The 57,671-nt window shown below is 76.6% G+C and carries 43 protein-coding genes (1 of these 43 running past the window's edge); 18 read left to right on the forward strand and 25 right to left on the reverse strand.

The features are described from left to right. Positions 1-40 precede the first annotated feature (40 nt). Complete coding sequence (locus AAHH18_RS09385) at positions 41-1,675, reverse strand: DUF2142 domain-containing protein (protein ID WP_283319713.1); 1,635 nt, start codon at positions 1,673-1,675, stop codon at positions 41-43. A 173-nt stretch (positions 1,676-1,848) separates the two neighbouring features. Between AAHH18_RS09385 and AAHH18_RS09390 the strand changes: the two genes are divergently transcribed. After that, complete coding sequence (locus AAHH18_RS09390) at positions 1,849-3,168, forward strand: lipopolysaccharide biosynthesis protein (protein ID WP_343301421.1); 1,320 nt, start codon at positions 1,849-1,851, stop codon at positions 3,166-3,168. On the opposite strand, the gene AAHH18_RS09395 is transcribed toward AAHH18_RS09390, so the two are convergent. Continuing rightward, the gene (locus AAHH18_RS09395; protein WP_343301422.1) at positions 3,155-5,074 is read right to left on the reverse strand and encodes a hypothetical protein; all 1,920 of its coding nucleotides are present in this window, start codon (positions 5,072-5,074) and stop codon (positions 3,155-3,157) included. The two genes, AAHH18_RS09390 and AAHH18_RS09395, sit on opposite strands and share 14 nt — an antisense overlap. A 123-nt stretch (positions 5,075-5,197) precedes the next feature. Further along, positions 5,198-5,815 (reverse strand): dTDP-4-dehydrorhamnose 3,5-epimerase family protein, encoded by a 618-nt coding sequence (locus AAHH18_RS09400; protein WP_283319716.1) that lies wholly within the window; start codon positions 5,813-5,815, stop codon positions 5,198-5,200. A gap of 87 nt (positions 5,816-5,902) precedes the next feature. On the opposite strand from AAHH18_RS09400, the gene rfbD reads away from it, so the two are divergent. Then, entirely contained in the window at positions 5,903-6,751 is an 849-nt protein-coding gene (gene rfbD / locus AAHH18_RS09405) for a dTDP-4-dehydrorhamnose reductase (RefSeq protein ID WP_343301423.1), read from the forward strand. A gap of 72 nt (positions 6,752-6,823) precedes the next feature. Here the strand turns inward: rfbD and AAHH18_RS09410 are convergent, their stop codons facing one another. The 5 genes from AAHH18_RS09410 to AAHH18_RS09430 all read right to left on the reverse strand — a co-directional run bounded on the left by AAHH18_RS09410 (position 6,824) and on the right by AAHH18_RS09430 (position 18,370). Beyond that, positions 6,824-8,161 carry a hypothetical protein gene (locus AAHH18_RS09410; protein ID WP_343301424.1) on the reverse strand — a complete coding sequence of 446 codons (1,338 nt, stop codon included), beginning with the start codon at positions 8,159-8,161 and terminating at the stop codon, positions 6,824-6,826. A gap of 231 nt (positions 8,162-8,392) precedes the next feature. Then, the gene (locus AAHH18_RS09415; RefSeq protein WP_283319719.1) at positions 8,393-9,430 is read right to left on the reverse strand and encodes a CAP domain-containing protein; all 1,038 of its coding nucleotides are present in this window, start codon (positions 9,428-9,430) and stop codon (positions 8,393-8,395) included. Between the two features lie 188 nt (positions 9,431-9,618). Continuing rightward, positions 9,619-14,064 carry a rhamnan synthesis F family protein gene (locus tag AAHH18_RS09420; protein WP_343301425.1) on the reverse strand — a complete coding sequence of 1,482 codons (4,446 nt, stop codon included), beginning with the start codon at positions 14,062-14,064 and terminating at the stop codon, positions 9,619-9,621. A 118-nt stretch (positions 14,065-14,182) separates the two neighbouring features. Next, positions 14,183-15,082, reverse strand: coding sequence for an NAD-dependent epimerase/dehydratase family protein (locus AAHH18_RS09425; RefSeq protein WP_283319721.1), 900 nt, complete (start codon positions 15,080-15,082; stop codon positions 14,183-14,185). 201 nt (positions 15,083-15,283) lie between these two features. Next, positions 15,284-18,370 (reverse strand): YfhO family protein, encoded by a 3,087-nt coding sequence (locus tag AAHH18_RS09430; protein ID WP_343301426.1) that lies wholly within the window; start codon positions 18,368-18,370, stop codon positions 15,284-15,286. A gap of 151 nt (positions 18,371-18,521) precedes the next feature. On the opposite strand from AAHH18_RS09430, the gene AAHH18_RS09435 reads away from it, so the two are divergent. The 5 genes from AAHH18_RS09435 (at position 18,522) to AAHH18_RS09455 (ending at position 25,183) form a co-directional block, all read left to right on the forward strand. Continuing rightward, on the forward strand, positions 18,522-19,610 hold the full coding sequence (locus AAHH18_RS09435) for a nitroreductase family protein (protein ID WP_283319723.1): 1,089 nt from the start codon (positions 18,522-18,524) through the stop codon (positions 19,608-19,610). Then, positions 19,600-20,568 (forward strand): lysylphosphatidylglycerol synthase domain-containing protein, encoded by a 969-nt coding sequence (locus AAHH18_RS09440; protein ID WP_283319724.1) that lies wholly within the window; start codon positions 19,600-19,602, stop codon positions 20,566-20,568. The genes AAHH18_RS09435 and AAHH18_RS09440 overlap by 11 nt, the downstream gene beginning before the upstream one ends. After that, a complete protein-coding gene (locus AAHH18_RS09445) occupies positions 20,565-21,785 on the forward strand; it encodes a polysaccharide pyruvyl transferase family protein (RefSeq protein ID WP_283319725.1) in 1,221 nt (406 codons plus the stop codon). Before AAHH18_RS09440 ends, AAHH18_RS09445 begins: the two co-directional genes overlap by 4 nt. A 73-nt stretch (positions 21,786-21,858) precedes the next feature. Then, complete coding sequence (manA, locus tag AAHH18_RS09450; protein ID WP_343301427.1) at positions 21,859-23,061, forward strand: mannose-6-phosphate isomerase, class I; 1,203 nt, start codon at positions 21,859-21,861, stop codon at positions 23,059-23,061. 4 nt (positions 23,062-23,065) lie between these two features. Further along, entirely contained in the window at positions 23,066-25,183 is a 2,118-nt protein-coding gene (locus tag AAHH18_RS09455) for a hypothetical protein (protein ID WP_343301428.1), read from the forward strand. 6 nt (positions 25,184-25,189) lie between these two features. Here the strand turns inward: AAHH18_RS09455 and AAHH18_RS09460 are convergent, their stop codons facing one another. Continuing rightward, a complete protein-coding gene (locus AAHH18_RS09460; RefSeq protein WP_343301429.1) occupies positions 25,190-25,954 on the reverse strand; it encodes a TIGR03089 family protein in 765 nt (254 codons plus the stop codon). Between the two features lie 175 nt (positions 25,955-26,129). Here AAHH18_RS09460 and AAHH18_RS09465 point away from each other — a divergent pair, with 175 nt between their 5' ends. The 3 genes from AAHH18_RS09465 to AAHH18_RS09475 are packed head-to-tail and all read left to right on the forward strand — an operon-like array spanning position 26,130 to position 32,014. Beyond that, positions 26,130-26,468 (forward strand): WhiB family transcriptional regulator, encoded by a 339-nt coding sequence (locus tag AAHH18_RS09465; RefSeq protein ID WP_283319729.1) that lies wholly within the window; start codon positions 26,130-26,132, stop codon positions 26,466-26,468. Positions 26,469-26,495: 27 nt separating this feature from the next. Next, the gene (locus AAHH18_RS09470; protein ID WP_343301430.1) at positions 26,496-30,359 is read left to right on the forward strand and encodes a glycosyltransferase; all 3,864 of its coding nucleotides are present in this window, start codon (positions 26,496-26,498) and stop codon (positions 30,357-30,359) included. Next, positions 30,356-32,014 carry a DUF5719 family protein gene (locus tag AAHH18_RS09475; RefSeq protein ID WP_343301431.1) on the forward strand — a complete coding sequence of 553 codons (1,659 nt, stop codon included), beginning with the start codon at positions 30,356-30,358 and terminating at the stop codon, positions 32,012-32,014. Before AAHH18_RS09470 ends, AAHH18_RS09475 begins: the two co-directional genes overlap by 4 nt. 37 nt (positions 32,015-32,051) lie before the next feature. On the opposite strand, the gene AAHH18_RS09480 is transcribed toward AAHH18_RS09475, so the two are convergent. Then, on the reverse strand, positions 32,052-32,957 hold the full coding sequence (locus AAHH18_RS09480; RefSeq protein WP_283319732.1) for a glycosyltransferase: 906 nt from the start codon (positions 32,955-32,957) through the stop codon (positions 32,052-32,054). A 12-nt stretch (positions 32,958-32,969) separates the two neighbouring features. Beyond that, positions 32,970-33,449 (reverse strand): metallopeptidase family protein, encoded by a 480-nt coding sequence (locus tag AAHH18_RS09485; protein WP_283319733.1) that lies wholly within the window; start codon positions 33,447-33,449, stop codon positions 32,970-32,972. Between the two features lie 73 nt (positions 33,450-33,522). Between AAHH18_RS09485 and AAHH18_RS09490 the strand changes: the two genes are divergently transcribed. The 5 genes from AAHH18_RS09490 (at position 33,523) to AAHH18_RS09510 (ending at position 36,931) form a co-directional block, all read left to right on the forward strand. Then, complete coding sequence (locus AAHH18_RS09490) at positions 33,523-33,903, forward strand: DUF3499 domain-containing protein (RefSeq protein ID WP_222169958.1); 381 nt, start codon at positions 33,523-33,525, stop codon at positions 33,901-33,903. 5 nt (positions 33,904-33,908) lie between these two features. Next, entirely contained in the window at positions 33,909-34,202 is a 294-nt protein-coding gene (locus tag AAHH18_RS09495; RefSeq protein ID WP_283319734.1) for a hypothetical protein, read from the forward strand. 72 nt (positions 34,203-34,274) lie between these two features. Continuing rightward, positions 34,275-35,732: a phosphomannomutase/phosphoglucomutase gene (locus AAHH18_RS09500; protein ID WP_343301432.1), complete on the forward strand. Its 1,458-nt coding sequence runs from the start codon at positions 34,275-34,277 to the stop codon at positions 35,730-35,732. A 3-nt stretch (positions 35,733-35,735) separates the two neighbouring features. Then, the gene (locus tag AAHH18_RS09505) at positions 35,736-35,930 is read left to right on the forward strand and encodes a Trm112 family protein (RefSeq protein WP_222169956.1); all 195 of its coding nucleotides are present in this window, start codon (positions 35,736-35,738) and stop codon (positions 35,928-35,930) included. 74 nt (positions 35,931-36,004) lie between these two features. Continuing rightward, on the forward strand, positions 36,005-36,931 hold the full coding sequence (locus AAHH18_RS09510; RefSeq protein WP_283319736.1) for a cation diffusion facilitator family transporter: 927 nt from the start codon (positions 36,005-36,007) through the stop codon (positions 36,929-36,931). Positions 36,932-37,081: 150 nt separating this feature from the next. On the opposite strand, the gene AAHH18_RS09515 is transcribed toward AAHH18_RS09510, so the two are convergent. Both AAHH18_RS09515 and AAHH18_RS09520 read right to left on the reverse strand, forming a co-directional pair. Further along, positions 37,082-38,344 (reverse strand): MFS transporter, encoded by a 1,263-nt coding sequence (locus AAHH18_RS09515; RefSeq protein ID WP_343301433.1) that lies wholly within the window; start codon positions 38,342-38,344, stop codon positions 37,082-37,084. Positions 38,345-38,481: 137 nt separating this feature from the next. Beyond that, complete coding sequence (locus AAHH18_RS09520; RefSeq protein ID WP_343301434.1) at positions 38,482-40,671, reverse strand: beta-glucosidase family protein; 2,190 nt, start codon at positions 40,669-40,671, stop codon at positions 38,482-38,484. Positions 40,672-40,793: 122 nt separating this feature from the next. On the opposite strand from AAHH18_RS09520, the gene AAHH18_RS09525 reads away from it, so the two are divergent. Beyond that, positions 40,794-41,447, forward strand: coding sequence for a TetR/AcrR family transcriptional regulator (locus AAHH18_RS09525; RefSeq protein WP_283319739.1), 654 nt, complete (start codon positions 40,794-40,796; stop codon positions 41,445-41,447). Between the two features lie 12 nt (positions 41,448-41,459). Here the strand turns inward: AAHH18_RS09525 and AAHH18_RS09530 are convergent, their stop codons facing one another. From AAHH18_RS09530 to AAHH18_RS09570, 9 genes are all read right to left on the reverse strand, one after another. After that, a complete protein-coding gene (locus AAHH18_RS09530) occupies positions 41,460-42,803 on the reverse strand; it encodes an MFS transporter (protein WP_343301435.1) in 1,344 nt (447 codons plus the stop codon). Next, a complete protein-coding gene (atzF, locus tag AAHH18_RS09535) occupies positions 42,800-44,566 on the reverse strand; it encodes an allophanate hydrolase (protein ID WP_343301436.1) in 1,767 nt (588 codons plus the stop codon). The genes AAHH18_RS09530 and atzF overlap by 4 nt, the downstream gene beginning before the upstream one ends. Continuing rightward, positions 44,563-45,258 carry an urea amidolyase associated protein UAAP2 gene (locus tag AAHH18_RS09540; RefSeq protein WP_283319742.1) on the reverse strand — a complete coding sequence of 232 codons (696 nt, stop codon included), beginning with the start codon at positions 45,256-45,258 and terminating at the stop codon, positions 44,563-44,565. The genes atzF and AAHH18_RS09540 overlap by 4 nt, the downstream gene beginning before the upstream one ends. 2 nt (positions 45,259-45,260) lie before the next feature. Beyond that, positions 45,261-46,094, reverse strand: coding sequence for an urea amidolyase associated protein UAAP1 (locus tag AAHH18_RS09545; protein ID WP_343301437.1), 834 nt, complete (start codon positions 46,092-46,094; stop codon positions 45,261-45,263). A gap of 11 nt (positions 46,095-46,105) precedes the next feature. Then, positions 46,106-46,747, reverse strand: coding sequence for a cysteine hydrolase family protein (locus tag AAHH18_RS09550; protein ID WP_283319744.1), 642 nt, complete (start codon positions 46,745-46,747; stop codon positions 46,106-46,108). A gap of 124 nt (positions 46,748-46,871) precedes the next feature. Further along, entirely contained in the window at positions 46,872-47,870 is a 999-nt protein-coding gene (locus AAHH18_RS09555; protein WP_283319745.1) for an ABC transporter permease, read from the reverse strand. A 55-nt stretch (positions 47,871-47,925) separates the two neighbouring features. After that, positions 47,926-48,846, reverse strand: a complete 921-nt coding sequence (locus AAHH18_RS09560) for an ABC transporter permease (protein WP_343301438.1) — start codon at positions 48,844-48,846, stop codon at positions 47,926-47,928. Further along, entirely contained in the window at positions 48,843-50,564 is a 1,722-nt protein-coding gene (locus AAHH18_RS09565; RefSeq protein ID WP_343301439.1) for an ABC transporter ATP-binding protein, read from the reverse strand. The genes AAHH18_RS09560 and AAHH18_RS09565 overlap by 4 nt, the downstream gene beginning before the upstream one ends. A gap of 83 nt (positions 50,565-50,647) precedes the next feature. Then, complete coding sequence (locus AAHH18_RS09570; protein WP_283319748.1) at positions 50,648-52,246, reverse strand: ABC transporter substrate-binding protein; 1,599 nt, start codon at positions 52,244-52,246, stop codon at positions 50,648-50,650. Between the two features lie 230 nt (positions 52,247-52,476). On the opposite strand from AAHH18_RS09570, the gene AAHH18_RS09575 reads away from it, so the two are divergent. Then, positions 52,477-53,739, forward strand: coding sequence for a metal-dependent hydrolase family protein (locus AAHH18_RS09575; RefSeq protein ID WP_343301440.1), 1,263 nt, complete (start codon positions 52,477-52,479; stop codon positions 53,737-53,739). Next, on the forward strand, positions 53,732-54,505 hold the full coding sequence (locus tag AAHH18_RS09580) for a TetR/AcrR family transcriptional regulator (RefSeq protein ID WP_343301441.1): 774 nt from the start codon (positions 53,732-53,734) through the stop codon (positions 54,503-54,505). The genes AAHH18_RS09575 and AAHH18_RS09580 overlap by 8 nt, the downstream gene beginning before the upstream one ends. 60 nt (positions 54,506-54,565) lie before the next feature. Here AAHH18_RS09580 and AAHH18_RS09585 read toward each other — a convergent pair whose 3' ends face one another. The 3 genes from AAHH18_RS09585 to AAHH18_RS09595 all read right to left on the reverse strand — a co-directional run. After that, positions 54,566-55,489 (reverse strand): glycine betaine ABC transporter substrate-binding protein, encoded by a 924-nt coding sequence (locus AAHH18_RS09585; RefSeq protein WP_343301442.1) that lies wholly within the window; start codon positions 55,487-55,489, stop codon positions 54,566-54,568. An 89-nt stretch (positions 55,490-55,578) separates the two neighbouring features. Continuing rightward, positions 55,579-56,436 (reverse strand): ABC transporter permease, encoded by an 858-nt coding sequence (locus tag AAHH18_RS09590; RefSeq protein ID WP_283321992.1) that lies wholly within the window; start codon positions 56,434-56,436, stop codon positions 55,579-55,581. Positions 56,437-56,474: 38 nt separating this feature from the next. Further along, positions 56,475-57,671, reverse strand: partial view of a quaternary amine ABC transporter ATP-binding protein gene (locus AAHH18_RS09595; protein ID WP_343301443.1) — the 3' portion only. It continues 141 nt past the right edge of the window; 1,197 of the gene's 1,338 nt are visible here — the last part of the coding sequence; its start codon lies off the right edge, out of view — the gene reads right to left on this strand; its stop codon occupies positions 56,475-56,477.

Consider the following 57,671-nt stretch of genomic DNA (forward strand, 5'->3'; position numbering starts at 1 on the left):
GACGCCGGCGAGCCGGGCGCGGCCCGGGCCGGCCGCCGGGTCAGCCTCCGACGGCGGGAGCGGCCTGCGCCGCCCCGTGACCGGCCGGCGGCGCGGGCGCGACGTCGGCCGCCGGCTCCGGCAGCGGGCGCAGGTACGCCCAGGCGCACAGGCCGAGCGCGACGGCGACGGCCCCGTACAGCGCGACGCCGGGCAGGTAGGAGATGGGGGACTGCCAGTCGGGGTGCAGGGTGATGAGGTCCCCGTCCGCCCCCTCGGCGTACCGGCGCGAGCCCCAGTAGAACGCCGCCACCTGGCCCACGACCACGACGGGGAGCGTCGCGCGGGCGAGCCGGCGTACGAGGTCCGCCTCGCCGGCGGGCGCGGCCGAGGCGAGCAGGCCCGCGAGCAGCGGCACGCCGACGGCGATCGGCAACGCGTAGCGGCCCTGCCAGATCAGCCCCGTGTCGGCGGCCGTCGGGACCTGGAGGGCGAGCGGCGCGGCCGCGGTGCCGAGCACGAGCAGGACGAGCGCGACCCGCGTCCGCGCGGCACGCCGGGCGCCGAGCGCGACGAGCAGCACGGCGCCGGTCGCCGCGTACCAGGCGATGACCGTGACGGGCGGCGAGGGTGCGTCGAGCCAGCCGAAGTCGCCGATCATGTTGAGCAGGTACTGCGAGCCGAAGCCGAGCACCCCGAGCACCGCGGCGCGCAGGTCCGCGAGGTGCGGGTAGGCGTCGTGGGTCGTGACGACCGCCGGGTGCGTGAGCAGCCAGCCGGCACCCAGCGCGCAGGCGACGGCGGTCGCGCCGGCGAACCACCAGATGCGCGGGTGCCGCAGCACGGCGCGCCAGCGGCCCGCCGGCGCGGCCACGAGGGCGACCACCACGATCGCCAGCGCCCACACGGGGCCGGACGAGCGGGTCGTCACGAGCAGCCCGCCGCCGACCACGGCCTGCACGAGCGCGGAGGTCGGCACGGGGCGGCGGTCCAGCACGAGGGCGAGGCACGCCGTCCAGAACGTGAAGGCGGCGGCGATCTCGAACCCCGAGGGGTTCACCGTGGCCCCGAGGAACAGGCACATCGGCGTGAGGGCGACCGACGCCCCCCAGATGCCGCCCCGGTTGCCCTCGATGCGCGTCAGGCGGACCAGGCCCCAGGTGACCAGCACGGAGGTGAGCAGCGCGCTGACGAGCCGCATCGCCATGATCCCGGCGTCCGCGGGCAGCAGCAGCGAGGGCCAGCCGACGAGCGCGTAGTACAGCGGCGGGTACTGGCCCGCGAACGTCTCGACCACGACGGTGCCGTCCGCCGGCGGCAGGTCCTGCTGGCAGTCGGCGGACTGGGTGGGCTGGAACGCGAAGCAGTTGGGCAGGTTCACCGACGCGGCGTAGTCGGACGGCAGCTCCACGAGGCCCGCGAGGCCCGGAGCCGCGGCACCGGACTGCGGCTCGTGCAGCTCCAGCGACACCTGCCCGCGGACCACGCCCGCGGCCCGCACCACGTGGCTCGGCTCGTCCGGGGAGGACATCAGCGGGGTCGCCACGGACCAGCACGCGGTGAGGGCGAGGAGCAGCAGGCCCACGCCCGTCCACCGCCAGCCGCCGGGGACGCGGTCCACCACCTGCTGGAGCCGGGAGGTCCGGCGACCGGGCGCCGGGGTGCTGGCGGTGCGCGGCGGCATCCGGTCGGGCATGCGGGGACCTTCCACGGACGGAGGCGACGCTGGGGTCGTGGGCGGACCCGAGTATAGGGGCGGCGGGGGCGCGTCAGGCCTGGTCCGGGGCGCCGGTCGCCGTGGCGCACGGCCGTGCCGGTCCTCCCGGAGGGCCCGGGGAGCGCCGCGTACCCGCCGGTAGGGTGTCCGCTGTGCCGAGCCCCGCCGAGCCCCCTGCTGCCCGCTCCCGCCTCGGCACCCTGCTCTCGGGCCGGCTCGGGTTCCTGTCCGTCGCCGCCGGTCTCGGGGTCTACGGCCTCGCCGCGTACGTGTTCCTCGGGGTGGCGGGCCAGGCGCTCGGCCCCGCCGCGTTCGCGCCGCTGTCGGTGCTGTGGACGCTGCTCAACGCCGTCGGCATCGGCCTGTTCCTGCCGTTCGAGCAGGAGCTCGGCCGCACGACCGCGTCCCTGCGGGCGCTCGGCCGCGGCAACGACGGCGTGGTGCGGCTCGTGGGCCGCGTCGCGGCGGTGCTGCTCGGCGCCGTCGCGCTGGTCTGCTTGGTGGCCTGGCCGCTGCTGACGCGGCGCCTGTTCCACGGCGACGCGACGCTGGTGCCGCTGCTGGTCGGGGCCCTGCTCGGGATGGCGGTCGCGTACGTCGCGCGCGGGCTGCTGGCCGGCAACGGCAGGTACGGCAGCTACGGCGCCCAGTTCGTGGTGGACGGCCTGCTCCGGATGGCCGGGGCCGGCGCCCTCGCGCTCGCCGGCGTCCGGGAGGTGTGGGCGTTCGGGCTCGTGCTGGTGGTCGCCCCGCTGCTCGCCGTGCTCGCGACGACCCCGCGGCGCGCGGGCCTCGTCGACGCCGGGGAGCCGCCGGACGCCGGCGCGGTCCGACGTGCGGTCGCGGTGCTCGTGGTCGCGTCGCTCGCGTCCCAGCTGCTGGCGAACGCCGGCCCGCTGGTGGTCCAGCTGCGTGCCACCCCGGAGCAGGAGGTGCTGAGCGGGCAGTTCCTCGCGGCGCTCACGATCGCCCGCGTCCCGGTGTTCATGTTCTCCGCCGTGCAGGCGGTGCTGCTGCCCGGTCTCGCCGCGATGGTCGGGCTGCGGGACGTCGCGGGCTACCGGCGGCGGCTCGGGCTGGTGACGGCCGCGACCGCGGCGATCGGCGTCGGCGGCACGGCCGCGGTGTGGGCCTGGGGCGAGGTGCTGGTGCCGCTGCTGTTCGGCGACGGGTTCGGCGTGAGCCGCACGGTCGTGACGCTGCTGGCGCTGTCCGGCGCGCTGTTCATGCTCGCCCAGCTCGCCGCGCAGGCGCTGCTGGCGCTCGCCGGTGAGCGGGCGGTCGTCGTGGGCTGGGTCGCCGGCGCGGTGGCGCTGGTCGTGGCGGCGGTCCTGCCGGGCGAGCTGACCATGGTGGCTGTCGTCGCGCTCGTGGTCGGCTCGGCGGTGTCGCTGCTGGTGCTGACCGGCGCCCTGGTCCTCGCGCTGCGCGCGTGGTCCGCGGACGTGGGGCGGCCCGTCAGCCCCAGGTGACCACCTGGTCCGCCGGGGCGTCCTCGAGCCCGAGCGCGGCGACGTCCTGCGGGGCGACGACCACGGTCGCGCCGCGCGCCAGCGCGATGGCGGCGACGTCGGCGGGGGTGGCGGCCGCGAGCAGCTCGGTGGCGCCCGCCTCGGTGGCCGACGTCCACGTGCCGGTCAGCGCGAGCAGCCACTGCTGGGCGTTGACCGGGTGGATCGCGTCGTCCGCGCGCACGTAGACCACGTCCGGGCGGCCGGTCGCGGCGGCGGTCTCGGCCGCGCGGAGCAGGGCGTCCGCGCGCGCGACCTGGTCCGGCGTGACGCGCAGCTCGCCGGTCGACCGGCCGGTCAGCCCGTGGAGCTGGGTGAGTGCCAGGCAGCCGACGGCCACCGCGGCGACGGACTGCCAGCGCGGCACCCGCGGGCCGCCGCGCCGCGGCGACCGGCCGAGGAGCGCGACCGCCAGCGCGACGACGGCGACGAGCGCGACGCCGAGGAACAGCTTCCAGAAGTAGTAGCTCAGCTCCCCGGTGCTGCGCAGCTGGAGGACGCCGACCGCGCCCGCGGTGGCGAGGCCGGCCGCCGGCACGACCGCCGTCCACGGGGTCCGGCGCGTCCGGCCCGCCCCGGTGAGCAGCGCGGCCGCGACCGCCGCCAGGCACACGGCGAGCATGAGGCCGGCGCCGGGGACCGCGATCCCGCCCGGGATCACCAGCACGTCCGCGGCCGCCAGGCGCCGCAGGGTGAGCAGCGCGACGACGCCGCCGCCGGCCGTGAGGACGACCACGAGGGCGCTCAGCACGACGTCCTGGCGCGGGGCGCGCCAGGCGGCCCGCCGCGGCGGGAGCGCGACGAGCGCCGCGGCGGGCAGCGCGAGCGCCAGCAGGAGCACCCAGGAGTGCGCGACGCCCACGAGCAGGCCGCCGATCGCCGCCAGCGGGACGGGCGTCAGCGGCCGGGGGACGGTCACCGCGAGGAGCAGGACGGCCCCTGCCATCGCGCAGCCCAGCACGAAGTTGGGGAACCCCGACGTGTACGCGGACGCACCGGGCCCGACGAGGTACACGGCGGAGACGCCGGCGGCGGCCAGCACGGTCGCAGCCGGCCGGCGCGGTGCCGTGGGCAGCGCGCACAACCCGGCCACGAGGACGACGGCCGCCGCCGCGAGCACGAAGCCCTGCGCCCGGGCGTACAGCACCATCTCGTCCGCCGCCGAGCCCGGGGTCGCGGTGCCGAGCAGCTCCATGACGGTGGCGACGACGGCGTGGTGCCCCTCGGGGTAGTCCGCGAACTTCCACGTCCCGCCGCCCGCCGGCGCGGCGAGCGAGGGGATGACGGCGCCCGCCCGCCGCAGCATGAGCACCATGTCGACGTGCGCGGAGTTGTCCCACGCCGGCTGCACGGCGGCGAGCGCCTGCGCGCCGTCACGCACCGCGAGCAGCCCCCGGCAGGCCACGGCGCCGAACGCCGCCGCGGCCGCGACCGCCAGGTCCACCGCGCGCCAGGTGGGCAGCAGCAGGGCGGCCCGCTCCCGCGCGGCGCGCGGCCCGCGCCACAGCACCGAGGCGGTCAGGCCGCCCGCGAGCACCGCGAGCAGCAGCCCGACCCGGCCGAGCTGGCCGAGCGGCAGGTCCCACCACCACAGGGCGGGCAGCAGCCCCGCCGCCCAGCCGGCCGCGAGGAGCAGCCGCCTGGAGCCCAGGCGCGAGCTCGGGACGGCGAGCACCAGCAGGAACGCGACGACGAGCGCCGGGTACCCGCCGAGGACGCCGGTCGTGCGCAGCAGCGCGACGGCGACCGCCACGAGCGCGCCGGCACCCAGGGCCGGCAGGGGCCGGGGCCGCGGCACGGCGGGGCGCAGCCGGGCACCGGCGGCGGGTGCGGGGGGGTGGTCGAGCGTCGGCGCGGTGTCGGCCACGGGTCGGTTCTCCTGCGGTGGCTGCCCGGCGGCACGCCACCGGGGCCCGACCAGGGCGGACGGCCGGGCGGCCCGAGGCTACCGGACCCCCGGCGCCCCGGACCGGGACCTCACACGAGTGGCTCAGCCCCGCAGGGAGTCGAGGTAGGCCTGCACCTCGTCGTAGCGCGGCAGCAGACCCTGCTCGCGCGCCTCGGCGAGCGTCGGCGCCGCCGTGTCCTTGGCGGACAGCTGCGGGGCGACGGGGTTGCCGTGCCGGTCGGTGGTCGGCCACTCGATGCCGATCTCCGGGTCGAGCGGGTGGATGCCGTGCTCCCGGCCCGGGGAGTACCCGGTGGAGCACAGGTACATGACGGTCGAGTCGTCGTCGAGCGAGAAGAACGCGTGCCCGAGGCCCTCGCCCAGGTAGATCGCCCGGCGGTCGACGTCGTCCAGCAGCACCGTGTCCCAGGTGCCGAAGGTCGGCGACCCGACCCGGATGTCGACGACGACGTCGAGCACGGCGCCCCGCGGGCACGTCACGTACTTGGCCTGCCCCGGGGGGACGTCCGCGAAGTGCACGCCGCGCAGCACGCCCGCGGCCGACACCGACAGGTTGGCCTGCTGCAGGTCGAACCGGTGCCCGACCGCCTCGGCGAACGGGCCGCCCTGGAACGCCTCCAGGAACACGCCGCGGGGGTCGCCGTGCTGGACGGGTGTGATCTCCCAGGCACCCGGGACGGCGAGCTCGCGGTAGGTCATGGTGGTCCTCTCTGCTGTCGGTGGCCTCTGGCAGCGTAGCCGCGCCGGTAGGCTTCGGGGCATTCGTGCCGGGCGAGGGGAGTCGAAGTGCGCTGGTTGGTGACGGGGTCGAACGGGATGCTCGGCCAGGACCTGGTCGGGCTGCTGACCGAGCGGGGGCACGAGGTCACCGGCGTCGACCGCGCGGACCTCGACATCACCGACCCCGCCGCGGTCGCCGGGGCGGTGCGGGGGTTCGACGTCGTCGCGAACGTCGCGGCCTGGACGGCGGTCGACCCGGCGGAGGAGCACGAGGACGACGCGTTCACGGTCAACGCCGTCGGCCCGCAGCTGCTGGCCCGCGCCGCCCGCGGGACCGGCGCGCGCATCGTGCAGATCTCGACCGACTACGTGTTCGCCGGCGACGCCACCGAGCCGTACGCGGAGACCGCCCCGATGGCGCCGCGGTCGGCGTACGGCCGGACGAAGGCCGCCGGCGAGTGGGCCGTCCGCGCGGAGAACCCGGACCACCTCGTGGTCCGGACCGCGTGGCTGTACGGGGCGCACGGCGCCTGCTTCCCCCGCACCATCGCCCGCGTCGCCGCGGAGCGCGGCGGGCTCGAGGTCGTGGCCGACCAGGTCGGCCAGCCGACGTGGACCGTCGACCTGGCGGACCTCGTGGCGCGGCTGGTCGAGGCCGGCGCCCCCGCCGGGACGTACCACGGCACGTCCTCCGGCCGGACGTCGTGGCACGGCTTCGCGCAGGCGGTGGTCGGGGCCGCCGGGCTCGACCCGGCCATCGTCCGGCCGACGACGGCGGAGGCCTACGCCCGCCCGGCCCCGCGCCCGGCCTACTCCGTGCTCGGGCACGACGCCCTGACCGCCGCGGGGGTCGAGCCGATCGGCAGCTGGGAGCAGCGGTGGGCGGTGGCGGCGCCGGCGGTGCTCGCGGGCTGACCGGACCCCGGCGGACGCGACGGGACGGCCGCGGTCCCCACGCGGGGGGACCGCGGCCGTCCCGTCAGCGGCTCAGGAGGCCTTGCGCAGGTAGAACGCGACGCCCTCGTACCGGTACCCCGGCAGCTTCTTCACGGCGGCCAGCTCGGACGGGCTCGCGGTGTAGAAGTGCGTCCCGGAGGCGGGCCGGAAGAACCGATGCATCGCCGTCAGACCGGCGGCCGGCCGCGTGTGCACCTTGCCGACGGAGCCGTCGAGCCGGTACTGCGGCAACGTCCGGACCGTCTGGTACTCGCGCGTGGTCGACGTGTAGAAGTGCGTGCCGGTACCGGGCTGGTAGAACCGGTGGAGCGCGCGGGCGCCGGCGGTCGCGGAGCCCGACGTGAGCAGGTAGGCCACCGGGCCCTCGTACCGGAAGCCGGCGTCGCCGATCACGGTGTTCCGCTCGCCCTTCGACGTCGAGTAGAAGTGCGTGCCGGACGACGGGCGGTAGAACCGGTACAGCGTGGTCTCGCCGGAGCGCGGGGCGCTGTGCGAGTACTCGGCGACGATCTGGTAGATCGTGTAGTACCTCGTGCTGCCGTACCCGGGGCTCTCCACGACCGCGAGGCCGACGTCCGTGAGGTTCGCGTCCACCGCGTCCCGGACCAGGTAGCTGGAGCGGGCGGCGCGGATGGCGGCGTCCGCCGACGTCGCCGGGATGCGGTAGATCGCCTGGTAGCCGTCGAGCGGCGTGCCCGGCACCTTCGACGCGATGTCCGGGTCGAGCGACCACGTGCCCTGCGACGCCTGCCGCGTGGCCCAGGCCTCGGCCAGGGTGCCGAGCGCCCCGTGCCGCACGACCGGCTCGACCCGCGCCCCGAGGCGCGTCTGGTTCAGCGACCGGAAGTAGTCCCAGCCCGCCGCCCCCAGCAGCGTCGCCGGGCGGGACGCGGCGGCCACGGCCACGGGCGTCGCCGCGCCGGCGGCGGACGCCTCCGGGGCGGCAGCCGTGTGCTCGACGGCGGCCGTCGACCCGGCAGCGGGCGCCTCGGAGGTCTCGAGGCCGCCCTCCGGCGCGACCGTCGCACCGTCGACGTCGTCGTCCGGCACATCGGCCGGCACCTCGTCCGGCACCGGCCCGGCGTCGTCGCCGGCCAGGGACGAGCCGGTGGTCGGCAGCGGGGCCCCGCCGGCGTCCGCGGGGTCCGCCGGGTCCGTGCCGCCCGTGCTCTCCGTGCCGTCGGTGGCCGGCCCGTACGCCTCCGGTGCCGCGGGCTCGGTGACCGGGTCGCCGAACCGGGCGTACGCCCGCTGGATCTCGTCGGCTGCCGGGGCCTCGTCGGCGGCGGCGAGCGGTACGCCCACCCCGGCGGTCGCGAGTGCCAGGGCGACGGCGGTCAGCCGCCGCCACGTCCGGGTGCGCATCATCGGTTACCTCATCCTCTCGTGACGCCGCCCCCGGCCGACGTGCGGGCGGGGGCGGTGTTCTCGCGGGTGCGATCGGCGCCACGCTAGGGCGGCCCGGGGGCGAACCGGGTGGGCCCAGGGGGGTGCCGGGCGCCGAGTTGAGTGCTCCGTGCGAGAAGTTGAGTGGTGAGGCGCGCCGGTCAGGTGGCGACGGTGACCGCGGATCGCGCCGACCCGCGGTCACCGTGGCGTTCAGGACGCCTTGCGGAGGTAGAACGCGATGCCCTCGTAGGTGTAGCCCGGGAGCTGCTTCACCGAGTCGCGCTCGGAGGCGCTGGCCGTGTAGAAGTGCGTGCCCGACGCCGGCCGGTAGAACCGGTACATCGCGGTGCGGCCCGTCCCGGCGGTCGTGTAGACCTTGCCCGTCACGCCGTCGAGGCGGTACTGCGGGAGCGTCTTGACGGTCCGGTACTCGCGCGTGGTGGACGTGTAGAAGTGCGTCCCGGTGCCCGGCTGGTAGAACCGGTTGAGGTCGCGCGAGCCGGACGCGGTCGACGTCGGCTTGAGCACGTACGCCACGGGCCCCTCGTACCGGAACCCGGTGTCGCGGATCACGGAGTTCCGCTCGCGCTTGGACGTCGAGTAGAAGTGGGTGCCCGACGACGGGCGGTAGAACCGGTACAGGGTGGACTCGCCGGCCTGCGGCGAGCTGTGGGAGTACCGGGCGCTGACCTGGTAGATCGTGTACCAGTTCACGCCGTCCGGGCCGGGGACCTCGGCCACGGCGACGCCGACGTCCGTGGTGGTCGGGTACGTCGTGTCGGCCGGGAGGTAGTCCCGGGCGACCACGCGGATCGCCTCGGCGGCGGACGTGGCCGGGCCCGCGTAGATGGCCTGGTAGCCGTCCGACCAGCCGGCCGGCAGCTTGCTCTCGAGCGAGGGGTCGGTGGACAGCCCGCCGGAGGCCGCCTGCTTGGTGGCCCACGCCGCGGCGATCGCGTTCAGGCGCGGGTTCCGGCTGGCGGGCTCGACCCCCGCGTCGATGCGCGCGACGTTCACGGCCTGGAAGTACGCCCAGTCCGCGTCCGCGAGCACGGTCGCCGCCGCGAGCGCCTGGGCGCCGTCGTCCTCGACGGTGCCGCCGGGCACGCCCGGCTCGACCTGGCTGAACGCCCGGCCCAGGCCGGGGTCGGCGTCGTCGGCGACGGCCGCGGGTGCGGCGGCGAAGGCCGTCGCCGCCGCTACGGCGACGGCCAGGAGCCCGCGCCGGGCGCGGTGGTGGAGCTGCATGGGACCCCCTCGGGTGCAGGGGCGGCGCGCAGCCGCTGCGTGTCCGGGCACCGGCCGCTGCCGCACCCGGTCGACATCGGTGCCGTCACGCTAGAGGCACAGCCGGTTCCCAGGTGGGCGCTTCGTCCCGCCGCCGTGCGGACGACGCCGGACTTCACCCGTTCGCCGCGGCCGGGCGTCCTCGCAGGTCAGCGGACGATGCCGGGCACCGCCGACTTCGCGTACCCGAACCCGCGGTCCGCCACGACGAACGGCACCAGCCGCTCCAGGGCGTGCAGCACCGTGCCGTCGATCGGCAGCGGCTCGGCCGGGTACTCCGACCAGTCGAAGCCGGCCTCCAGCAGCGGCCGCAGCGCCTCGGTCCGCGCCCAGAACATCGTCCCGAGCGGGAAGTCGAAGTGGGTCGTGAGCGGGGTCGCGAGGCCGAGGCGCGCCGCCAGCCGCTCGCCCTGCGGCCGGTTCAGGTCCCAGTCGTTGAGGTGCGGGTCCTCCGGTGAGACCAGGCCGAGCGCGGGCCGGTCGGCGAACGCGGCGCAGATCACGTCCAGCATCGGCTCGCGTCCTCCGACGAGGTTCTCGTAGAGGAAGGTCCGCCACCGGTCGCCGACCTCCGGGTCGACGTGCGGGCTCTTCTTGCCGTGCACGTGCAGCACGAGGTCGTGGTCGAGCGCCCGACGGCCGATGCCCGTCAGCAGCGGGGCGAGGTCGCGCCCGCGGTTGGGCACCACCTCCACCTCCCAGCTCGGGAGACCGGACTGCGCGACCCGCTGCTCGAGCAGGTCGGCGCCGGCGCGGGTGCCGGTGGTCAGGTGCAGGTGGACCGGGTGCGTGTTGAGCGCGAGCCGGGTCAGCAGGTCGTCGACCAGCTCGGGGTAGTGGAAGTGCCCGTGGACCAGCACGCGGGCGCCGGTGTCGCCGCGCACCTCGGCGGCGTCGGGGCCCAGCACCTCGCGCAGCCAGGGTCCCGCGGGCCTGCCGCGACGCAGGAAGTCCGCGAGCGGGTCGCCGTCGCGGGCCTCGTCGTACCCCGGCGCCTGCTCCGCGTACGCCAGCGGGTGGAAGCCCGGCACGGGGCGGCGCACCAGCAGCCCGGTCCGCGGGCGCGCCCGCGGGGTCGTGAGCGCGGAGCGGTGCACGTACTCGGCGAGCAGCGTGCCCGGGTCGGCCCCCTCGCGGGACGGGTCGGTGTACAGCGCGGGGTCGAACGCACCGGCACCGCGGATGGTCTCGACGTCGCGGGCCTCCTGGTCACGCCGGGCGCGTGCGGCGGCGCCGAGCGCCTCGAGGCGCTCCGCGTACAGGCTCATGTCGAAGGCCAGCCGACCGGCCGACCGCAGCACCTGGCCGAGCTCCTGGCGCCGGGCGGGGTCGTCCGCCAGGTCCAGGACGAGCGCACCCGCGGCCGTGGCGTCCAGGTGCGGCACCACGAGGCCCGACAGCCGGGGGTCGGCCGCGAGCCACTCGGCGAACCCGCTCGCGCCGTCGAACGCCACGACGGGCACCCCGGCGAGGGCCGCGTCGATGGTCACGTTCGGCAGCGGGTCGAGGCGGGAGGAGAGGAGGAACACGTCGGCGCGCTCGAAGAGCGGTCCGAGGTCGGCCACGGGGGCCAGGAACGTGACGCGGTCCCCGACGCCGCTGCGCAGCAGCTGCTCGTGCAGCTCCTCGACGTACCACTGGAGCGGGCCGATCCGGTGGCCCACCCAGGCGAACCGCACGGGGGCGTCCGGGCGGGTGCGCCGCACGTGGTCGGCGGCCTGGAGGAAGAACTCGACGCCCTTGCGCGGGGAGACGGTCCCGGCACCGAGCACCAGCACGGCGTCCGGCTCCAGCCCGGCGAGGTACTCGGCGGCGTCCCGCTCCGGCAGGTCGGCGTCGACGCCGTCGGTCCCGATGGGCGTGGGCCGGGCGCCGGGTGCGTCCGCGGCGCCCGGGGGGAGCTCGGACTGCCCCTGCGGGACGACGTGCGGCTCGCGCGCCAGCAGGTCGGCGTACTCGCGGCGCATGGACTCGGCGACGATCGGCGCGGAGAACACCACCTCCGAGGCGGTCGCGAACATGCCCGCGAGGACGCCGGCGGGCCGCATCGACGAGCCGAACTCGTGGACCAGCGCCACCACCGGCACGCCTGCCCGGTCGAGGGCGGGGACGAGCGCGTGCGTCGCCGCGGAGTTGGCGAGCGCCCAGGACGGCCGGAACCGCGAGACGAGGTCGGCCGCCAGCGCCTCGGCGTCGTGCGGCACCCACGTGTCCGGGTCGACGTCGAGCCGGACCGTGGCCGCCGCGACCTGCCGCAGGTCGTCGGCGAGCTCGCCGCCGCGCAGCAGCACGACGACGACGTCCCGGCGGGCCCCGAGCTCGCGGGCGAGGTTCCAGCCCAGGACGGGCGCGCCGGTCCGGCTCGCCTCGTGCAGGACCAGCAGGACGGTCTCGCGCGCCGGGTCCAGGTGGCGCACGTGGACGTCCGCGGTGCTCATGAGCGACCGGCCCAGCCGGCCCTCGGCGTGCCCGTGGTCGCGGAAGTGGGCGGTGAGCTGCGCGTCGTCGAGCCCCGCGAGGTCGGGGTGCCGGGCGCGGTAGTAGGCCAGGTCCAGGTCGGCGGTCACGTCCGGGCCGGCGGGCGGCGGCGTCGGTGCCGCGGCGCGCAGGGTGCCCCCGCGCAGCAGGCGCCCCGCGACCCGCCGGGCCCGTGCGGCCTGGCGGGAGGTCACGCGCAGGGGTGCCGTGACCCGCCACGAGGTGCTGCGGTGCAGGTCCTCCACCTGCGCACGCAGCGCGTGCGCGGCGGCGCCCAGGCCCTCGGCCGCGCCCGTGGCCTGCGCGAGCTCGCCCTCGAGGCCCGCGCGGGTCCGGTCGAGCTCCTCGCGAGCCTGCTCGAGCAGCGTGGCGTGCCGCAGCGCGTCCTCCCGCAGGCCCGCCTCCAGGGCGGGCAGGCGCTCGTGCGAGGCGATGACGGCGTCCAGGTCGGTGCGGACGCGCAGGTGGGCGCCGAGGGCCTGCACGGCGTCCGTCGCCACCGGAGCCCCGAGCACCGTCGACTGGAACGCCCGCTCGCGCTCCCAGTGCGCGGCGAGGTCCGCGTCCGTGAGCGCGACGCCGTGCGCCGCCGCCGCGGCCACCAGCACGTCCCGCAGCACCAGCGGCGTGCCGTCGGCGGGCGCCGCCACCGGCCCCAGCGAGGCGAGCGCGTCGTACAGCGCGCGGAACACGGCGTAGCCCAGCGTCAGCGGCTCCGCGGAGACCCACTCCAGGTCGATGAACCGGGGGCCGTCCGGCAGCACCAGCAGGTTGCGGGGCAGCGCGTCGAGGAGGTCGCCGGAGACGGTCGCCTCCGGCCCCGCGGCCGGGTCGACGCCGGCCCGCTCGCAGAACGCCGCGAGCCAGGTGCCCAGCCACTCCGCGACGTCCTCGGCGCGCCAGCCCTCGCGGCCGAGGCGGTCGGCGAGCGTCGCGGACCACGGGGCGCCCCCGAGGTACCGCTCGTCCTCGAGCCTCACCCCGATGCCGGCGACGGTCGTGGCGAGGTCGGGCAGCGGACGGCGACGCCGCACCTCCACCCCGTCCGCCGTGCGCTCGAACGTCGTGACCTTGGCGAACTCCGGACGCCGGGCCGAGGACCCGAAGTACCAGGCGAGCGGGCCGACGGGCGACAGCTCGGCCGCGGAGGCGCGGACGAGGAACGAGGAGGACAGGTCCGCGACCAGCCCGTTGCGGACGACCGGCCCCCAGGCGCGCGTCAGGTCCATCGCCGTCGTCGCGGGCTCCTGGTGGTCGGCGTGCCCGGTCGCCGCGACCAGCGGGAGCACGTCGAACCCGTCGTGCTCCAGCGCGTCGTGCGCCACCACGGTGGTCGGCAGCTTGTAGTCGGGGAACGGGTAGTACCAGTCCAGGTGCGTGAGGCCGGCGCCGCGCAGGCGCCGCGCGAGCTCGTCCCGGCCGAACGTGACGACGCCGTCCGGGGCGTACCGGTCCTCGAGCCCGAACATCCGCCGCCCGACGTGGTCCTCGGGGAAGCCCGCGAAGTACTTCAGCCCGAGCTGGTTCTCGATCGCGAGGACGAGCTGGCCGTCGGGCTCGAGCAGCCCGACGATGTGCTCGAGCATGACGTCGACCGGGTCACGGTCGCCCGCGTCGAACCCGAACACGCGGGAGTACTCCAGGACGCCGACCATCACGACGGTCTGGAACCGGCGGGGGTGCCCGAACCCCTGGATGGTGTCCGCCACCACCTGCACGTTCGGCAGGTCGCGGCAGCGGTCCGCGCACACGCTGGCGCGGCGCGGCGAGCCCTCCACCGCGACGACCTCGAGCCCGGCCTCGCCGAGACCGCGCGTGACGGCGCCCATGCCGGCCCCGACCTCGAGCACCGGACCCGTGACGGAGGGGAGGAGGGGGCGCACCAGGTTCGCGCGCTGGTGGCTCAGGTGGTAGCGGGACGGCCAGTCCCGGATGTGGCGCTCGACCTCGCGGGACAGGGACGACACGTCGGTGGCGTCCCGGACGGAGGTGGCGACCCAGGTCTCGTAGTCGTCGCCGTCGTTGTAGCCGAACTCGGGGGCGTCCGTGCCCTCCGGGACCCACAGGCGTGACGTGCCGTGCCGCTGGTAGCCGAGGGCGGCGAGGTCCAGGGTCATGAGGGGTGCTCCCGGTGGGTCGGTGCCCGCCGGTGGGCGGGCGTCGGCTGGTCGCACGGCGGTCGCTCGACCAGCCGTCCGGCCCCCGCAGGTTACCGGAGCGGGGGTGGCGTGACGCTCAGCGCGGCCCGGCGGCGCCCGGCGCGGCAGCCCGTGCGACCGACCCCGCGCTGACGGCCCGCCAGGTCCCGGCGATGCCGTCGGCGAGCGACGTCAGGGGCCGCCAGCCGAGCGTCTCGGCGGCCCTGCGGCAGTCCAGCCACGTCGACCGGGCGTCGAACGACCGGGAGGGGTGGTGGTGCACGACCACGGGCGTCCCGCCGACCGTCGCGCGCACGGTGGCGAGGAGGTGCTCCAGGCTCGTCGGCTCGCCCGCCCCCACGTTGAGGACCCCGTCCGGGGGCGCGCCGGCCTCGACCGCGAGCACCAGCGCCCGGACGACGTCGTCGACGTGGACGTAGTCGCGCGCCACCGACATGTCGCCGAACACGTGCAGGTCCTGCCCGCCGGCGACCGCGTGGAGCCAGTGCGAGACGACGCCCTGGCCGGGGGCCACGGGCTGGCCGGGGCCGTACGCGTTGGAGACGCGGAGCACGAGCCCGGGCGCCGCGGCGTCGTGCAGGCGGTGCTCGAGCGCGAGCTTGGCGCGCCCGTACGCGTTGCGCGGGCGGGTGGGCGACGTCTCCGCGTACGGCGGGTCCGCGGCCTCGTCGTAGACGGTGCCGCCGCTGCTGAGCAGGAGCACGCGGGCGGGGCTCCCGGCCCCGGCGAGCCCGGCGAGGAGCAGGTCGAACGCCTCGAGGTCGAGCCCGACGCGGTCGGGGTCGTTCTCGGCGATCATCGGGTTGATCGACGACGCCGCCCACACGACCCAGTCCGCCGCGGCGACCTCGGGGGAGAGCCCGCGCGGCCCGGACACGGGCCGGCTGCGGTCGAACCCGAGCACGCGGTGGCCGTTCTCCTCGAGGGCGGCGCACGCGCGCCGGCCGATGAAGCCGCCGCTGCCCACGACGGCCACCGTGCGGCCACCCCCGGAGGGGCCGGCCGCCCCGCGAGGCGGGGCGACGATCACGCGGCCCCCTCGACGTGGCGCGGACGGTCGAGGGTCCCCTGGCTTGCCGTGCGCATGCGGGACATCATGCCGCATGCCCACGGGCCGCCCGGGCGACCTCGCGCGCGACGTCGTCGGCGCGACCCGCGGGCGCGGCCCGGGTGGCCGTCACGCCGGGGGCGCGCCGTCCCCGTCCGCGCGGCGGCTGCCCGCGTCGTCGGGACGGTCGGCCCCCGCGTCGTCGACGCGACCGGTCCCCGCCGCCCCGGCGTCGTCGGCGGGTGCCTCGTCCGCCCGCTCCGTGGGCTCCGCGCTGTCCGTGAGCTCCGCGCCGTCCGTGGGCTCCGCGCCGTCCGGGGCCGGCGCGCCGCCGGCCTCCTCGTCGTCGCCCCGGCGACGGCGCCGCAGCGCCCCCACCGCGATCACCACGAGCGACACCAGGACGACGCCGCCGGCGGTGACGGAGAGCACGGCCCCGGTGCGCAGGCCGGGCGGGTCGTAGCTGAACCGCACGACGTGGGAGCCCGCGTCGACGTACACGGCGCCCATCGCCTCGTCCGCGTCCACGAGGGTCCGCTCGACGCCGTCGACGGTCACGCCCCAGCCCTTGGTGCGGACCGCCTCGGCGAACACGAGCCAGCCGCCGCCGTCCGCGTCGACGCGGGCGCTGACGACGCCGCCGTCGTCCTCCAGCACCGTGACGTCCGCCTGCGCGTCCCCGGGCACGTCCTGGTCGTCCTCGGGGTGCTCGAGCACCACGGTCGACGGGTCCAGGTCGCCCGAGGCGATGAGGTCGACGCGCTCCTGCTCGTCGGTGACGACGACCGCGTCGGGGGCCCAGCGGATGCGCGGGGCGGCGGTGGTGCGCTCGTACACGGTGGCGTCCCCCGCATCGACCAGCGTCAGGCCGTCGTCGGGGTCGGGTCGCACGACGACCGGCGCCCACGTCCCGGAGTCGTCGGCCTGCACGGTCAGCTCGGAGACGCCGTCGACCGTCAGCTCGAGCCGGACGGTGGCGTCGGGGGCGACGTCCTCGGCCGCGAGGGCGACCCAGGTGCCGTACGGGTCCGTCGTCGCGGGGAGCGGGCGCGAGGTCTGCGTGACGACGGACCCGTCCTCGGCGAGCACCCGGACGTGGAGCTCGCTCTCGCCCGACGGCTGCGCCCCCTTGGGGAGGACCACCTGGACCCCGCTGAGGGGCCCGGTGACCGGCACGGAGAGCACGGCGCCCTGGACGACCTGCTCGCGGGTGACGGTGGCCGCCGGCTCGGGCGTGCCGGCCGGGGCGGCCCGGGGGTCGGTCACCGCGTAGCGGACCGCCATCCGGTCCAGCACCGGCGAGGACATCGCGGGGAAGTCGAGCAGCGAGAACGTGCGCGTCGCCATGGCGTCCTCGTCGGCGGCGAGCAGCAGCGCCTTCCACTCGGGCTGGTGGAACGAGTGGCCGGTCACGGCGCGCAGGCCGTAGAAGCTCGACGTGGCGGGGTACATCGTCCAGCCCGCGGCGGCGTAGCGGTCGTGGCCGATGTGGTCGAGCAGGTACTGGTGCGTCTGCGTGACCGGGTAGAACGTCTCCTTGTCGGAGATCGGCCACCAGGTCCGCGCGACCGGCACGGCCTGGGCCATCACGACGAGCGGGAGTGCGACGCCCGCGACCACCGCGAGGAACCGGCGCCGGGTCGCGAACGCGAGCAGGACCAGGAGGCCCGACCCGGCGAGGGCCGTCGCCGCCACGAGCGCGTCGACCCGCAGCCGCGCCTCCACGTGCGGCGGCACCAGGTCCAGGCCCCGCACCACCAGCAGGCCGATGCCGCCGATCAGCACGACGACGAGCACCCACCGGACCACGAGCAGCACGGTGGCGGTGCGGCGGCGGGCCGGCGCGGGCGTGCCGGCGTCCTCGCCGTCCGCGGCGTTCGCGGCATCCGCGGTCGGTGGCGCGTCGACGTCGGACCCCGCCGTGCCGTCGCGCGCGTCGGCACGGCGCACCAGGGCCTGGAACCCGATGGCGGCGGCGAGCGCGGCGAAGAACCCGATGACGGACCGGACGCGGCCGATGAAGTTGTTGGAGAACACCGGCAGGTTCTGGACCAGGCCGAGGGCGGCGCCGCCCTGGTACACGAGCCACGCCCCGACGAGCATGCCGCCGACCGCGTAGGCCGGCACCCAGCCGGACCCGCGGCGGGGACGTGCCAGCACCGCGGTGCAGATCAGGACGAGCGCGCCCGCGCCGAGGTACGAGAAGGACTCGACCGGGTTGAACGGGGACAGCCAGGTGCTCTCCGTCTGGTTCGCGACGTCCCCGATCATCTGCGGGACCAGCGTGCTCGCGACGCTCGACCACCACAGGTGGTGGCCGGGGGTCGCCTGCCGCGCCTCGAAGTCGATGGTGGTCATCGCCTCGTTGATGAACGGCAGCATCTGCCACGCGCACAGCGCGATCCCGAGGGCGCCGGCGGCGCCTCCCAGCAGGAGCGCCCGCAGCCAGGTGCGCAGCGGCGCGCGGACGGCGACCATGCGGACGACCGCGAAGACGACGATCGCGTAGGCGGCGTACCCGACGACCGCCGGGAAGCTGAGCATGAGCATCGCGGCGACGATCACGGCCAGCGGGATCGTGTCGCGCCACCGTCGCCTCATCAGCAGACGGTCCGTCGCCCAGAAGGCGAGGGGGATGAGCGCCGCCACGCGCGTGTGCTGCCAGTTGGTCCACGCGATCATGAACCCGCTCGCGACGTAGACCAGCCCGCCCACGGCTCCGGCCCGGGCCGACAGGCCGAGCCGGCGGCACAGCAGGGTCATGCCGACGACGGCGACGGTGATCTCGATGAGCTTCGTCAGGCCCGTGGCGTAGCTCGCCGGCACCAGGAACCACGCCCACGACATCGGGGACATCAGCCCGGTGCCGGGGATCGACCCCAGCGGGGTCCCGCCGATGATGTACGGGTTCCACCACGGGTTCGACCCGGTGCGCAGCGCGGTCGCGAGGGCCTGGTTCTTCGGGACCTGCGAGTCGATCGTGTCGCCGATCCACGTGTTCGTCGGCGGGTGCAGCCCCACCGCGTCGCGCCACGGCGCGAGCTGCGTCAGGACGTCCGTGCCCAGGAACACGCCACGGCCCGCCAGCGCGGGCCCGATGGTCAGGGCGGTGAAGGCGAGGACGCTGCCCCACGCGGCGAGCGCGGTGACGTTCCGTGCCAGCCAGAGCAGCCAGGCCGGGCGGCCGGGGGCGGTCGAGGGCGTGCGAGAGCGCATCGGGATCCGGGTTCGTGAGGGGTCGCGGCGCGTGACAGCCTAGTCGGGACGCCCGGAGGTCCCGGTCCCGCCGGGGTCGCCATCCCGTAGACTTCCTGCGCCCGCGGCCCGTCACCAGCCACCGGACCGCCCTGCCACGAGGACCTCGTTCGTGATCTCCAAGCTCAAGCGCATCGCCAAGCAGCTGCTCGCGGTGCCCGCCATCCGCAAGACCTACGAGGGCGCCACCCGCGCCGTGCTCGAGGTCGGCGGCTCCAGCCGCGCGGGCAGCACCGTGTACTCGGTGCTCGGCCTCGCGACGTTCAACCGGGAGCAGTGGGCGGTGCTGTCCGGGCGCCGCGCCTACTACCGCAACCTCGGGCGGCACCGCGTCACGCACGTCGAGCTGCGGCGCAACGTGCACCGGCTCGAGAAGGGGATCCTCATGCGTCCCCGGCGGGACGTGTTCGCGAAGGACTACATCCTCGAGACGGTCGAGTTCTACCAGCACGCGGTCGAGCGCACGCACGACGCCCCCGCCCTGGACGCGAGCGAGCTGTCGTGGGCGCACGACGTGCTGGCCGAGTACTTCGCCCTCATCACGGTCGCCGACCCGGTGGTCGACCGGGCCCGGGCCGTGTTCGAGTCCGTGCGCGCCGTGCCGACGGACGGCGTGACCAAGCCGTACCCGCAGGGCACCATCCCGTCGAGCGGCGTGACGTACGACCAGATGCTCGCGCTGGCGAAGCAGCGCCGCTCCGTGCGCTGGTTCCTCGACAAGCCGGTCGACCGCGAGCTGGTCGACATGGCGCTGGCCGTGGGCCGCCAGGCGCCGACGGCCTGCAACCGCCTGCCGTACGAGTTCCTCGTGTTCGACGACCCGGACCAGGTGCGCAAGGTCGCGTCCATCCCGTTCGGCGCCGCGGGCTACGGCCACCAGATCCCGACGGTCGTCGTCGTCAAGGGCCGGCTGGACTCGTACTTCTCGCCGCGCGACCGCCACGTCCCGTACGTCGACGCGTCGCTGGCCGCGATGTCCTTCATGTTCGCGCTCGAGACGCTGGGCCTGAGCTCGAGCGTCATCAACTGGCCGGACTTCGAGCCGCTCGAGCGCAAGATGGCGCGGACCCTGCACCTGCAGCCGCACGAGCGCGTCATCATGCTGATCGCCGTGGGCCACGCCGACCCGGAGGGCCTCGTCGCGTTCTCGCAGAAGAAGGACCTCGACGTCCTGCGGACGTACAACAGCCTTGACTCGTAAGCGCCTCGCCCGCGGGGCCGTCACCGTCGTCGTCCTGGCGGTCGTCGCCTACTTCTTCGGCCGGGGGCTCGCCGACAACTGGGACGCGGTGCGCGAGATCGACGTCCGCGTGAACGGCTGGACGGTCGCGGCCGTGGTGCTGTTCGCGGCGGCGGTCGTGCTGTCCGGCCTGCTGTGGGGCGCGGTGCTCGAGCACCTGGGCGACGTGCACGTCGGCCGGCTCGAGGCGGTCCGCGTCCAGTGCGCGTCCTGGCTGCTGAAGTACATCCCCGGCCAGGTCGGCTCCGTCGCGAACAAGGTGGTGTGGGGCGCGGGGCGCGGCATCTCGCGCACCCTGGTCGTCATCACGTTTGTCTACGAGAACGTGTTCCTGCTCATCGGCTCGATCGTCCCGGCGGTCGTGGTCCTGGCGTTCGCGGACGCGTTCACCGACCCGTCGGCCGACCTCGTGCAGGCGCTGCTGCCGGCGCTGCTCGCCCTCGTGCCGCTCCTGCTCGTCATGGACCGGCGGGTGTTCCGCTGGGGCCTGAACCTCGTGGCCAGGCGGGCCATCAAGCGCGACGTCCCGCACGAGTACTTCCTCAGCCCGGCGCGCAGCCTGCGCTACCAGCTCGAGTTCCTGCTGCCGCGGGTGCTCAACGGCGTCGGCTTCGTGCTCATCGCCGTGTCGTTCCTCGACGTCCCGGCGAGCGCGTACCTGCCGCTGGCCGCGGCGTACGTGCTCGCGGGCGCCGTCGGCATCATGGCGGTGTTCGTCCCGTCCGGCCTCGGCGTCCGGGAGGGCGTCGTGGTGCTGCTCGCCTCCCGCTACATGCCCGTCGAGCAGGCGATCGTGCTCTCGCTCGTCGCGCGCCTGCTCAGCACCGTCGGCGACGGTGTCGTCGCCCTCGTCTACGCCGCGCTGAAGGCCCGCAGCCTGCGGACCGCGCGCCGCCTCAAGGAAGGTCGTCCCGCATGAAGTACGCCGTGATCGGGTCCGCGCTGTCGGGCAACAAGGGTGCCGCCGCCATGCTCGAGAGCGGGGTGCAGCAGCTGTCGGAGCGCGACCCGGAGGCCCGCTTCGTGCTGCTGAGCATGTACCCGCGCTCCGACGCCCAGCAGAACGAGTACCGGAACATGACCGTGCTCGACGCCTCCCCGCTGCGGCTCGGCGTCCTCATCAACGGCGCGGCGCTGCTGCACCGGCTGCTGCCGCCGCTGCGCAAGGCCATCCAGGACGCGGTGCCGGAGGTCAAGGCGCTCGCGACCGCGGACGTGCTGCTGGACCAGGGCGGCATCACGTTCGTCGACGGCCGCGGCAAGTTCCTCGTCTACAACGTCGCGAGCATCCTGCCGGCGCTGTTCGTCGGGACCCCGGTGGTCAAGTGCGCGCAGGCGATGGGGCCGTTCCGCGAGCCGGCCAACCGGTTCGCCGCGAAGGCGCTGCTGCCCCGGATGGCGGCCATCGTCTCGCGCGGCGCGGTCACCCACGAGCACCTCGAGGGGCTGGGCCTGACGAACGTGACGGAGGGCGCCGACCTGGCGTTCACCCTGGACGTCACGGAGCAGGACGCGGCCCGCGCCCGCGAGGCCGTGGACACGTCGTTCTTCGACGGCGGCGACGTCGTCGGCGTCTCGCCGTCCGCGGTGCTGCGCAAGGGCGCGGAGGCCCGCGGCGAGGACTACGTCGGCGAGGTGGCCCGCCTGGTCGACCACATCACCGGCGAGCTGGGCCGCCCGGTGTTCCTGGTCGCCCACAGCGCCCGCGGCAACACCGACAAGACGCACAACAACGACCTGCCGCTGTGCCGCGAGATCTACGCGCGCCTGCGGGACACCAGCAAGGTGCTGTTCGTGGACGCCGAGCTCGGGTCCCAGGGCCTGCGGTACCTCATCGGGCGCTGCGACCTGTTCGTGGCGTCCCGGTTCCACGCGATGGTGTCCTCGCTCGCGACGGGCGTCCCGACCCTGGTGATCGGGTGGAGCCACAAGTACCGCGAGGTGCTGGACATGTTCGGGCTCGCGGAGTGGGCGCTCGGGCACGACGCCGCCACCGAGGAGGGCGTCCGCGCGAAGCTCGCGGAGCTCGTCGAGCGGCGCGCCGCCGTGCGCGAGCAGCTCGCGGCCGCGCTGCCGGCGGTGCGCGAGAAGGCGCTGCGCCAGGTCGACGTCATCCTGCGGGTCGCGCGCGGCTGAGCCGCCGCTGGGTAGCATCGGCGGCCACCGGTCCTCTCGGCCGGTCCGGCCGGCCAGCCAGGAGGACAGGGCGTTGTACCGACTGACCAGCTCCCTCCAGACGTACGCGTGGGGGTCGCCGACGGCGATCCCCACGCTGCTCGGCCTGCCGGCCACCGGTGAGCCGGTCGCCGAGGCGTGGTTCGGCGCCCACCCGAGCGCGCCGTCGCGGTGCACCCGCGACGACGGCACCCCGGGTGCTCCGATGCCCGAGGTGATCGCCGCCGACGCCGCTGCCGTGCTCGGGCCCGACGTCGAGGCCCGTTTCGGGCCGGGGCTGCCGTACCTGCTCAAGGTGATCGCGGCGCAGACCTCCCTGTCGCTCCAGGTCCACCCCCGCGTCGAGCGCGCCCGCGAGGGCTTCGCCCGCGAGGAGGCGGCGAGCGTCCCGCTGGACGCCCCCCACCGGAACTACAAGGACCGCAACCACAAGCCCGAGCTCGTGTACGCGCTGACACGGTTCGAGGCCCTGTGCGGGTTCCGCGCGCCGCGCCGTGCGGCCGAGCTGCTCCACGGGCTCGACGCCCCGCTCGCCAAGGACCTGCGCGAGGTGCTCGCCGCGCAGCCGTCGGCGGCGGGGATCCGGGCGGCGTTCACCCGCCTGCTGCGACCCGAGACCCGCCCGACGCCCGAGGAGGTGCGCGAGGTGGCCGACGCGTGCGCCGCCCGCCTGGCGGAGGGCTCCCCGTCGCCGCGGGCGGACCGGACGGTCGTGCGGCTGCAGGAGGCCTACCCGGGCGACCCCGGCGTGGTGACCTCGCTCCTGCTCAACCCCGTGACCCTCCAGCCCGGCGACGCCCTGTTCGTCCCGGCCGGCGGCGTCCACGCGTACCTCAAGGGCGTCGGCATCGAGGTCATGGCGTCGTCCGACAACGTGCTGCGCGCCGGGCTCACCACCAAGCACGTCGACGTCGACGAGCTGCTGCGCAACGTCGACTACGTCGCGGCGCCGCCGATCCGCATCGCCCCCGAGAAGTTCCACGGGGCCACCCGGGTGTACTACGCGCCGGTGGACGACTTCGAGCTGTCGGTCACGCGGGTGTCCGACGGCCAGACGCACCCGCTGCCGGGGCGCGGGCCGCGCGTGCTGCTCTGCCTCGAGGGCCGGCTCACGGTGTCCTCCACGGCCGACGGGCAGCTCGAGCTCACGCGCGGGCAGGCGGCGTTCGTGCCGGCCTCCGACGGCGAGCTGACCGTGCGGGGCGGCGGCACGCTGGTGCAGGCCGACGTCCCCTGACGCCGTGAGCGAGGTGCGCGTGCCGGGGCCCCGCGGCGCGGCCCGGGCGGCGCGCGTGCTGCTGGGCCTGCCCGACCGGCTCCCGGTGCTGCTGCTGGCCGTGGGCCTGGCGGCGTTGCTCGCGGTGCTCGCCGGCCGGGCCACCCCGGTGGTGGTGCTGCCGCTCGCGGCGCTGCTCGCCGCCGCCACGTGGCGCCTCGTCCCGCCGCCCCCGCCGGCGACCCGGGGGCAGCTGCTGGCCCTCGGCGGGCTCGCGGTGCTCGTGACCGGCTGGGTGGTGCTCGGCCTGCGCGCCGTGGCGGAGTACGTCGTGGTGAACCGCGACCCCGGCTTCCTCACGCTGAAGGCGCTGTGGCTCACGGACCACCCGGCCGCGCCGGTCCCGGTCGGCGCGGCGCAGGCCGCCGCGGCCGCGGTGCCCGGCGCGAGCGCGGCGACGGAGGCGTTCGCGCTGCACGGCGGCGCGCTCCACGCCCAGGGCAGCTCGATGCTGCCCGCGCTGCTCGCGGTCCAGGGCTGGGCGGGCGGCGAGCGCGCGGTGCTCGCGGGGAACGTGACGATCGGGGCCGTGGGCCTGGTCGCGGTGTTCGCGCTCGCGCGACGGCTGGTCGGCCCGGGCTGGGCCCTGCTGCCGGTGGCCGCCCTGGGCCTGAGCCTGCCGTACCTGGTGCTCACGCGGGCGGCCTACACGGAGCCGCTCACCGTGGCGCTGCTCTGCGGCGGCCTCGCGGTGGCGCTCGGCACGTGGCAGGCCGGCGGGCGCCGGGCCGGGGCGCGCTGGGCGCTCGCGGGGCTGCTGGTGGGGGCCGTCGGGACGGCCCGGATCGACGGGGCGGTCGCCGTGGCGGGGCTCGCGGTGGGCGTGGCCGTCGTCGGCGCGACGCCGCTCGGCGCCCGTGACCGGCGGGCGGCCGCCCGGGGCGGGGTCGCCGCCCTGGCCGCGGCCTCGATGGCCGTGGCCCTCGGCCTGGTGGACGTGCTCGTGCTCAGCCCGGACTACGTCGGGGAGCGGGCGGGGCGCGTGACGGCGCTGCTGGTCGCGACCGCGGTCCTGGTCGCGGTGGCGGTCGCCGTGCTGCTCGCGCCGGGCCGCCTGCTCGCGCGGGTGCGGGGCGCGGTGCACGCCCGCCGCCGGCCGCTGGGGACGGTCGCGGCCGTCGCCGTGGTGGCCCTCGGCGTGGTGCTGGCGTCCCGGCCGCTGTGGTGGCAGGCGCACCACACGGACCCGGGGAGCGGGTACGGCTACGCGGTGAGCGTCCTGCAGCAGGCGGCGGGGGAGCCGGTCGACCCGTCGCGCTCCTACGACGAGCGCTCGCTCGCGTGGGTGTCGTGGTACCTGGGTGTCCCGGTGGTGGTGCTGGGGTTCGCGGGGCTGGCGCTGCTCGCGCGCCGGGCCGTCGCGCGCCGGGACGCGGGAGCCGCGCTGGTGGTGGCGGTGGTCGGTGTCGCGGCGGTGTTCCCGCTGGTGCGTGTGAGCATCACGCCGGACCAGGTGTGGGCCGTGCGGCGCCTCGTCCCGGCGACGTTCCCGGGGCTGCTGGTCGCGGCGACGTGCGCGCTCGCGGCGCTCGCGGGGGCGGCCCGGCCGCGGGGTCCCGCGGTGCGGGCCGCCCGCGGGGCGCCGTCGCGCGCCGTGGTGCGGGGCCGCCGCGTCGTCGCGGGCGTCCTGGCCGTCGCCGTCGTGGCGTTCCCCCTGACCACGTGGCGTCCCGGGGCGGGCGTCGTCGAGCTGTCCGGCCGTGCCACGCAGGCGCACGCGGTGTGCGACGCCCTGGACGACCTCGGCGTGGACCGCGTCGTGTGGACGCACTCCAGCCCGTTCCGGTACCTGGCGACGCTGCGGGTGCTGTGCGACGTCGAGGTGGTCGAGCTGCTCGAGCCGCCGTCGGCGGCCGACCTCGCGGCGATCCGCGACGCGTGGGGCGGGGGACCGGTCGCGGCGCTGTCGTTCGACGCCGCGGACTACCCGTGGTCCGTGCCCCCGTCCGCGTCGGTCGGCGGCACGTGGTCGCAGACGTTGGGCCGCACCCTCACCGGACCGCCCCGCGAGGTGGACACCACCTGGAGCGAGGTGTGGGTCGGGCTCGTGCAGGAGGACGGGACGGTGGTCCCGGCGGGCTGACGGGTGTCAGAGCCGGGCGGTGACGCGCTCCGTCGCCGCCACCCGGTCCGCCCGCGCGGCGTCGTCGCCGGCCTCGGGGCGCAGCAGCACCACCGACCCGCCCCCCGCGAGCACGCCCAGCACCGCGAGGGCGGCCGACGGCGTGGCCGCCCGGTCGTCGCCGACCTCGAGCAGCACGCGGGCCCCCGCGGCGCCGTCCCGCGCGGCCGCGCCCGCCGCCCGCTCGAGCAGGTCCGCGTGCCGCACCTCCCCGCCCGGCACGCCGGTGAGGGCCTCCCGCTGCGGCTCGACCTCCGGCGCCCAGCCGACGACGTCGCCGTACGTCATGACCGAGGCCGCCGCGTCGAGCGCACCGGGCGGCAGGCCGCCGTCGAACCGGCGCGCCAGCGCGGGCAGTGCGACGGCGACCACCGCGGCACCCCGCGGCGGGGCGGCGTCCGGGCGGTCGGTCACGACGACGTCGCCGTCCGGGGCGCCGGGCGGCAGGACCGTCGCGCCGACGCGCCAGGCGGCGAGCGTCCACACCACCGAGCGCCAGTGCGGCGGCAGGTCGACCCGCACCGTCGTGCCCGGTCCGGCGTCCAGCTCCTCGACGAGGAGGTTGGTGGTCTTGCTCACCCAGTTGTCGAGCACGGCCCCGGAGAGCTCGATGCGTTCCCCGGCGGGCCCGTACCACGTGACGCGGGGGCGGCCCGGCTCGGTGAGCAGGGCGGACAGCGTGGCGGCGACGGTGGCGGGTCGGCGGGGGCTCGGCGGGGGAGTCGTGGGCACGGACGGCAGCCTAGGTGCCGCACGACGACGCTCAACCGGACAAATCGCCCGCAGAGCCCGCCAATAGCACTCTTCCGCTTGACTACGCCGAACGACACGCGTGTAATTCCCTGGAACGGCCCGTGCTGCGGCAGCCGCTGACCACTGATCACCGAGCACGACGGGGGAGGCACACATGTGGAGTCTGCTCGATGACGAGGGACCCTTCCCGTCCGACGCCGGAGCCGAGGCTCCCCGCCAGGACCCGGCGCTCGCGAGCGTCCTGCCGCTGTTCGGCGCGCCCGAGGACGACGGCATCATGGGCTGGCAGGAGCGCGCGCTGTGCGCCCAGACCGACCCCGAGGCGTTCTTCCCCGAGAAGGGCGGCTCGACCCGCGAGGCCAAGAAGGTCTGCTCCGGCTGCGAGGTGCGGGGCGAGTGCCTGGAGTACGCGCTGGAGCACGACGAGCGCTTCGGCATCTGGGGCGGGCTCTCCGAGCGCGAGCGGCGCAAGCTCAAGCGGCGTGTGGTCTGACCCCCGCCTCGCGGGGGTGCTGACGTCGTGAGCACCACCGCGCCGGACGCCCCCGCGCCCGCCACCGGGTCGCTGGCCGCACCGGCGCCCGTGACGGCGGTGCTCGTGACCCACGGCGTCACCGGCTTCCTGGCGACCTCGCTGCGCGCGCTGGCCGCGCAGGTGCGTGCGCCCGCCCGCGTCCTGGTCGTCGACGCCGGCGACCGCCCCGACCCCGCCCTCGCGGCGACCGTCCGCGACGCCGGCCTCCCCGCCGGCAGCACCACCGTCCTGACCGCCACCGGCGCGCGGACCTTCGGCGACGCGGTGCGTGCGGTGGTCGCGGCCGAGCGCGCCGGCGCCCCGCGCTGGCTGTGGCTGCTCCACGACGACTCCGCGCCCGACCCCACCGCGCTGGCCGAGCTGGTCCGGGCCGTCGAGGCCGCCCCCTCGGTGGCCGTCGCCGGCGTGAAGCAGCGCACCTGGACCGCGCCGGCGCGGCTGCTCGAGGTCGGCGTGCGCACGTCGCTGTCCGGTCGCCGGACGGTGGACGTCGAGCCCGGGGAGGTCGACCAGGGCCAGCACGACGGGCGCGAGGACGTGCTGGGCGTCGGTCTGGTCGGCGCGCTCGTGCGGCGCGACGTATGGGAGGACCTGCGCGGCACCGACCCCGCCCTGGGCCCGTTCGGCGACGGGCTGGACCTGTGCCGTCGTGCGCGGCTCGCGGGCCACCGGGTCGTGGTCGTGCCCGCCGCCGTGGTCCGGCACGCCCAGGCCGGCTACCACGCGCTGCGCGACCCGGGCACCGACGTGGCGCAGGTCGTGGACCTCGACGCGGACGGGGAGCCCGACAACGCCGACCCGCGCCGCTCGTACGCCGCCCGGCGCACCGCCCTGCTGCACCAGCGCCTGGTCTGGGCGCCGCTGCCGCTCCTGCCGCTCGTCGCGGTGATGGCCGTCCTCGCCGGCGCGGTCCGGGTGCTGGTGCGCATCGCCGGCAAGGAACCCGTGCTCGCCGCCGCCGAGGTCGCCGCCCCGCTGCGGGCCCTCGGCCGCCCCGCCGCCGTGGTGCGGGCGCGCCGGCAGGCCCGCCGCACGCGGCGCCTGCCGCGGCGGACGCTGCGCCCGCTGCAGGCCGACGCCCGCACCGTGTGGCGCCAGTGGCGCGACCGGCGCCTCACGCGGGCGGAGGCCCGCCGCGTCGTGCGGGCGCCCTCGGAGCTCGAGCTGCGCGAGCTCGCGGCCCTCGCGGTGCGCCGACGTGCCGTGCTCGGTGCGCTCGCGGTGGTGCTCGTGGCGGTCACCGCCGTCGCGTTCGGCCCGCTGGTCACCCGGACGCTCGGGGGCCAGACGCTGGTGGGCGGGGCGCTCGTCGGCGCCGCCTCCGGCCTCGGCGACGTCTGGGACGCGACGACGAGCACGTGGGTCGCGGGCGGGCTGGGCAACCCCGGCCCGGCGGACGCGCTGCTGACCGCGCTGCTGCCCGGCACGGCGCTCGCCGGGGGCAGCCTCGCGGTCGCCGTCACGGTGCTGCTGCTCGGCTCCGTGCTGCTCGCCGGGCTCGGCGCGTGGTTCGCCGCCGGCGCGGCGACGCGGTCCGTCGGCGTGCGGGCGTGGGCGGCCGTGGTCTGGGCGGCGCTGCCGAGCCTGCTGCTCGCCGCCGGTCAGGGGCGCGTGGGGGCCGTGCTGGTGCACGTGGCGCTGCCGTGGCTCGTGCTCGCGCTGGCCCGGGCGGTCGGCGTGCAGCAGGTCGACGTCGTGCTGCCGGGGGTCGCCACGGCCGCCCGGGGCGCCGAGGCACCGCGCCCGGGCGCCGACCCCGGGGCGGACGAGTGGCCGGACCCCGAGGCGTGGGCGCGCGCCGGCGGGCACGGCGCGGCGGACGCGGGCGACGACGCGGACGGGCACGAGGAGGACGGTCCGGGCCGGGTCCGCGGCGACCAGGCCGACCGCCCGGAGCGGGCCGCCCTCGCCGGCGGGGACACGCCGACACCGGTGCGCGGCACGCCGACGGTGGCGGCGAGCGGCAGCCGCGGCCCCGCGTCCGTGACGGCCCCGGTGGACGGGGACGCTCCCGGGGCGGAGCGCGACGCCCGGGCCGCGGACGAGGACGCCGCGGACGGGGGACGCGCCGCGACGGACGGGCCCGCCGCCGACGGGCACGTCCCCGCCGCCGACGACCCCGCTCCCGACGCTCACCGCCCCGCGCCCACCGAGGGCGACGCCGCCGGCCCCCCCGACGCCGCCTCCCGCGTGCCCGACGGCGACGCCGTCCCGCCCCCCGCCCGGCCGTCCGGCTCGATCGCGGCGGCCGCCGCCGCGTCGCTCGCCTTCGCCGCCGTCGCGGCGGGTGCACCGTCCCTGCTGCTGCCCGGCGTGCTCGTGCTGCTGGTCGTCGCCGCGTGCTCCCCGGCGGGTCGCCGGTGGCGCGTCGTGCTGGCGGCCGTGCCCGCGCTGGTCCTGCTCGGCCCGACCCTCGCCGCCGCCGTCTCGCGGGGCACCGAGGGCGTGCGGCTGCTGCTCGCCGACCCGGGCGCACCGACCGCGTCGTCGGCGCCCTCGGCGACGGCGGCGCTGCTGGGCGTGCCCGCGGACGCGGGCGCGCTCGTGCCGTCGTGGCTGCCGCTGCCCGACGCGGTCGCCGCGTGGTGGCCGGCGGTGCCGGGCGGCGCGATCGCCCTCCTGGCCCTCCTCGCGCTGCTGCGGGGCGCCCCGCACGCGCGGGCGGTGCGCCTGGGCTGGTTCACGGCGGCCGTCGGCGTCGGCGCGGCCCTGGTCGCGGTGCGGGTCGTGGTCGGGGACGACGACGGCACGGCGGTGACCGGGTGGGCCGGCGCGGGGGCGTCCGTCGCCGCCGCGGGGCTCCTCACGGCCGCGGTGGTCGGCACGCGGGGCCTGAGCGCGCGGCTGGGCCGGGCGACGTTCGGCTGGCGGCAGCTCACGGCGGTCGCGGTGGCGGCGGTCGTGGTCGTGCTGCCGCTGGTCGCCTGGGGCGGGTGGGCGCTGGACGTCCGGCACGGCACCGCCTCGGAGCTGCGCACCATGGACCGGGCGGTCGTCCCGGCCATCGGGCGGCAGACGCAGCAGTCCGAGGACGCGCCGCGCGTGCTCGCGCTGTCCCCGTCGGACGACGGCCGCATCACCGAGTGGCAGCTGCTGCGGGGCGACGGACCGCGCGTCCTGGACGACGCCGCGGCCACCCGCACCGCCGGGCTGGACGGGCCGCTCGGCGACCCGTCGGCGGCGGAGGCCGACGAGGCCACCGCCGAGGTGCAGGCTGCCGTGGGCCGGCTGTCGGTGGGCTCGAGCACCGACGTGGCGGCCCAGCTCGCGGCGCTCGCGGTGGCGGACGTGCTCGTGCCGCCGCTGCCCGCCGACCGCTCCGGCGAGGTGGCGGCCCAGCAGGCCCGCGCGTCGCTGATCGGTCGCCTGGACTCGACGCCCGGCCTGGAGCGGATCACCGACGGCCGCAGCGGCGTGATCTGGCGGGTGCAGCCCTCCGCGGACGCGTCCTCGGGCACGGCCGTCACCGCGTGGGCGCGGCTGGTGCCGGACGCCGGGGCGGTCCGCGACGCCGAGCGGCTGACGGGCGACGGCGCCGAGGCCGTGCCGACGCAGCCCGGCGTCGTCGGGCGCGTCGACACCCGGATCGGGCCCGGCGACGAGGGCCGGCTGCTCGTGCTGGCCGAGCGCAGCGACCGCGGCTGGCGGGCGACGCTCGACGGCCGGCCGCTGCGGGTCGTCGACGACGGGTGGCGTCAGACCTTCGAGGTGGGCGCGTCGGGCGGGCGGCTCGTCGTCGTGCACGACGCCCCCGGTGAGACGGCGTGGACCGTCGCGCAGGTGGTGGTCGGCGTGCTGGCGCTGCTGCTCGCGCTGCCGGTCCGGCGCAGGCGGGCGGGACGACGATGACCACGACCACGACGCACGGCACGTCCCCGGTGGCGCGGCGGGACGGGCGCACGGCGCGGATCCTGTCCGGCCTGGTGGTGCTCGGCCTGGCCGGTGGCGCCGTCGCGGTCGCGACCGTCGCGCCCGCGCCCCGGCCCTCCGCGGTGCCGCCGGCGGCCGTCGCCGTGGACGCCGGCCGGACGACGCTGGTGTGCCCCGGGCCGCTGCGGCTGCCGGACGAGGACGGCGCGGGGGACTCCGAGTTCGACCGCGTGCCGGTGGCCCCGGTCGAGTCGGTCACCGCGTTCGACGCGCAGCTGTCCGGCTCCGCGTCGCTGACCCCGCTCGGCGGCGACGCGACGGCGTTCGAGGCCGGGGCGGCGGCGCTGTCCTCCCCGCCCGCCCCCGTGGTGCTGCGGGCCGACCCCGTGGACGGGGAGCCGGCCCGCGTCGCCGGCGTGACGTCGTCGCGCGTGACCGACGGCGACCTGCGCGGGCTCGCCGCCGGGTCGTGCGCGCGCCCGGCGTCCGACCTGTGGCTGGTCGGCGGCAGCACGTCGCTGGAGAGCACCGCGGACCTCGTCGTCGTGAACCCCGGCGCCACGCCCGCCGAGGTCACCGTCGAGCTGTGGGGCCCGTCGGGTCCCGTGGACCTCGGCGCCGGCGCGACCACGCTCGTGGCTCCTGGCGAGCAGCGCGTGGTCGTGCTGCCGGGCGTCGCGGCGGAGCAGCGCCGGATCGCGGTGCACCTGTCCGCCGCGGGCGGCCAGGTCTCGGCCTACCTCCAGGACTCGCTGCTCGACGGGTTCACGCCCCGGGGCACCGACCTCGTGACGCCCGGCGCCCCGCCCGCGACGACGCAGCTCGTCCCGGGCATCCGGGTCCCGGCCGCCGACGTCGACGACCCCGAGGCCGGGGTGCTGCGCGTGCTCGCGCCGGGTGACGGCGGCGCGACCGCCGCCGTGCGCCTGCTGGGCCCGGACGGGGACGTCGTCCTGCCCGGAGCCGAGCGGCTGGAGCTCGCCGCGGGGGAGGTCACCGACCTGTCGCTCGGCGGGCTCCCGGCCGGGACGTACACCGCCGTGGTCGAGGCGGACGCCCCGGTCGTGGCGTCGGCCGCGCTGGCCCGGGAGGGCGTCGCCGGCGAGCTCGACGACCAGCCGCGCCTCGAGCGGGCGTGGAGCGCGTCGACGCCGGCCGGCGGCGGTCTGGTGGCCGTCCCCGCGGGGGCCGACGGCTACCTGACGCTCGGCGCGGTGCCGACGGGGGACGCCGTCGGCTCGGGCGACGGCCCCGCGCCGAGCGCCTCCGCCGCGCCGAGCCCGGAGCCGACCCAGGGCCAGCGCCCCGACCCCGACGCGGAGGAGGACGCCCCGGCGGGCCCGGTCACGACGGTGACGCTGCGCGCGCACCGCGCCGACGGGGAGGTGGCGGACCAGGACGTCGAGGTGCCGGTGGGCTCGACGGTCTCCGTCCCGGTCGCGGACCTCGCGGACGACGTCGTCGGCGTGGAGGTGCTGCCCGCGGACGACCCCGCCGCGGACGTCGCCTGGGCCCTGGTCGCGATGGTGGAGCGCGGCGACGGGAACCTGCTGTCGGTCGTCTCCCCGCTCACCGACTCCGAGTCGGTGACGCAGGCGCAGGTGCGCGAGGGCCGCCGCGTCGGCCTGGATTGAACCGCCGGGCCCGACGGCCCCCGGGACCGTCGCCTGCTCAGCGGGCCGCGCGCAGCTCCAGCGCCTCGCGCAGGCGCAGCCCGGCCGAGACGGCGACCCGCACCGGCCAGTGGTACCACCGGGAGTAGCGCCGGTGCAGGTAGCGCTCGGCGGACCGGTGGTGCGCGGAGATCATCGCCGCCGGCCGGGCCTTCCACGACACGCCGCCCACGTGCGTGACGCGCGCCGACGGCACGTAGAGGTTCGCCCACCCGGCCAGCGCGAGGCGCTCGCCGAGGTCGACGTCCTCGAAGAACATGAAGTAGTCCTCGTCGAACCCTCCGACGGCCTCGAACGCCTCGCGGCGCAGCAGCAGGCACGCGCCGGACAGCCACCCGGCCACGCGCTCGGCGCCGACCGTCTCCTGGCGCCGCTGGTACGCGCGCGTCCAGGGGTTGCCCGGCCAGACCTTGCCCAGCACCGCGTGACCGGCGCCCTGGGTCAGCGACGGCAGCTCGCGCGCCGAGGGGTACACGCTGCCGTCCTCGTTGAGCAGCGCGGGGCCGAACGCACCGGCGCCGGGGTGCCGGCCGGCGGCCTCGAGCAGCCGGTCGAGCGACCCGGGCTCCCACACGACGTCGGGGTTCGCGACCACGAGCCAGGGCTGGTGGGCGCCGCGCGCGCCGGCGTTCGCGCCGCCGCCGTAGCCGAGGTTCGCCCCGGGGCGCAGGACGCGCCCGCCCGCCGCCGCGGCGACCCGGTCGGCGACCTCCGGGTCGGTGCCGTTGTCCACGAGCACCAGCTCGACGTCCGCGGTCGTCGCGTCGGCCAGCGAGCGCGTGAAGGCGGTGAGCTCGTCGCCGGGGTGGAACACCACCGACACCACGCGGACGGCCGGGCGGTCGGGGCCGTCGCCGGCACCGGGGTCGTGGGGCGGGCGGGGGTCCGGTGCGGGGGTCGTCATGGCCGGCTCAGGCTACCGCCCGTCCCCGAGACCGGGGTCCACCTCGTCGGGGGAGCGGCCCAGCAGGTGCGCCACCTGCTCCACGACCACCTCGTGCGTGAGCTCGCCGAGCTCGTCCGCGTCGGCGGCGCGCGACTCGACCGGCCGCCGGTACACGACGATCCGCGGCGGCAGGCCCGGCTGCGCGGGGAACGACCGGCCCAGCGGCACGCCGCCGGACTCCCAGGGCGCCGGGTTCGACGGCGGCACGTCCTCGACGGCGAACTCCACGCCGTCGAGCTCCTTGCCCCAGCGGACCTCGAGGCGCTCCACCGAGTCGAGCACGAGGTCGTCGAACCGCTCGGCGCGGGTGCGGTGGGCGGGGAGCGTCGAGGGCAGCAGCGGCCCCCGCAGGCCGCGGCCGCGGCGGTCGCGCCGGCGCACCGGGCCGGCGCCGCCCGACGGTCCGGCCGGGTCGCCCGGGGCCGCGGGGACGAACCGTGTCGGTGCCATCCCGGCACTGTATCCGGGTGAGAACGCGGGTCGCGCCTGCGTCCCGGGCGCGGGCGGCGGTACGGTCTACCCCGTGAGACCCGTCCGCCAGTGCACCCGCACCGCGTGCGGTCGTCCGGCGGTCGCCACCCTGACGTACGTGTACGCCGACTCGACGGCCGTGCTCGGACCTCTCGCCACGCTGGCGGAGCCGCACTCCTACGACCTGTGCGCCGAGCACGCGTCGCGCCTGACGGCACCGCGCGGCTGGGAGGTCGTCCGGCTGACGCCGGAGTTCGTCGAGACGGGCCCGAGCCACGACGACCTGCTGGCGCTCGCGGACGCCGTGCGGGAGGCCGGGCGCCCCGCCCCGCAGCCCGCGGTGGCCGCGGCGGACGGGCTGCCGTCCCCGGCCGGGCCGGAGCCGGGCCGCCGCCGGGGGCACCTGCGGGTGCTGCGCGGCGAGGAGGACTGACGGTCGTGCCGGCAGCCGGGGGCGGTGGCGCGGGACGGCGTCCGGGCCGGCGCGCCCGGGCGACGGACACGCCGCTCGGCTCGCTGAGCCACGCCGCCGCGGAGCACGCCCCGGGCACCGGGTCCTGCGAGGTCTGCGCGTCGACCCGCCTGACCCGGCTGCACCTGACGCTCGCGGACGGCACCGACGTCACGTTCGTGTCCTGCCACGACTGCGAGCACCGCGCGTGGTTCCCGCTCGACGGCGACGGCACGTCCCTGTCCCGTGAGGACGTGGTGCGCCGCTCGGCGCGCGACTGACCGCCCGGCGCGGCGTGGACGACGGCCGCCGGGTCGTGGGACGGCAGGCGGCGATGGGATAGCGTGACCGTCGTGCCCGAGACGCCCGCGCTGCCTGACCTGACCGGCCTCATCAAGGCCTACGACGTGCGGGGCACGGTCCCCGACCAGCTGAACGCCGACGTGGCGCGCGCCATCGGCGCGGCGTTCGCCGAGGTCGTCGTGCTGCCCGAGGTGCGCGAGGGCGCCCGGCCCCGCGTGGTGGTCGGCAACGACATGCGCCCGTCGGGGCCCGAGCTGGTCGGCGCGTTCGCCGACGGCCTCGCGGGCCGCGGCGTCGACGTGGTCCGCATCGGCCTGTGCTCGACGGACGGCCTGTACTTCGCCTCCGGCCGGCTGGACGTCCCCGGCGCCATGTTCACCGCGAGCCACAACCCGGCGGAGTACAACGGCATCAAGCTCTGCCGGGCGGGCGCGCGTCCCGTCGGCCAGGACACGGGCCTCGCGGCCGTGCGCGACCTCGCGGCCCGGTACCTGCGCGACGGCGTCCCGGCCGACGCCGGGCAGCGCGGCGAGGTCACCGAGCAGGACCTCCTCGCCGACTACGCGGCGTTCCTGCGCGGTCTGGTCGACCTGTCGGGCATCCGCCCGCTGAAGGTCGTGGTGGACGCCGGCAACGGCATGGGCGGCTTCACGGCCCCCGCGGTTCTCGGCACCGGCGCGGGCCTGCCGGAGCTGCCGCTCGAGGTCGTGCCGCTGTACTTCGAGCTGGACGGGACGTTCCCGAACCACGAGGCGAACCCGCTGGAGCCGGAGAACCTGCGCGACCTGCAGAAGGCCGTCGTCGAGCACGGCGCGGACATCGGCCTGGCGTTCGACGGCGACGCCGACCGCTGCTTCGTCGTCGACGAGAACGGCGACCCGGTCAGCCCGTCGGCGATCACGGCGCTCGTGGGCCTGCGCGAGATCGAGCGGGAGAAGGCCGAGGGCCGCACGCCCACGGTGATCCACAACCTCATCACGTCGATGGTGGTGCCGGACCTGGTGACGGCCGCCGGCGCGAAGGCCGTCCGCACCCGGGTCGGCCACTCGTTCATCAAGGCGCAGATGGCCGAGTCGCAGGCGGTGTTCGGCGGCGAGCACTCCGCGCACTACTACTTCCGTGACTTCTTCTTCGCGGACACCGGCATGCTGGCGGCGCTGCACGTCCTCGCCGCGCTGGGCGGTCAGCCGCACCCGCTGTCGGCGCTCGCCGAGCAGTACCAGCCCTACAGCGCGTCCGGGGAGATCAACTCCCGGGTCGCCGACGTCGCCGCCGCCCGCGCCCGCGTGGTCGAGGCGTACGTGACGCAGCAGGGCGCCGGGCCGGTCACGGTCGACGAGCTCGACGGCCTGACGGTCTCGCACTGGGACGGCCAGCCGCAGTGGTGGTTCAACCTGCGCGCGTCGAACACCGAGCCGCTGCTGCGCCTCAACGTCGAGGCGGCGGACGAGGACGTCATGGAGAAGGTGCGCGACGACGTGCTCGCGCTGGTCCGGCAGGAGGCCTGAGACGTGGCGGACACGACCGGCCTGGCCCCCTGGGTGCGCGAGCTGCTGCGCTGCCCGGTGACCGGCGCGACGCTCGTCGACGGCGTCGGCCCCGGAGGCGAGCCCGAGCTCGTCTCGACCGACCCGGACCGGCCGCTGGCGTACCCGGTGCGCGACGGCATCCCCGTCCTCCTCGCCGACGAGGCCCGCGCGGTCTAGCATCTCCGCTCGGGCCCCCGCGCAGGTCGGCCCCGGGGGACGGTGGTCGCCCGACCACCAGCGGGAGGACCGGCATGGCGCACGGCGGCGGGAACAGGGCGATCATCGCGGCGCTGTCCGCGAACCTCGGGATCGCGGTGACGAAGTTCGTCGCGTTCCTGCTCACCTCGTCCAGCTCGATGCTCGCGGAGTCGGTGCACTCCCTGGCCGACTCCGGCAACCAGCTGCTGCTCCTGCTGGGCGGCCGGCGCGCCCGGCGGGCCGCGGACGAGGAGCACCCGTTCGGCTACGGGCGCGAGCGCTACATGTACGCGTTCATCGTCGCGATCGTGCTGTTCAGCCTCGGTGGCCTGTTCGCGCTGTACGAGGCGTGGCACAAGTTCGCGGAGCCGCACCCGATCGAGTCGTGGCAGTGGGTGCCGATCGTCGTGCTGCTGGCCGCGATCGGCATGGAGGGCTTCTCGTTCCGCACCGCCATCCGCGAGGCGAACCACACCCGCGGGAAGCAGGGCTGGGTGTCGTACATCCGCACGGCGAAGGCGCCGGAGCTGCCGGTGGTGCTGCTGGAGGACTTCGGCGCGCTGATCGGCCTGGTGCTCGCGCTGTTCGGCGTGTCGATGACGCTGGTCACCGACGACGGGCGCTGGGACGCCGTCGGGTCGGCGGCGATCGGCGTGCTGCTGGTCGTCATCGCGGTGGTGCTGGCCGTCGAGACGAAGAGCCTGCTGCTCGGCGAGTCCGCGTCCCGCCGCGACGTCGAGGCGATCCGGGGCGCCCTGGTGGGGGCCGGCGTGCCGTCGGTCATCCACCTGCGGACCCTGCACCTGGGCCCGGAGGAGCTGCTGGTCGCGGCGAAGATCGAGGTCGACGCCACCGACTCCGCGGCGGACGTCGCGACGGCGATCGACGCGGCCGAGCAGCGCGTGCGGTCGGCGGTGCCGATCGCCCGGGTCATCTACCTGGAGCCGGACCTGCGCCACGCCACGGCTCCCGCTCCCTGACCGCCCCGCCTCGGCCACCGGCACGGCCGGCCCGCTCCTCCCGGGGGGGGGCGATCGGATCCGTCCGACCGGACACGCCCGGCGTGTCGGTGCGAACGGATCCGATCGCAGGGGGCAGGGGGCGGGGGGCAGGGGGCAGGGGGGCGGGGGTCAGCGCACGCGGCGGATCGCGAGGATGAGGCCCGCGCCGACGAGGGCCAGGACGGCCGCGGCCGGGAACATCGCCTGGTAGCCCACCGCCGAGATGGCGGCCGCGGCGACGATCGGCCCGACGATCTGCCCGCCGGTGTTCGCGAGGTTCAGCACGCCGAGGTCCTTGGCGGCGGTCTCCTGGTCGGGCAGCACCTCGACGTTGAGCGCCTGGTCGACCGCGTTGAACGCGCCCATGCCGATGCCGGCGACCACGGCGTAGACGAGCATCGTCCACGGGCTGGGGGAGACGGCGGGCACCAGCACGCCGATCGCGACGAGGACGCCGGCGACGACCACGGGCAGCTTGCGGCGCCCGAGCCGGTCGGAGACCGGGCCCGAGACCGCGGACATCACCAGGGCCGTGACCATGAGGATCGTCGCGATGGAGGAGATGTACCCGGCGGTGGTGCCCTCGCCGAGCGCCATGTAGTCGGTGAGGATGTACAGCTGGTAGCCGGAGACCGCGAACGTCGCGGAGATGATCGCGAACTTCCCGAACAGCGCCAGGTAGTAGTCCCGGCAGTCGCGCCGCGGCAGGCTGAAGGAGTCGAGCAGCATGTCCCGGCTCACCCGGCGGCGGGGGAGGTCCCGGCTGGACGGCTCGCGCATGATGAGCGCGGCGACGGGGCCGGACAGCAGCGTGAGGCCCGCGAGCACCGCGAAGCCCGCGCCGATGCCGCCGAGGAACTGCGCGCCGATGATCTGGCCGCCGTACAGCCCGGCGGAGTATCCGAACGCGTACACCGACGAGATGGTGCCGCGGTGCCGCGGGGCGATCCGGTCGGAGATCACCGCGATCAGCGGGGCCACGATGGCGTTGAGGAACACCTGGTACACCGCCCAGGCGACCAGCAGGGAGCCCACCGAGGACGCGCGCCCGACCACGAGCAGCATCGCGGCGGATCCGACCGAGCCGGCGAGCAGCCACGGCGTGCGCCGGCCCCACCGGGAGCGGGTCAGGTCGGAGAACGCGCCGATGACGATGTTGGCGAGCGTCGCGACGATCATCGCGACCGTGGCGAGCAGCGCGACCACGGAGGTCTTGTCGTCCGGCGCGATCTCCGCGATGCGCGCGGGGAGCAGGACGGCGTTGACCCCCAGGTAGGGGCCGAGCCAGAGGAAGCAGCCGAGCGCCAGCGCGATGCCGAGGCGCACGGGCACGCGGGTCTGCTGCTCGTCGGTGGGGGCGGCCGCGTCGGCGGCCGGGAGGGTGGTGGGCATGGGTCGTCCTCGTCGTCGAGAAGAGCGGGGGATGGTGCCGGTCGGGTGGTGCGGGCCGGCCCGCGCGGTGGCAGGGGTCGGCCGGGTCCGGACCGGTGCGGCGCGGGGCCGCACCGGTCCGGTGCCGGGTGGGGACGTCAGAGGGTGACGACCGCCGTGGCGGCGCCGGGGTCGCCCCAGCGCGCGCCGGCCTCGACGCGGACGCCGCCGGCCGGCAGCACGGTCCGCGCCGCGCCGGCGTCCCAGCGGGCCAGCGGCGTCAGGTCGACGTCCAGCGGCACGGTCGCGGAGCCGCCCGCTCCGACCTCGACGGTGGCGAAGCCGAGCAGCTCGCGCTCACCGGCCCGGTCGCCGTCGAGGCGCGTGCCGTACACCTGGACCACGTGGCGGCCGTCCCGGTCGCCGGTGTTGGTGACCGTCGCGGTGCCGCGCAGGCGCCGGCCTACGGGGTCCACCTCGTCGACGGCGAGCGCGTCCGTCGCCCACGTCGTGTACGACAGGCCCGACCCGAGCGGGTAGAGCGCCTCGACGCCGCGGTGCTGCAGCAGGCGCTGCCCGTACCAGCGGTCGTACGTCACCGCCGTCGCGTCGATGTCGAGCTCGGGCAGGTGCGCGGCGTCGGCGGGGATCGCGTACGGCAGCCGGCCCGACGGGTTGTGGGCGCCGGTGAGGACGTCGGCGAGCGCGTGGCCGCCCTCCATGCCGCAGTACCAGGACAGCAGGACGCCGGGCACCTGGTCGTGCCACTCCTCCATGAGGACGGCGCCTGCGGTGACCACGACGACGACCGTGCGCGGGTTGGCCGCGGCGACCGCGCGAATCACGGCGACGTCCTCGGGGCGCAGGTGCAGGTCGCGGCGGTCGCCCCCGGCGGCGCCGGCGCCGACGACGCTGAGGCCGCTGCCCATCGCCGTCATGACGTGGTCCTGCCACGCCGTCTCCTGCGGGCCCTCCGGGTCCGGGTACAGGGCGACGAGCTCTCCCCGGGTCGCGAGGGACCCGTCGACGAACTCGCCCTCGTCCTCGGCCGTGAACCCGACGACGACGACCGCGGCGTCCGCGCCGGCGGCGGTCCGCGCGGCCGCCCCGGGGTCGCTGCCCGGGGTGTGCCGGACGTCGACGCCCGGCAGCGCCGCGGTGAGGCCCTCCAGGGGGGTGACGACGTACGGGGCGCGGACGTCGGACGAGCCGTTGTCGCCCGTGCTGGCCCGGTCGGCGAGCCGGCCGACGACGGCCAGCGACCGCAGCGACGCGGGGTCGAGGGGCAGCGCGGGGGCGCCGGCGACGTCCTCGTTGCGCAGCAGCACCATCGCGCGGCGGGCGGCGTCCCGGGCGAGCGCCGTGTGCGGGGCGGACGCGACGACGTCCGTCGCGGGCTCCGCCTCGACCCGGCCGGCGTAGTGCCGCAGCTGCGTGGCGAGGATCCGGTGCCCGGCGCGGCGGACGTCCGCCCAGGACGCGGTGCCGTCGTCGAGCGCCGCCCGCAGGTGCGCGCCCCGCTGCTGGCGGAACGGCGCCTCGACGTCGAGCCCGGCACGCAGGGCGGCGGTGCCGTCGCGCATGCCCCAGATGAAGTCCGTGATGACGGTGCCGGTGAAGCCCCACTCCTCCCGCAGCACGGTGGTGAGCAGGTGCTCGTTCTGCCCGGCCCACGTGCCGTTGACCGAGTTGTAGGAGCTCATCACGGCGGCGACGCCCTCGTCGACCGCCCGCCGGAAGTGCGGCAGGAAGTCCTCGTGCAGCGTCACGTCGTCGGCGGTGACGTCGACCGAGAACCGGGCGTTCTCCATCGAGTTGAGCGCGTAGTGCTTGACGCAGGCCATGGCGTGCCGCTGCACGCCGCGGGTGAGGGCCGCGCCCATCTCGCCGAGCAGCGCGGGCTGGTCGGAGTACGTCTCCTGCGCCCGCCCCCACGCGGGGTGGCGGGGCAGGTTGATGCAGACGCCGCCGAAGAAGTTGCCGCCGAGGGCGCGCAGCTCGGCGCCGATCGCCTCGCCGACCTGCTCCTCGAGCTCGACGTCCCAGGTGGCGCCGCGCGCCATCGAGACGGGGAACGCCGTGGCGTGCCCGACGACGCACCCGCGCGGGCCGTCGACGAACCGGATGCCGGGGACGCCGAGCCGGGGGACCGCGCCCATGACGTACGGCTCGACGTTGTAGCCGTCCGTGACGAACGAGGACATGCCCTCCCAGAACGGCGTGTCGCCGTCGAGGAGGTCGAGCCGCTCGTCGTCGGTCAGGGCCTCGTAGAGGTGCGCGGCCTCGGCCTCGGCGGGGGCGCCGGCCGCGACCGCGGCGGTGGCGCGCTGGAACGGGGTGGTGCTCATGAGTCTCCACTCGTCGTCGAGGGGCGCCCAGTCTGTTACTGAGTGCTCATTCAGTATTCAGTACGGTAGCGCGAGAGCCGTCTCTGCCACAATGGGCGAGGCAGCACGACCGAGGAGACCAGGTGCCGCACAGCCCCACCGCCAGCGCGTACTCGCCGCGGACCACGCGCTCGCGGATGAGCGCGTCGGACCGGCTCACGCAGATCCTCACCGTCTCCGCCGGCCTCATCGCCGAGCGGGGGTTCTGGGGGCTGACGCTGCGCGACGTCGCGCTGGCCTGCGGGATCACCGAGGGCGGCGTGCTGCACCACGTCGGGTCGAAGGAGCAGCTGCTGGTCGCCGTGCTCGAGTACCGCGACGCCGTCGACCTGGCCCGGCTCGCCGAGCTGCTCGGCGTCGACGCCGACGTCTTCGACTCCGGCCAGGACGCCGCGGTCGGCCTGCGGGACCTCTGCGCGGCCCTCGTCGAGCGCAACGCGCAGCAGCCGGAGATCGTGCGGCTGTACACCGTGCTGAACGGGGAGTCCCTCGACCCGGCCCACCCCGCGCACGACTACTTCCTCGCGCGCGAGCAGTGGGCGCTCGACCTGTTCGCCGCCGCGGCCGTCGCGGACGGCACCCCGGAGGACCCGCGGGTGCTCGCCCGCGAGGTGCTCGCGGCGATGGACGGCGTGCAGCTGCGGTGGCTGCGCGACGCCGAGGGGCTCGACCTGGTGCAGGAGTGGGACCGGATGGCGTCGCGGCTGATGGGGGAGCCGCGGGCCGCGGGCCGCTGACGACGCCGGACGTCAGACGCGGGCTACCGCCGGGCGGCGGGAGACGAGCGCCACGAGCACGACGGCGAGGAGCATGACGCCCGCCGCCACCGCGCCCAGCAGCGCGTAGCCCGGGCCGGCGACGACCCAGCCGCCGGCGAGCGCGCCGAGCCCGGTGCCGAGCGAGATGATCGACGAGTTCAGCGCGACCACCAGCTGCCCGTGCCGGCCCGCGAGCGTCAGCAGGACGTTCTGCAGCGGCGAGTTCATCGCCCAGGCCGCGAAGCCCCACAGCGCGAACACCGCCAGGGCGGTCCACGCCGTCGCGGTGGCGGGGGTGAGCAGCAGGAGCGCCAGCGTGGAGGTGCCGAGCGCGAGGACGATGCTGCGCGCCGCGCCGAACCGGTCCGCCAGGCGCCCGCCGACGACGTTGCCCGCGACGCCCGCCACGCCGTACGCCAGCAGCACGGCGCTCAGCAGGGCGCCGGTGAGCCCCGCCAGGTCCGTGAGCAGCGGCGACGCGTAGGTCTGCACCATGAGCGCGGCGGCGGTCTCGAGCATCGAGACGCCGAGCACGACGGCGACGAGGCCGGGCAGCGCGGGGCCGGCACCGGGCCGCTGGGCGTCAGGGACGGCGACGGGCCGGGCGGCACCGGGGACCGGCGGGACCGCGGCGGCCGGAGGGAGCGCGGCGCCCGGCGGCGGCGCGGGGACGGCCGCGGCGTCGTCGTCCGCCGGGCCGGGAACGGTGGCGGGCCCGGTCCGCACCAGCAGCAGCACGCTCCCGAGGGCGACGAGCGCCAGCACCCCGACCAGCGCGTACACGCCGCGGTAGCCGAGCACCGGGCCCAGCAGGTTGCCCGCCGGGGCGCCGAGCACGGTGGCCGTCGTGAGGCCGCCGAAGACCGTGGCGACCGCGCGCCCCCGGCCCCCGGGCGGCGCGAGCCGCGCGGCGAGCACCGTGGCGGTCGGCGTGAACCCGCCCGCCGCGACCGCCGAGAGGCCCCGCAGGACGGCGACCTGGGTGTACGTGGTCGCCAGGGCGGTGCCGGCAGCGGCCAGGGCGAACAGCCCGAGGGCGACGCACATGAGCAGGCGGCGCGGGACCCGGCCGACCGCCAGCGTGAGCAGCGGGGTCGACACCGCGTACGTGAAGCCGTAGACGCCGACGAGGGTGCCGACCTGCGTCACGGAGACGCCGAGGTCGGCGGACACGCTCGGCACCAGGCCGGCCATGACGTACGAGCCGAAGCCGATCGCGAACGTCCCGGTGGCCATCGGCCAGAGCCGGGGCGGTCGCCCCGCGGGCGCGGGCGGCGCCGAGGCGGCGTGCCCGGCGGTGCCCGACCCGGGCGCGAGCCCCGTCCCGGCGGTCACGCCGTCACCGCGTGGTCGCGCCACGAGCCCGAGGCCACCGGGGTGAGCCCGCGCACGGCCGCGTCCTCCGCCAGGTAGCCGAGCACGGTGCGCCCGTCGGCCAGGTCCACCCAGCCGAGGCCCAGCGGCGGTGCGCTCTCCGCGAGCAGGTCCGCGAGCGCGGGCCGGGGCAGGCGCCAGAGCTCGCCCGTGACCTGCCCGTCCGCTCCCGGTGCGCGGACCATCCCCGGCCGGCCGAGCGGGTCGCCGAGCGCCGCCAGCCGGTAGCCCGGGGCCGTGCGGACCTCGCCGAGCGCGAGCGCGCCGTGCCGGCGGAGCCGGTCGTGCAGCGGGAGGCCGGACAGGTGGGCGCCGACGACCAGCAGGTCGACGGCCCGGTCCGCCCCCGCGGACAGCGCGGCCGCGGCGGCGGCCCCGAGACCGTCGTCGCTCGGGTCGTCCAGCACCTCCCACGCCCGCGGCCCCGCGAGCGCGAGCAGCCGCCCCGCGAGGTCCAGCGCCGCGGCGTCCGCGAACGCGCGCGTCAGCACGGTCACGCCGACGCGCTCGCCCGGGGCCCCCGCGTCGACGGGGACGGCGACGGCCGCGTAGCCGAACAGGTTGCAGAAGTTGGTGAACGTCCCCAGGCGGGAGTTCACGCCGACCGGGTCGGCGGCGACCTCGGCGAGCGTCGGGTGGTGCGTGGTGGTCGGCAGGAGCAGCGCGTCGGCGTCGCCGAGGGCCGTCTCCGCGGCGCTCCGCAGCCCGGCCAGCGTGACGAGGTCGGCCGCGTACCGGTGCGCGGGCAGGTCGCGCGCGGCGCCGATGATGCGGGCGACCACGGGGTCGAGGCCCTCGGGTGCGGCGTCCACGAGCGCGCCGACGGCGGCGTACCGCTCGGCGACGAACGCGCCGTCGTACAGCAGCCGGGCGGCGGCCAGGAACGGGGTGAGGTCGACCTCGCGCAGCCGCCACCCGGCGTCCCGGAGGCGGTCGGTGGTCGCGGCGAACGCGTCCCGCCACAGCGGTGCGAGCGCGGTCAGGTCCTCGGCGCGGGGCACGGCGAGCACCGGGCGGGCGGTCGCGGCCAGCGGTGCGTCGGCCGGCACGGGCCGCGCCAGCGCGTCCACGCCGTCGGGGCCGGACATGAGCGCGACGGCCCGGGCGGCCAGCGGCAGGGAGCGCGCGAACACGCCGACGCAGTCGAGCGAGCGGCACGCCGGCAGCACCCCGGTCGTCGGGACCAGCCCGGGGGTGGGCTTCACCCCGACGACGCCCTGCAGCGCCGCAGGCACCCGGTTCGACCCGGCGGTGTCGGTGCCCAGCGCCAGGTCGACGACCCCGAGCGCGACCGCGACCGCCGACCCGGACGACGAGCCGCCGGAGACGCGGTCCGGGTGGTCGGCGGAGCGCACCGCGCCGTAGGGGCTGCGGGTGCCGACCAGACCGGTCGCGAACTGGTCGAGGTTGGTCTTGCCCAGCACCACGGCGCCCGCGTCCCGCAGCCGGGCGACGGCGGTGGCGTCGGCGTCGGGCGTCCACGCGACGCCCGGGCAGCCCGCGGTCGTCGGCAGGCCCGCGACGTCGATGTTGTCCTTCACCGCCACGAGGCGGCCGAGCAGCGGCAGGTCCTCGCCCGCCGCCGCCCGGTCCGCCTGCGCGCGCACGTCGGCCTCCACGTCCGCCCGGGGCCGCAGGTGGATCCACACCTCGGGTCGGTCGACCTCGGCGATCCGGGCGTACGCCCGGCCCACCGCGGCCAGGCCGTCGACGGGCGTGGTCACGCGGCGCCCCCGGTGACGATCATCCGCACCGGAGTGGGGTCGAACCCGTTGCAGGGGTTGTTGACCTGCGGGCAGTTCGACACCAGCACCAGGACGTCGCGCTCCGCGCGCAGCGTCAGCGACAGGCCGGGGGAGGAGATGCCGTCGACGATGCCGAGCGCGCCGTCCGCCTCGACCGGCACGTTCATGTACCAGTTGATGTTCGACACCAGGTCGCGCTTGCCCAGGCCCCAGCGCGCGCCCTCGGCGAGGAAGTTCTCGACGCAGGCGTGCTGGTGCACGGTGTGGTGGCCGTACCGCAGGGAGTTCGACTCCTTGGAGCACGCGCCGCCGATGGTGTCGTGGCGCCCGACCTCGTCGTGCACGAGCGTCATCAGCGGGTCCCCGGTGCCGGCGCGCAGCACCGACCCGGCGACCAGGTACACGTTGCGCTGCGCGGCGACGGTGTCGGACGCCGAGTACCGCACGGAGGTGTCGTGGGCGTCGTACAGCAGGCAGTCGACGGCCTGGTTGCCCTCGAGGTCGACGATCGTCAGCTCCTGGCCGGCGCGGACGACCGCGGACCAGGGGGAGCGCCGGGGCACGACCTGGTCGAGGACGACGGTGGCGCCGGCGAGCCGGGCGGGCAGGGCGTCGGCCGACGGGGCCGGGGACGTCGGGGCGGTGGCGGTCCGGGCGGTGGTCTCGGTCATGGTCACAGTCCCCTCGCGCGGGCGTGGTCGATGGTGTTGGCGTAGGCGCGCGCCGCCTCCGGCGTCGCGGTGGCCTCGGGTGCGTCGAGGTCCGCGGGGGTCCCGCGCCAGGCGCGCACGCGCAGCGGCGTCGAGACGTACTCGGGCCGCGGGTCGACCGGGTGCGGGACGTTCGCCAGCAGCACCGCGCAGGGCAGTTCCAGGCGCAGCCGCACCCGGGCGCCGGCGCCGGCCGACCCGGTGAACGCCGTGGTGCCGTCCCCGGCGATCCGCACGCCCTGGAAGAACGACAGGCTCGGCGGCACGTCGCGGGCGTCCAGGCCGTTCTTCAGCGCGGCGAGCAGCAGCAGCTCCCGCCCGGCGGGCGTGCCGCCCTGGGGGGACCCGTCGCCGTACCGGGCCTCGTTCGCGACCCGCGAGGACGTGCCGCAGAATGTGTCGTGCCGGCCCGAGGTGTCCTCGACGACGGTCGCGAGCACCCGGCCCCGGTCGGACAGCAGCATCGACCCGGCGCCCAGGTACGCCTGCCACTGGATCTTGACGGTGTCGGCCACGTTGAGCCGCTCGTCGGGCTGCCCGGCGTGGACGAGGACGAGGTGCGCGCAGGCGTCGCCCTCGAGGTCGGTCAGCTCCAGCACGGAGCCGCGCGCGAGTACGACGGTCGTGTAGTTCCCCCCGGCGACGGTCTCGGCGTGCAGCCGGTCCGCCGGGGCCACGTCGGCCGGCCAGTGGTCCGCGGTGGCGGCCGGGACGGTCGGCATGGTCTCGACCACGGTGCCGCCCTGGGCGCGCGCGTGGTCGCGGGCGCCGGTGGGCGAGGCGGTGGAGATGGTCATCGGGTCCTCCCTCAGACGGCCTGGGCGGTGGTGGCCAGCGCGCGCTGCACCTCGGGGTTCGGGGTGGCGGTGGCCAGCCACTCCTGGACCTCCTCGGCGGTGACGAGGGCGTCGCGCTGCAGGTAGTGGATCGCGTTCAGCGCGGCGTCGTGCGCCTCCTGCGTGGAGCCGCCGACGGCGTCGGTGACGACGCGGACGCGGTAGTCGTGCTGGTGGGCGTCGACCGCCGTGTAGTGGATGCAGACGTCGGTCAGGCCGCCGATGAGGATGACCGTGTCCGCCCGGTACGCCTTGAGCACGATCTCGAGCTCCGTGCCGAAGAACGCGGAGTAGCGGCGCTTGCGGATGAGGAACTCGTCGGGCCGGGGGTCCAGCCCCTGCGCGAGCTCCGTCTCCGGCCAGCCCTCGACGCAGTGCGGCCCCTCGGCGCCGTCGAGCTCGCGCCCGATGTCGATGAGGGAGGGCTTGTGGACCTCCTGGATCCACACCACCGGGACGCCCTGCTCGCGGCAGGTCGCGATCATCTTCCGCACGCGCGGCGCCCGCTCGGTGCGTCCCGGCATGTACGGGATCTCGGTGCGGGACTCGGCGCGCTCGACGTCGCCGCCCTGGATGTCGACGACGATGAGCACGGCGTTGCCGGTGACGTTCATGGTGGTTCCTTCCGGTGGTGCACGGGGGCCGAGCTCGGCAGTGCGAGCCCGGCAGGTCCGGGTGCCGACCTCGGCAGCGGACTGCCGAGCTCGGCGGATGGGGGTGGGCGGGGGTGGGCGGGGGTCAGGTGAGGGCGATGCGGCGGTCGGCGGCGGCCTGCAGGCAGTCGACGACGGTGTTGAGCAGGACGTAGACGACGCCCAGCACCAGGGCCACGCCGGCGATCGCGGGGAAGTCGGAGGCGGCGACGGACTTGTCGAGGTAGGACCCGACGCCGGGCCAGTCGAAGATCTTCTCGACCACCACGAGCCCGGCCAGGAGCATCCCCGCCTGGATGCCGACCATCGACAGCGTCGGTCCGAGGGAGTTGCGGACGGCGTGCCGCACGAGGATCTGCCGCTCGCTCATGCCGGCCGCGCGGGCCGTGCGGGCGTGGTCGGCGGCCATGTTCGCCTTGAGCCCGTCCACCAGGACCCGGCCGATGGCCACGGCGGGGGAGATCGCGGCGCACAGGGCCGGCAGCGCGAGGTGCGCCACCGCGTCGCCGGCGACGTCGAACCGCCCGTGGAGCAGGCCGTCGAGCACGAGGAACCCCGTGGGGCCGGCGGGGGCGTCGCGCAGGCCGGTGCGACCGCCGGACGGCGCCCAGCCCAGCTGCGCGTAGAACACCAGCAGCGCGACCATGCCCAGCAGGAACGTCGGGGCGGCGGCGCCGCTGAGCAGCACGACCCGCACGATGCCGGCGCCGCGCCACGCGAGGGTCGTCAGCGCGGCGAACGCCACGCCCAGCACCAGCGCGATCGCCAGCACCCACGCGGCGAGCTCCAGGCTGGCGGGGAGCACCTGCGCGAGGTTCTCGGCCACCGGGGTGCGGCTGCGCAGCGAGTTCTGGAGGTCCCCGTGCAGCACGCCGCCGAGGTACGTGAGGTAGCGCTGCGCGAGCGGCTCGTCGAGGCCGAGGCGCTCCCGGGCGGCGGCGACCGCGTCCGCGGAGGCGTTCGCGCCCACGTACGCCTTGGCGGGGTCGACGCCGCTGACCTCCTGGAGGCCGAACAGCGCCATGGTGAGCGCCAGCAGCACGCCGAGCGTGGCGGCGAGCCGCTTGACCAGGAACATCACCATGCCGGGGCCTCCTTCGCGGGCGGGGTGGGGGACGGGGGGAGGGCGGGCGCGCGCATCAGCGGCCCCGCATGAGGTCGCGGACCCCGTCGCCGGCGAGGTTCGCCGCGAGCGCGATCACCAGCACCGCCAGGCCGGGGAAGATCGGCACCCACCACGCCTGCAGCAGGTACGCCATGCCCTGGGCGGCCATCGCGCCGAGCTCCGGGGCCGGCGCCGGCGAGGACAGGCCGATGAACGACAGCCCCGACAGCGCGACGACGAGCCCGCCCACGTCGAGGCTCGCGGCCACGACGATCGTCGAGCGGACCCCCGGCAGCAGGTGGCGCGTGACCCGGGCGCCCCACGGGGTGCCCGCGAGCCGGGCGGCCTCGAGGTGCGGGCGGGCGGCCCACGCGCGGACCTCGCCGCGGACGAGCCGCGCGTACAGGGGCCACCACACCACGGCGACGCCGATCAGCGCGGATGTGAACGAGGCCCCCAGCGCCGCGGCGACCGCCATCGCGATGACCAGGCCCGGCAGCGCCAGGAACAGGTCGGTGGTCCGCATGAGCAGGGTGTCGACCCAGCCCGGCAGCGCCCCGGCGAGCAGGCCCACCAGCCCGCCGACGAGGACCCCCGAGGCGATGACGACCGCGGCGGCCAGCAGGCTGGACCGCATCCCGTACAGCAGGCGGGACAGGATGTCGTAGCCGAGGGCGTCGGTCCCGAGCAGGTGGTCGGGGCTCAGCGGCGGCAGGAACGCCTCGCCGCTGCGCAGCACGGGGGAGTGGGGCGCCAGCACGGGGGCCGCCGCGGCGGCCGCGACGATCAGCAGCAGGACGACGATCGCGGCCAGGTCGACGCCGAAGGCGCGGTGCCGGACCGCGGTGACCCGGGCCCAGCGGCGGGCGGCACGGCCCGTGGGACCGGCGGGGCCCGCCGGGCCCGCAGTGCCCGGGGTGCCGGTCGGGGTGACGGCGAGGTCGGCGGTGGTCATCGGCTGGCTCCCGTGGTGGAGGGGACGCGGTCGCGGCGGTGCTGCGGGCCGGGGATCGCGCCCAGCAGCGTGCGGGTGTACCCGTCGCGGGGGCGCTCGCAGACGTCGTCGGTGGGGCCGACCTCGACGATGCGTCCCTCGCGCATGACGGCGATCCGGTCGGCGACGATGCGCGCGGCGGCGAGGTCGTGCGTGACGAACAGCACCGACATCCCGAGCTCGCGGCGCAGCCGCCCGATGAGGTCGAGGACGGTCGCGGCGAGCGAGACGTCGAGGGCGCTGGTCGGCTCGTCGCACAGCAGCACGGTCGGCGGCACGATGACGGCCCGGGCGAGCGCGACGCGCTGGCGCTGGCCGCCGGAGAGCTGGTCGCCGCGGGCGCGGGCCGCCTCGGGCGGCAGGCCGACGGTGCGCAGGGCGTCGAGCACGCGGTCCTGGCGGGCGGCGCGCGACATGCCCGTGACGTGGGACCGCAGGCGCTCGTCCAGCATGGTCCCGACGCGCAGCCACGGGGTGAGCGAGGCACCGGCGTCCTGGAACACCATCTGCGGCCCGGCGCCCTCGGCCAGCGCGACCTCGCCCGAGGTCGTGGTCTCCAGCCCGGCCACCACGCGCAGCAGCGTCGACTTGCCGCAGCCCGACTCGCCGACGAGCGCGACGGCCTCGCCGGCGCGCACCTCCAGGTCGACGCCGCGCAGGGCGGGCAGCTCGCGGCGGCGCCACGGCGGGCCGCTGCGGAAGACCCGGTGCACGTCCCGGACGGTCACCGCGGCGGTCCCGCGCAGCACCACGGGCGGCCAGACCGCGGGGAGCTCCGGGGCCGGCGCGCCCGGCGCGAGGTCCAGCACGCCGTCGGCGCCGACCGCGGGGTCCTCGCCCGGGGCGTCCGGTCGCGGCGCGGTCGCGGCGCGGGCCGCCGTGAGCGGGCGGTCGCGCGGGGTCCGCAGGTCGATGCGGGACCGCAGCAGCTCCCGGGTGTACGGGTGCGCGGGGCGGTCGAACACCTCGTCCACGCCCGCCGACTCGACGATCCGGCCCTGCTGCATGACCGCGATCCGGTCGCACACCTGCGCGGCGACGCCGAGGTCGTGCGTCACGAACACGATCGAGCAGCCGATGTCGTCGCGCAGCGTCAGCAGCAGCTCGAGGATCTGCGCCTGCACGGTCACGTCCAGCGCGGTGGTCGGCTCGTCGGCGAGGATGAGCGAGGGGCGGCGGGCGACGGCGAGCGCGATCATGACCCGCTGCCGCAGGCCGCCCGAGAGCTGGTGCGGGTAGGCCTTGAGGCGGTCCGCCGCGCGCGGGATGCCGACGTCCTCGAGCAGCGACAGCGCGTGGGCGCGGTCGCGGGTGACCTCGCCGAGCTGGCGGCCGATGGTCATGGTCGGGTCGAGCGACGTCATCGGGTCCTGGAAGACGGCGCCGACGTGCGCCCGCCGGGCGGCGCGGCGCTCCGCCTGCGGGGCGCGCACCATGTCGACCCCCGCCAGGTGGACCTCGCCGGCCAGGACCGGGCGGGCCGAGGCCGGCAGCAGGCCCATCACCGACAGGCCCAGGATGCTCTTGCCCGACCCGGACCCGCCGACGAGACCGACGACCTCGCCGCGCTCGACGGTCAGGTCGACGCCGCGCACGGCGTGCACCTGCTCGCCGTCGCGCGTGAGGCGGACGTCGAGGCCGGTGACGCGCAGCACCGGGGCGGTGGCGGTGGCGGTCATGGGGTTTCCTCCACGGGGTCGGGGGACGGGTGCGGGGCCCGGGCGGGGCGGGTGGCCGCCCCGCCCGGGGTGGTGCTCGGGGGTCAGGACCGCCCGAGGGCCGCGAAGTGCAGCACGTTGTACTCGAGGACGTTCTGCGCCTCCTGCGTGCCGGTGACGTCCGGCGTGGTGAGCAGGGTGGTGTTCAGCGAGCCGATCGAGTACCAGTACCGGGTCTCGTTGATCGCCGCGGCGACCGGGGCGTAGGCGGAGACGTCCGTGTCGGCGCGCGCCGCGTCGAGCAGGTCGCCCAGGCCCGGCACCTCGGCGCCGAACAGGTCCAGACCGCCGGACGGGGTGTAGATGATGCCCGCCCACGCGTCCGGGTGGCCGGCGTCGGGGAACACCGAGAACACCGCGAGGTCGGGTCCGTCGGCGCCCTCGTCCGCGATGCCGTAGATGGTGCCGGCGGAGTACGCGACCGCCTCCGCCGGGATGCCGGCGGTGCTCAGCCGCGAGCCGAGCTCCTCGGCGACGGCCTTGCCGTCCGCGCTGGAGCCGGCGTACGCGATCCGCACGGTGCCGGACGCGGGGGTGCCGAGCGAGTCCCAGGCCTGCGCGTCGTACGCGATGCCCTGGTCGTCGATGCCGGCGTCCACCATGCCCTGCGGGAAGAGCTGGTCGGTCGGCACCTCCAGGCTGCCCATGGCCTCGGCGACCACCGACTCCTTGTCGATGCCGGCGAACAGCGCCTCGCGTGCGGCGGCGTCCGGCAGCCAGGAGGAGCCCGGGTTGACGTAGACCATCTGCGTCGTGAAGTTCGGGAACGTGGAGGTGGTGACCTCGTCGCTGTCCGCGAACGACTCGAAGGACGTCTTGTTGAGGTTGCCGAGGATCGCGTCGATCTCCCCGCGCTCGAGCTGGAGCTGCGCGGCGGACGCGTTCTCGGCGACCTGGATCTCCACGGACGGGATGGCCGGGGCGTCGCCCCAGTAGCCGTCGTACGCCGTCAGCTCGTAGCGCTCGCCGGTCTCGACCGCCGTCAGCTCGTACGGGCCGGTGCCGGCGTCGTGCGTCGTGAGGTAGGTCTGCGCCGCGTCGTCGCCCGCCTGCTCCTCGAGCACGGTGGGGCTGATGAGCTTCACGCCGAACGGCGAGGCGAGGTAGTCGAGGAACGCGGCGTTGGGCGCGGCGAGGGTCACGACGGCGGTGAGGTCGTCCGGGGTCTCGACCGAGACCACGTCGCCGACCATGTACGCCGGGCCGGCGTCGACGGTGGTGCGCCGCTCGAACGAGGCCGCCACCGCCTCGGACGTCAGCGCGGTGCCGTCGTGGAACGTGACGTCCGGGCGCAGCGTGAAGGTGTAGGTCAGGCCGTCGTCGGAGACGGTCCACTCCTCGGCGAGCTCCGGGACGATCGTCGGCTCCTCGACGCCGTCGGCGTACGCGACGAGCCCCTCGTACGTGTTCTCGATGATGTTGAGGCCGGGGCCGTCGTAGTTGACGTCGGGGTCCGGCGGGGTGGTGTACCCGGTGAGCATGACGGCGGTGAAGGTGTCGTCGCCCGCGGCGGTGCTGCCGCCGACCGTGCCGCTCTGGCCGCAGGCGGTCAGGGCGAGCACGCCCGCGAGGGCGGCGCCGGCCGCGGCGGCGGTGCGGGGGGCGCGGCGGTGCCGCGCGGGCTGACGGGTGCTCGGGCTCATGCTCGGTGCCTCTCGGTCAGGGGTGCGCAGCGGCGGGGGACGGGGCCGCGACGCCGAGGGGGAGGGGTGCAGGGGGGGTGCGGTCCGTGGCCGGTGCCGCGGGGGTGGTGCGTCCGACGCGATTTCCTGTCGGTGATCGGAAAAGTAGCCGCGGGGCGTTGCGCCCGGGTTGCCGCATGTTGCGCGCACGTAAAATCTGTCGGTGACAGGTAATGGGTTAGCCTGACGCGGTGACCGACCTCCTGCTCCGCGACGTGCGCCTGCTCGACGGCACCGGCGCCCCGCCCGCGCCGGGCACCGACGTGCTCGTCTCCGACGGCCTGGTGGCCGCGGTCGGTCCCACGGGGACCGTGGTCCGCCCGGCCGACCCCGACCCCGGCACGCTCCGGGTGGTCGACGCGGCGGGCCGCACCCTGCTGCCCGGGTTCCTCGACTGCCACGTGCACGTGAGCTCGCTGCCCGGCGCCGACGCCCTCGCGACGGTGCTCGCGCCCGAGTCGCTGCTCACCCTGCGCGCGGTCCCGCACCTGGCGGCGACGCTCGACGCCGGCGTGACGACCGCGCGCGACCTCGCCGGTGCCGACTCCGGCTTCCGCGAGGCGGTCGAGCAGGGCCTCGTGCGCGGGCCCCGGCTGCAGGTGGCGATCCGCATCCTGTCGGTCACCGGCGGCCACGGGGACTGGCGCACGGTCGACGGGGTCGCCCTCGACACGGGCCCGGGTGCCGGAGCCGTCGCGGACTCGCCGGCCGAGTTCGTGCGGGCCGTGCGCGAGGTGATCCGGCAGGGCGCCGACTGGGTCAAGGTCGCGGCCACCGGCGGCACCGGCAGCCCCCGCAGCACCCCCGAGTCCGGCGGGCTGTCCGAGGCGGAGCTCCGGGCGGTCGTCGAGGAGGCCGCGCGGCACGGGGGCGTGGGGGTCGCCGCCCACGCCCAGGGCGCCGCCGGCATCGCCGCGGCCGTCCGCGCGGGGGTGCGCAGCATCGAGCACGGCTACCTGGTGGACGACGCCACGATCGACCTCATGGGGGAGCGCGGCACCTGGCTGGTCCCGACGCTCGCGACCCTGACCCGCCCCGGCGCGGCCGGCGCGCCGCCCTGGGTCGAGGCCAAGCGCCGCGCGCTGCGCGAGCAGGCCGGCGAGCGGCTGCACGCCGCGCTCACCGCGGGCATCCCCGTCGCGCTCGGCACCGACGCCGGCGTCGTCGCCCACGGGAGCAACCTCGCGGAGCTCGCGCTGCTGGTGGAGCACGGCCTGTCGCCCGCCGCGGCGCTCGTGGCCGGGACGTCCGGGGCCGCCCGGATGCTCGGCCTGGACGACCAGGTGGGCACCGTCGCCCCCGGCCGGCGCGCCGACCTCGTGCTGACCGACGTCGACCCGCTGACCAGCATCGCAGCGCTCGCGGACCCGCGCCGGGTGCGCCTCGTGGTGCAGGATGGGCGGGTCGTGAAGGACACGCTCGCCGACGCCGAGAGGACGCCCGCCCGTGCCTGACCAGGCGTCGACCGACCTGACCGGTCCGGCGTCCCCGCCCGCGCCGGCGCCGCCCGCGCCGCCGCGCCGCCGGGGCCGCCCCCGCTCCGCCCCCCGCAAGGACAGCGCGCTCAGCACGCGGGACGAGATCCTCGCGGCCGCCGCCTCCCTGTTCGGCTCCCAGGGCTACACGGAGACGACGACCCGGCAGATCGCGGACGCCGTCGGCATCAAGCAGGCGTCCCTGTACTACCACTTCGCGGACAAGAGCCAGATCCTGCGCTCGCTGCTCAAGGGCACGGTCGCGCCGTCCGTGCAGCTCGCCGAGTGGCTGCGCACCGCCGGCCCGGACGGTGGCGCGCCCGACCCGACGGCGGCGCTGGCGGCCCTGGCCCGGTACGACCTCGACGGCCTGCTGCGCGACCGGTGGAACCTGCACGTCGTCTACCGGCTGCTCGACATCGCCGAGACCGAGTTCGCCGAGACCCGCGAGAGCCAGGTCGCCCTGCGGCGGCACTACCGCGAGCTGTGCGCCGCCGTGCTCGCGTCGCAGGGCGTCGACACCGCGGCGCTCGCGGACGCCGACCTGGAGCTCGCATTCGGGCTCGTCGAGGGGATCATCTCCCAGCGGCAGTGGGGCGACGACGGCACCCGCGCCGCCTACGCCGACGCCGTCGTGCGGGGCTGCCTGCGCCTCGCGCACGTCCCCGAGGGGGACGTCGCCGCCGCGGTGCGGGCCGGCGAGGCCCTCGTCGCCCGGTTCCGCGCCGAGGTGCCGCAGGCCTGAGCACGACGGAGCCCCCCGCGCCGCACCGGCACGGGGGGCTCCGTCGCGGGAGCGGTCGGCTCAGACGCCGGCCGCCTCCTTGAGGTCCGTCACGAAGTCCGGGTTGTCCTCGAGCCACTGCGCCGCGGACGCCGCCGGGTCGCTGCCGCCGTCCTCGTTGAACATGAGGTTCTCGAGCGAGAACAGCTGCTCGTCGGTCAGCGTGAACGCCTCGATCAGCTTGGTCAGCGTCGGGTAGTCCTCCGAGAAGCCGGTGCGGCCCACGGTGTGGATCTCCTCGGCGTCGCCCAGCGCGCCCTCCGGGTCCTCCAGGTCGCGGATCGGGTAGGCGTCGTACGCCCAGTGCGGCCGCCACAGCGTCACCGCGATGTCGTCGCCCGCCTCGGTGGCGCCCTTGAGCTCGGCGAGCATCGCCGGCGTCGAGGACACCACGAACTCCATGTCCTCCAGGCCGTAGGTCGGGATGACCTCGTCCTGGGTGATGCGGGTCAGGCCGGCGCCCGACTCGATGCCGACGATCCGGTTGCCGACGACGTCGGCGTCCTCCGCCAGCTCGTCGAGCGACGTGATCGGGGAGTCCTCGTTCACCGCGATGGTGAGCCGGGCGTCGTCGTACCAGACGCCGAGCTGCTCCAGGTCGTCGCCGTACTTCTCGAGGTAGTCGGCGTGCGTGGTCGGCAGCCACATGTCGAAGTTGACGTCGAAGTCGCCGCCGGCCATGCCGGTGTAGACGACGCCGGCGTCGGCCTCCTGGGACTCGACGGTGTAGCCGTCCTCCTCGAGCATCGTCTGGAACAGGGCGGACACGGCGATGCCCTCGTCCCAGCCGGAGTGGACGCCGATCGAGACCTCGGGCAGGTCGCCGTTCTCCAGCCGGTTCTCGTCGTCCGAGGAGCCCGAGCCGTCGGAGGCGCAGGCGGTCAGCGCGAGGCCGAGCGCGAGCGCGGACGCGGCGAGGACGGGACGACGGGTGCGGGTGCGCATGGGGTCCTTTCGTGGGTGCGCGGCACGGTACCGGCACCCGGTCGGGGTGGGGAAGGGTGCGGGGCGGGGGCCCCGCGGGTGAAGGTGCGTCAGGCGCGTGCGGCGGCGGCGACGGCGCGCGCCGTGCGCGACCGGGTGCCGAGCGCCGAGGTGACGCGGTCCAGGAAGATCGCGAGGATCACGACCGACAGGCCGGCCTCGAAGCCGAGCGAGACGTTCACGCGCTGCAGCGCCTGCACGACGTCGCGGCCGAGGCCGGGTGCACCGGCCATGCCGGAGATGACGACCATCGACAGCGCCAGCATGATCACCTGGTTGACGCCGGCCATGATGGTCGGCATCGCCAGCGGGAGCTGGATCTGCCGGAGGATGCGGCCCTCGGTGGACCCGAAGGCGTGCCCGGCCTCGACGACCTCGCGGTCGACCTGCCGCAGGCCGAGCTCGGTGAACCGGACGCCCGGCGCCATCGCGAAGATCACGGTGGCGACGATGCCCGGGACGACTCCGACGCGGAAGATGACGACCGTCGGGATCAGGTACACGAACGCCGGCATGGTCTGCATGAAGTCGAGCACGGGCCGCACCGTGCGCGAGACCCGGTCGTCCCGCGCCGCCCAGATGCCGAGCGGCACGGCGATCACCAGCGCGACCGCGGAGGCCAGCAGCACCAGGGCGAGCGTGTCCATGGCGTTGCCCCACTGGTCGACGCCCGCCACGACGACGAGGCCGACCAGGGTGCCGACGGCGAGCTTCCAGCCCTTCGCGAACAGCGCTACCAGGGCGAGCGCCACCGCGACGAACCAGAACGGCGGGCCGCTCAGGGCGGTGTCGAGGCCGTCGTAGGCGCCCTCGAACACCGTCTTGACCGCGTCGAACACCGGGTCGAACGTCGTGGTCACCCAGTCGATGGCGCCCTCGACGGCCTCGCCGAGCGGCAGGCGCGGCATGCCGGTGCCCGTGGCGTCCAGGGCGAGGGTCGCGGCGCTCACGCGGTCACCTCCTCGTCGTGCCGCCCCGCGGAGGGGGCCGCGGTGGTGGCGTCCGCCGGGGTCGGGTCGGCGGGGGCGCCGGTGCCGGCGGGGACGCCGGTGCCGGCGGCGGCGGTCGAGCGCTGGTCGGCCGTCGGCGTGCCCCGGGGCGGGGTTCCGGTGTCCGCCGGGACCATCGCCTCCAGCAGGGTCGCCCGGGGGATCACGCCGACCAGGCGGCCCTTGTCGTCCGTGACCGGCACCGGCAGCGGCGACTCGGCCGCGGGCGCGAACACCTCGGCCAGCGGCGTGTCGACCGACACCGACGTGAGGCTGGTGTCGACCAGGCCGTCCAGGGTCTCGCGGCCGGCGCGGGTCGCCTCCACCGCGACGGCGTCGCGCACGATGCCGTGCAGCACCCGCGAGCGGTCCACCACGTAGGCGGCGGCGACCTGCGCGTCGCGCATCGTCCGCAGCGCGAGGCGGGGCCCGCCGGCGGCGAAGGCCACGGCGGCCGGGCGGCGCATCACGGAGGAGGCGGTCAGCACCCGGGTGCGGTCCACGTCGGCGATGAACTGCGCCACGTAGTCGTCCGCCGGCGCGGACAGGATCTGCTCGCTCGTGCCGACCTGCACCACCCGGCCGTCGCGCATCATCGCGATGCGGTCGCCCAGGTACATGGCCTCGTTGAGGTCGTGGGTGATGAACACGATCGTCTTGCCGAGCGACTGCTGCAGCTCCAGGAGCTGGTCCTGCATCTCGCGGCGGATCAGCGGGTCCAGGGCGGAGAACGCCTCGTCCATGAGCAGCACGTCGGTGTCGGCGGCCAGCGCGCGGGCCAGGCCGACCCGCTGCCGCATACCGCCCGACAGCTCGTGGGGGAGCGCGTCGCCCCACTGGTCCAGGCCGACCATCGCGAGCGCCTCGTCGGCGCGGGTGCGGCTCTCGTCCCGGTCCACGCCCTGCAGCGCGAGCGGGTAGGCGGCGTTGTCGCGCACCGTGCGGTGCGGCAGCAGCGCGAAGTGCTGGAACACCATGCTCACCTTGCGCTGCCGGATGCTGCGGAGCTGGGCCGGGCTGACGGCGCCCAGGTCGTCGTCGTCCAGCAGCACGCGGCCCGCCGTGGGCGTGAGCAGCCCGTTCAGCATGCGGATCAGCGTCGACTTGCCGGAGCCCGACAGGCCCATGACGACGAACGTCTCGCCGGCCCGGAT

Origin of the sequence: Cellulomonas olei, from assembly GCF_039548315.1 — a bacterium.
Classification (GTDB): Bacteria; Actinomycetota; Actinomycetes; order Actinomycetales; family Cellulomonadaceae; genus Cellulomonas.

What these genes read in the sequence shown, in the direction of transcription:
- AAHH18_RS09385 (WP_283319713.1), bottom strand. Translation starts at nt 1,675, where the DNA reads ATGCCCGACCGGATGCCGCCGCGCACCGCCAGCACCCCGGCGCCCGGT.
- AAHH18_RS09400 (WP_283319716.1), bottom strand. Translation starts at nt 5,815, where the DNA reads ATGACCTACCGCGAGCTCGCCGTCCCGGGTGCCTGGGAGATCACACCC.
- AAHH18_RS09410 (WP_343301424.1), bottom strand. Translation starts at nt 8,161, where the DNA reads ATGATGCGCACCCGGACGTGGCGGCGGCTGACCGCCGTCGCCCTGGCA.
- AAHH18_RS09415 (WP_283319719.1), bottom strand. Translation starts at nt 9,430, where the DNA reads ATGCAGCTCCACCACCGCGCCCGGCGCGGGCTCCTGGCCGTCGCCGTA.
- AAHH18_RS09420 (WP_343301425.1), bottom strand. Translation starts at nt 14,064, where the DNA reads ATGACCCTGGACCTCGCCGCCCTCGGCTACCAGCGGCACGGCACGTCA.
- AAHH18_RS09430 (WP_343301426.1), bottom strand. Translation starts at nt 18,370, where the DNA reads ATGCGCTCTCGCACGCCCTCGACCGCCCCCGGCCGCCCGGCCTGGCTG.
- AAHH18_RS09445 (WP_283319725.1), top strand. Translation starts at nt 20,565, where the DNA reads ATGAAGTACGCCGTGATCGGGTCCGCGCTGTCGGGCAACAAGGGTGCC.
- AAHH18_RS09465 (WP_283319729.1), top strand. Translation starts at nt 26,130, where the DNA reads ATGTGGAGTCTGCTCGATGACGAGGGACCCTTCCCGTCCGACGCCGGA.
- AAHH18_RS09475 (WP_343301431.1), top strand. Translation starts at nt 30,356, where the DNA reads ATGACCACGACCACGACGCACGGCACGTCCCCGGTGGCGCGGCGGGAC.
- AAHH18_RS09480 (WP_283319732.1), bottom strand. Translation starts at nt 32,957, where the DNA reads ATGACGACCCCCGCACCGGACCCCCGCCCGCCCCACGACCCCGGTGCC.
- AAHH18_RS09485 (WP_283319733.1), bottom strand. Translation starts at nt 33,449, where the DNA reads ATGGCACCGACACGGTTCGTCCCCGCGGCCCCGGGCGACCCGGCCGGA.
- AAHH18_RS09510 (WP_283319736.1), top strand. Translation starts at nt 36,005, where the DNA reads ATGGCGCACGGCGGCGGGAACAGGGCGATCATCGCGGCGCTGTCCGCG.
- AAHH18_RS09515 (WP_343301433.1), bottom strand. Translation starts at nt 38,344, where the DNA reads ATGCCCACCACCCTCCCGGCCGCCGACGCGGCCGCCCCCACCGACGAG.
- AAHH18_RS09520 (WP_343301434.1), bottom strand. Translation starts at nt 40,671, where the DNA reads ATGAGCACCACCCCGTTCCAGCGCGCCACCGCCGCGGTCGCGGCCGGC.
- AAHH18_RS09540 (WP_283319742.1), bottom strand. Translation starts at nt 45,258, where the DNA reads ATGACCGAGACCACCGCCCGGACCGCCACCGCCCCGACGTCCCCGGCC.
- AAHH18_RS09545 (WP_343301437.1), bottom strand. Translation starts at nt 46,094, where the DNA reads ATGACCATCTCCACCGCCTCGCCCACCGGCGCCCGCGACCACGCGCGC.
- AAHH18_RS09550 (WP_283319744.1), bottom strand. Translation starts at nt 46,747, where the DNA reads ATGAACGTCACCGGCAACGCCGTGCTCATCGTCGTCGACATCCAGGGC.
- AAHH18_RS09555 (WP_283319745.1), bottom strand. Translation starts at nt 47,870, where the DNA reads ATGGTGATGTTCCTGGTCAAGCGGCTCGCCGCCACGCTCGGCGTGCTG.
- AAHH18_RS09560 (WP_343301438.1), bottom strand. Translation starts at nt 48,846, where the DNA reads ATGACCACCGCCGACCTCGCCGTCACCCCGACCGGCACCCCGGGCACT.
- AAHH18_RS09565 (WP_343301439.1), bottom strand. Translation starts at nt 50,564, where the DNA reads ATGACCGCCACCGCCACCGCCCCGGTGCTGCGCGTCACCGGCCTCGAC.
- AAHH18_RS09570 (WP_283319748.1), bottom strand. Translation starts at nt 52,246, where the DNA reads ATGAGCCCGAGCACCCGTCAGCCCGCGCGGCACCGCCGCGCCCCCCGC.
- AAHH18_RS09585 (WP_343301442.1), bottom strand. Translation starts at nt 55,489, where the DNA reads ATGCGCACCCGCACCCGTCGTCCCGTCCTCGCCGCGTCCGCGCTCGCG.
- AAHH18_RS09590 (WP_283321992.1), bottom strand. Translation starts at nt 56,436, where the DNA reads ATGCCGCGCCTGCCGCTCGGCGAGGCCGTCGAGGGCGCCATCGACTGG.